This is a genomic window from Solirubrobacter phytolaccae, from assembly GCF_027587195.1.
GTDB lineage: Bacteria > Actinomycetota > Thermoleophilia > Solirubrobacterales > Solirubrobacteraceae > Solirubrobacter > Solirubrobacter phytolaccae.
The window spans coordinates 1-47,227 of sequence record NZ_JAPDDP010000061.1; the positions used below are offsets into that span (position 1 = coordinate 1).

Here is a 47,227-nt window from a genome sequence, read left to right on the forward strand (position 1 = left end):
CGCGCAGCTCGGTCGGGCGCAGCTCCAGCGCGACGACCGCGTGCGGGGCGACGCGGACGCGCGCCGCGGCCGAGCCGACGCGGCGGCCGCGGGCGAAGGCGACGACGCGCAGCGGCCACTCGGCGGCCTTGATCTCCGCGGCGTGCGGGACGTGGACGGAGACGTCGGCCTCGCGCTGCTCGCCTGCGGGCACCTGGACGGTGCGGGGGAAGACCTCGGCCCAGCCGGCGGGCATGCCCTCGACGGTGAGCTCGAGCAGCTCGGCGCTGTCAGAGCGGTTGTCGACGCGGACGACCAGACGCGCGTCGGCCGCGGGATCGGCGACGGTCTCGGGCACGTCGGCGCCGTACTCGCCCCCGGGCACGCGAACCGCTACGCCGATGGCGTGTCGATGCCGTCCTGTCGTGCCTTCTCGGAACACTGAAACCGATCGTAGGTCCGCAGCCTTAAGGGTTGTGCAAACGGTTTCACCAGTAGCGTGCGGGCGGTGAGGATCGCACGCGTCGAGGCATTCGGCTACGAGCTGCGCTATGCGCATGGGGAGTACGTGATGTCGGGCGGGCGCAGCGTGGCGGCGCTGCCCAGCACGCTCGTGCGCGTCACGACCGACGACGGCGTCGAGGGCTGGGGCGAGACGTGCCCGCTCGGCGCGACCTATCTGGAGGCCCACGCGGACGGAGCGCGAGCGGCGCTGCGCCAGCTCGCGCCCGCGCTCGTCGGCGTCGACCCGACCAACCTCGGCGCCGTCCACACCGCGATGGACGGCGCCCTGCGCGGCCACGGCTACGCCAAGTCCGCGCTGGACATCGCCTGCTGGGACGTGCTCGGCCGCGCGCTCGGCGTCCCGGTCAGCACGCTCCTCGGCGGCGTCCGCTCGTCCGACTTCCCGCTCTACGTCGCGATCCCGCTCGGCCCGGCCGAGGCGATGGTCGAGCACGTCCGCGCCCGCCGCGCCGAGGGCGTGCGCCACTTCCAGCTCAAGCTCGGCGCCGACCCGCGCGAGGACGCGGCGCGCGTACGCGCCGTGTTGGAGGAGGACCTCGACGTCGTCGTCGCCGACGCGAACGGCGGCTGGCGGCTGCAGGACGCCGTGATCGCGGCCCGCGCGCTGGAAGGCCTGGACCGCGTGCTGTTCGAGCAGCCGTGCCCGACGCTGGAGGAGTGCCAAGTCGTCCGCGAGCGGACGACGCTGCCGATGGTGCTCGACGAGGTGATCACCGACGCGCAGTCGCTCCTCCGCGCCTACGGCGTGATGGAGGGCATCAACCTGAAGGTCGGGCGCGTCGGCGGGCTCGCCAAGGCCCGGCTGCTCCGCGACCTCGGCACCGAGCTCGGCCTGCGCTTCACGATCGAGGACAGCTGGGGCGGCGACGTCACGACCGCGGCGGTCAGCCACCTCGCGGCGTCCACCGCGCCGGACCAGCTCCTGATGGCCTCGTTCATGAACGACTGGACGCTGGACCACGTGGCGGGCTACGCGCCGCGCAGCGTGAACGGCCGCGGCGCCGCGCCCACCGCCCCCGGGCTCGGGATCGACGTGGACACGGCGTCCCTTGGCGCGCCGCTCTTCACCACGTAGATTCCGGCAAAGTGGTCACCCTCACGCACATCGGCGGCCCCACCGCCCTGGTCGAGTTCGCCGGCTGGCGGATCCTGACCGACCCCACGTTCGATCCCGCCGGCGGGAAGTACAAGTTCGGCTGGGGCACCGGCTCGACGAAGACGACCGGCCCGGCGATCGACCCCGCCGACCTCGGCCCGATCGACGCCGTCCTGCTCACGCACGACCACCACGAGGACAACCTGGACGCCGCCGGGCGCGCGTTCCTCCCCCAGGTCGACACGGTGGTCACGACGGCCGCGGGCGCCGAGCGGCTCGGTGGCGCGACGCGCGGACTGAAGGACTGGGAGACGACGACGCTGACCAAGGCCGGCTCCCCGGACATCACCATCACCGCTACCCCGTGCCGCCACGGCCCGCCGCTCAGCCACCCGATCGTCGGCGACGTGATCGGCTTCGCGCTCGAATGGGGCGAGGGCGTGCTGTGGTTCAGCGGGGACACGGTCCTCTACGACGGCGTGAAGTCGGTCGCGCAGCGCCTGCGGGTCGAGATCGCGGTGCTGCACGTCGGCGGCGTCCAGTTCCCGGTCACCGGCCCCGCCCGCTACACGATGACCGGCCCGGACGCGGTCGAGCTCACGAAGCTGATCGAGCCGCGCGTCGCGATCCCGATCCACTACGAGGGCTGGAAGCACTTCCGGGACGGCAAGGCCGGTGTCGAGCGCGCGGTCGCCGCCGCGCCGTCCGACGTGCAGGCGCGATTCCGGTGGCTCACGATCGGCGAGCCGGTCGAGGTCTAGCTCGACGCGCAGCGCTTCGGCTGCTTCGCCCCCGGCTCGACGCACAGCGTCTTCATCGTCGGGAACCGGTTGCGCACGATCGGCAGGCGCATGACCTTGCCGATCGTCCGCGGCGCGGTGACCCACACCTCGACTTTGGCGCCCGGCTTGGCGGAGAACCGCTTCGCCGACGCGCGCGCCTTGCGGACCTTCAGCACGCGCCGCTTGAACGGGCAGGAGCGACCGGAGCAGCGCAGCTCCACCTTCGCGCCGGCCGTGATGCCGGTGACCACGAAGCTGCGGAACGTCGTCTTGGTGGCCGTCGCGTCGCCGCCCGCGGTCAGCACCGCGGCCGCGCGCGGGAACGGTGCGAGCACGCCGTCGCAGTTCTCGTCGACCTGGTTGCCCGCCACCTCCAGCGCGCCCGGGTAGATGTGCGCGGCGTGGTCGTTGCAGTCCAGCGACTCCGGGAACCGGTCATGGTCGGCGTCGACGAGCATCACGAACGTGGCCATGGCGGGCGTCGGGTCGGTGTGGCCGAAGTCGTCGACGGCCGCGACCGCGAACGTGTGCACGCCGCCGGGCAGCGGCGGTGTGGTGTACGGCGACGCGCACCGCACCGGCCTCGCGCCGTCGACGCTGCACGCGAACGTCACGTGGGGCTCGTCCGCGACGAACGCGAACGTCGGCGGGGCGGTCACGGTCGTGCCGTTGGGTCCGCTCGTGATCGTCGTCTCGGGCGGAGTGCGCTGGTCGGCCTGCGCGGTGGCGGGAAGCGCGCAGGCGACGATGAGGAGAATGCTGGGGAGGAGTCTCACCCAGCGATCCCACCAGCCTTCGCGCGTCCCGACAATCGGGGGCGCGCCCTGAAGTTAGACGTCGATCTCGGCTTCGCCGTCCGCCGGCTCGGGGCTGAACGACTCGCCCGCGTTGAGCGCGCGCACGGCGCCGCGCTTGTGCTCGGGCGTCGTGCGGTCCAGCATCAGCACGCCGTTCAGGTGGTCGGTCTCGTGCTGGATGATGCGGGCGTGCAGGCCGCTGACCTCGAGCCGAAGCGGCTCGCCGTGCGCATCCTGCGCCTCGAGCACGATGTCCACCGGGCGCTCGACCTCGACGTGCACGCGCGCGCGTCCGAGCGACAGGCAGCCCTCGAGCGCGGCGTCGACCGCCTCGCCGCTCTCGACGATCGTCGGGTTCACGATGACCCGCGCGGGCGCGTCGTCCTCGTCGTCCGGGAGGCGGTAGACGAACACGCGTCGCAGCGACCCGACCTGGGTCGCGGCGAGGCCGGCGCCGTCGGCCTCGCGCATGATCTCCTCGAGCTCGGAGACGTGCTGGGCGAAGGACTCGTCGAACGCCTCGACCGGGCGTGCGCGCTCACGCAGCACGGGGTCTCCCCACTGGCGGATGAGCGCGAACGCGCGTTCCTTGGACTCGGACACGGCCGCGAGAATAGCTAGGCGCCGATGAGCTTGCAGAGGAGTGTCAGCGCGGCGTCATCTACCGGATTTCCGCTGCCCGCGAGCGTCCTTCCGGTCGGTGCCGTCGCCGCGTTCGCACCGGCCACGAACGCCGGCTTGGCCTGCGTCGCGCGTGCGGCACTCACGTCGCGGAGCGCCTTGCGCAGCGCGCTCCGGTCGCGCGCGAACGCTTTCGTGGCCACGCCGACCGCGCGCACCTTGCCGCCGCGGACCTCGTAGGCGGAGCGGCCGGAGATCACGATCCGCGCCTTCCCGCCGGCGCGCTGGCCGACACGCACGCCCGCCGTCCTGCGGCCCTGCGCGGTGGAGCCGACGAGCGCCACGCGGCCGTCGTCGCCGAACACCGCCACGTCGGCCGCGCGCGGGTTGCCGGAGCCCTTCACGCACCAGCTCCACGCGCGATCGCGCTGCTGGGGCTGGCCGGCGCCGCGGAGGATTCCCGTCCAGCTCACGCCGAGCTTGAGCGTCTTCGTCAGGCCCTGGGTGCGCGGGGCGCACGCGGTGGTGGGCACGCCGTCGGCGCGCTCCCACATCTGCAGGTAGGCCTCGGCGCCGTCCCACAGGTCGTCGGCGAGCGCGCTGCCGCCGACCCGCTTGAGGTCGGCGAGCCAGTCCGCGTACTGGCCGTAGGTGGCGACGCCCTCGGCGGCGTAGTCGAACGTGCGCTGTCCGGTGGTCTGACGGTCGAACGTGACCGTGCCGTCGAGCGACTTGAACGGGTAGCTGAGCCCGCCCTTGCCGGGCTGCGTGGAGAGCCCGCCGAGGTCGGCGCCGAAGCCCCAGCCGAGCTCGTACGGCGTCGACTTCGGCCGGTACTGCTGCCACTCCTTGACGTACTGCGCGGCGTCCGAGTGGCCCGGGAACGCAAGCCCGCCGAGCTTCCACAGCCGCGGCCAGTTGCCCGGGTCCATCCAGCCGTGCGGGGAGATCACGCCCGAGTAGCCGCGCTTCTCCAGCAGGCTGAGCGTCGCGTCCACCCCGGCCTGGCTCATGTGGTCGGGGTTGACGATCATCTTGCGGTCCATCATCGAGTTCACGACGTGCGCGCCGAGGTCGGTCAGCCCGCGCGTGTTGCAGTGCGGCGTCTTCGGATACAGCGGCGGGGGCGGGAGCGTGATCCCGAGCAGGCCGCTCAGCCCGGTCAGCAGGCCGGGGTCGGCGGTGGCGATCGGGTTGTCGCGCAGCGGGCCGGTGCAGGTCTTCGCGCTCCAGAACGACCCCGCGCTCGCGAGGTTGCCGACGTTGATCAGCACGCCCTGGGCGCCGCTGTCGAAGCGCACGCCGGTGAGCGGGTTGTCGTACTTGTTCAGCAGCAGCGCCGAGCGCACGCCGCGCTTGTAGAGATCCTCCAGCTCGCGGTCGATCTGGGCCTTGTCGCACGAGGGCGCGCTCCAGCCGCGGCAGCCGAACGGCTCGGAGATCTCGATCTCGAGCACGACCGCCATCCGGCCGGAGTTGATCACGCGCCGCGCGTCGTACGGGTTGGTGACGATCTGGAAGAAGCCCTTGCCGGGCCCGCCGGCCTGCGCGTCGACGTAGTTCTGCAGGTTGCGCACCGCGTCGAGGCCGCGGCGCACGGTGCCCATCTCGTCGCAGTCGGTGACCTTGACGGGCTGCAACGTGCAGAGGACGCGGTTCTCGTTGACGCCCATGACCATCAGCCGCAGGCCGGCCATCCACGCGCGCTGGACCCAGCGCCAGTACGTCCCCTCACGCGTGAGGTTGGTGGCCTTGGTCTCGGTCAAGAACGGGTAGCCGCGCGTGTCGTGCGGCTGCGCGGGGTTGCCGTAGTTGAGGAAGTTCTGGAAGACGGCGGCGGTGCCCGTCGGGCCTTCGATCGCCGCGCAGTCGGGCAGGGCGAACGTGATCCCGTACGGATCCCACGGCTTGCCGCAGTGGAAGCGCCCGCCGAAGTACTCGTAGGTCATCCAGTGCATGTGGCCGTCGATCACGCCGCCGACGCGACCGAACTCGGTCGCGCCCTTCGAGGGCGTGCCGGTCGCGTTCAGCGGCGCCTCGGGGAACTCGGCGCAGCCCGTCGCGGGCGTGATCGTGACCGGGGTGCCGTTCAACGAGGCGCCGTCGGAGCCCATCGCCCAGTCGGCGGGGCTCGCGCTGATGCCCGTCGGCGTGACGTACGTGCCGTCGGGCCGGTAGAGCAGGTAGCGGCCCAGCGCGGTGGCCTGCATGCGCACCTGCTCGGCGCCGGCGAGGCCGCCGACGGCGTAGCAGCCGCCGGCGTACGCGTAACGGTCGGCCGCGCCCGCGGGCGCGGCCAGCAGGAGCGACAACGCGAGCACGACCAGACCCGTTCTGAGCATGGCCGCGGACGTTACGCCTCCGCGTCAGCGCGCGACGAAGTCCGCGAACCGCCGCTTCCCGATCCAGGCGCCCTCGCCCGCGACGAGCGACGTGTCGTCGACGTCGGCGCCGAAGTAGCCGGCGTCGGGGTCGCTCACCACGTCGGCGTCGGGGACCGCCTGGCGCACGGCCTCGTCGATGCCGAGCTTGTCCGGCCCGGCGATCTCGATCGCGCCCGCCGGCTCGCCCAGCGCGGCGCGCACGACGGCGTCGGCCACGTCGTCGGCGGCGATCGGCTGGAACAGGTGCGGCGAGACACGCACCTTGCCGTCCTCACCCGTGGACGCCTGCGCGATCCACGGCACGAACTCGAAGAACTGCGTCGCGTGGATGATCGTGTACGGGATCGGCCCGGCGATGATCAGGTCCTCCTGGGCGATCTTCGCGTCCATGTAGCCGCTGCCGGCCATCTTGCGCGAGCCGACGATCGACACGGCGACGTGGTGGCGCACGCCCGCCTCGGCCTCGGCGGCGAGCTGGTTGCGCGTCGAGGTGGTGAAGAAGTTCAGGACGGCCTCGGTCTCCCACGAGGGCGCGTTGGTGACGTCGACGACGACCTGCGCACCGGCGAGCGCCTCGCTGAGGCCCTCCCCCGTGAGCGTGTTGACGCCGGTCTGCGGTGAGGCGGCGACGGCTTCGTGGCCCTGAGCGGTGAGCCGCTCGATGACCTTCGTGCCGATCTGCCCGGTGCCTCCGATGATGACGATCTTCATGTCAGCTCAGACCGGAGACCCGGTCAGGGCGTGACAGGAAATTGCAACTTCTCCGGATTGACGACGAACAGGAGCTGCTCGACGCCCGCCTCGGAGGCCGTGATCGTCGCGAACGTGATGATCTCGCCGTCGCGCTCAATCAGCAGCCCGGGCTGCCCGTTGGCGTCCACGGCGGTCGCGGTCGCGCCCGTCCAGTACTTGCGCGCGAACCCGAGCAGGGCCTTGAGCACGCGGTCCCGACCGTGCAGCGGCTTGCGCGCGGCGTGCACGACGCCGCCGCCGTCGGAGTAGGTCACGACGTCCTCGGCCAGCATCCGCTCCAGCGCCTGGACGTCACCGGCCTGCGCGGCGGCGACGATCGCGTCCAGCAGCCGCCGGTGCGCTTCCGCGTCCGCCTTCGCGCGCCGTCCGCCCTCGAGCTTCCCGCGCGCACGTGAGGCGAGCTGCCGCGCGTTGGCCTCACCGACCTGGAGCACGCCCGCGATGTCGCCGTACGAGTAGTCGAACGCCTCGCGCAGCACGTACGTCGCCCGCTCGGTCGGCGTGAGCTTCTCCAGCAGCATCAGCACCGCCACCTCGAGCGCCTCCCCACGTTCGGCGCCGAGCAGCGGGTCCTCCGCGGTGTCCACGGGCTCGGGCAGCCACGGCCCGATGTACGTCTCGCGCCGCGCCCGCGCCGACTGCGAGGCGTTGATCGCCAGCCGCGTGGTCGCGGTCGCGAGGAACGCCTCGGGCTCGCGGACCGCCGCGCGGTCCGTGCCCTGCCAGCGCAGCCAGGTCTCCTGCACGAGCTCCTCCGCCTCGTGCCGGCTGCCGAGCATCCGGTAGGCGATGCCGAACAGCCGTGGCCGCGCCGCCTCGAAGACGTCGATGTCGGCGGCGGAGACCACGCTTCGATGGTACGGGCCACCGACACGTAGTCTCTTGCCTCGTGTCAGACCCGCTCGACAGCCAGATCCTCGTCGGACTGTTCGTCAACGCGCTGCATGACGTGATCAAGAGCGCGCTCAAGAGCTCACGCGATCTCGAACTCCCACAGGACCTCGAGACCCGGATCGCCGACGATGTCAAGGCAGCGGCGAAGGAGTTGACGGACGTCCAGATCTCACCTGAGCTGGGCGGAGATCGACTCCTCCAGTTCATCCGCAGCGCGGAAGTCGCGGCGGTGATCCAGCAGCTCTTCGCAACCGGTCTCACAGAGAGTCTGAGTGTCGAGCAGGCCCGGCAGGAGTTCGTGCTGTTGATGCAGCTCCGAGTCGGTGTTCCGGACGACATCGCCGCGACGCATGGGGGCCGGATATTCGACAGCTTCGTCCTGGCCACGTCGCGGATCCTGCAGCGTCATCTCACCACAGAGACGCTTGCACAACACGCGCTGATGCACATCGACCTCGCCCGTCTCGAGTCCCGGCTGATGAACCTCGAGCGCAACATCGCGCTCCTGCGGGCGCAGACGACCGCATCGATGGACGCGATCTTGAGCTTCGAACGCCAGCTCCGGTCACAGATTCACCAACGCGACTCGGTGGTGATCCCTCCAAGTCTCGATAGGAACGTGCGTGTCAATGTCGACACGCTTTACGTCTCACCGCTGTTGCGCAGTCCCGCCGGCGAGGATCTGCCCCTAGAGACGTACGGCGAGTTCGCTGCGCGCTTTCACCGTGCGGTCGTGCTGGGGGACCCCGGGGGTGGAAAGTCGACGCTCACGACCAAGCTCACCTCCGATCTGTCCAAGTCGCAGCTCGAGTCCGCGAGCGACACGCCGGTCGACCCACCCACCGCAACCCCACTCCGCGTCGTCCTGCGTGACTACGGCGTGGAGAGAAAACAAGATGGGCATTCCATCTTCCAACATCTCCAGCGCCTGCTGAACACGCGCTACCAGTTCGCCGAGACCCCTCCCGGCGCCCTCGAGTATCTGCTCCGCAACGGCCGAGCGATCCTGATCTTCGACGGCCTCGACGAGCTGTTGGACACACACCAACGTCAAGAGATCAGCGCCGACGTCGAGAGCTTCGCCAACCTCTTCCCGACGTGTCGCATCCTCGTGACGTCGCGAGCAGTGGGATACGAGGAGGCGCCGCTCAACCCAAGCGAATTTCCGGTCTGGAGACTCGTGGGGTTCGATGACGAGCGGGTGCGCGCCTACGCCACCAAGTGGTTCGCTTACGACGGATCGTCCGGCGGCGACCTCGAGGACCAGGTGGATGCGTTCGTGTCGGAGACCGAGGTCGTGCCCGATCTCCGCACCAACCCACTACTCGTCGGCCTGATGGCGAACATCTATCGCGGGGAGGGCGACATCCCCGCCAACCGGCCCGCGATCTACAAGAAGTGCGCGCTGATGCTGTTCGATCGTTGGGACAAACGACGCGGGATCGCCGCGCCGCTGCCTTTTCAGTCGCTGCTCAGACCGACCATGCAGTTCTTGGCACATTGGATCTACACACACTCACCCTTGCACGGTGGAGTCACAGAACAAGCACTCGTCGACCGGACGACCGAGTATCTGCACCCTCGCCGGTACCCCACTGACGATCAAGCCCGTGAGAAGGCAGTCGAGTTCGTAGACCTGTGCAAGGGCCGAGCGTGGGTTTTCAGTGACACAGGACTCACCGAGAGCGACGAGCCGCTTTTCCACTTCACCCATGCGACGTTCCTCGAGTTCTTCACGGCCGAGTATCTCGTACGCACCCACGAGGGCCCGCGCGATCTCGCCCAAGCGCTCATCCCGAGAATCGCCAAGCAGGAATGGGACATGGTGGCTCAGCTGGCGGCGCAGATCCAGGAAGACAGCGCCGAGGACGCGGCCGATCGCTTCCTCGAGACCTTGTTGGATTGGGCGGAGTCAGAAGGCCCCACCGCCGGAGGCCGCAACGTCGTGTCGTTCGTCGCGCGAAGCCTTGCGTTCTTCGTGCCCAGTCCAGCCGTCGCCGATCGGGCCGCGGACCGTGTAGTCCGACTGACGTTGGAGGGCGACCGAGGGGACGATCTCCGGGCGTGGGAAGCCACCTCGGCCGCCGACCCGCAGCGTCTGAACCGCCGCGAGCATCTAGACGTCTCCGAGCCGACGAGCATCGCGCTCATTGAGGACCTCAGGGCGACGAGCAGCGAGGCGGCGCCGATGGTCGCGACCGCGCTCCGCGACGCGATCGCGCGAGCGATCGCAGACTCGGAGTCGCGACGCACCGCCGCACGGTTGGCGTTCGACCTTCGCCATCTGCATGTGGTGCCGCAGTTCAGGTCTGGAGGTCTGAGCCCTCAGCTGCTCTATGAAGTACTAGCCGAAGTACTTGTTCCTCAGATCGACCAACTCGCCGTTGACGATCTCTACGTCGCCGCGAAGGCCACGACCCACGGCGAGCTGGACGTCTCACGGGCCATTGAGTTGTTTGGGCACGCGTGGCTGCTCCAACCGATCGGGTTCCACTTCGCCAGCGGTCCGAGCTGGCACTCGCCCGTGGGGATGAAGTTGATCTGGGGCCGAGCCAGTGACAGCGCGCCATCGGCGTCACTTGCATGGTTGGGGGTACGCTTGCGGAACGCCGAGCCGCCGTATTTCGCGCGACCGTTCGACGGGGTGCATGGGGGCTTGCTCCAGTGGATGCAGCACTCGAGCCAATCAGTCGCGCTTCCCGCGTCGATCGACGGCGACGAGCGGTTTGCCGCGACGATGCTGGTGGCGTCGATGGTCGAGACCGACTCGCTCTCCGAGGCAGCGGGAGTTCCGGATCGAGCAGCCATGTCCCGCCTCGCGGACACCCTCGGAGTGGAAGCGGCCGAGGTCGTTGAGCGCCGTCTCGCAACGCTCGTCGACACACGCGACGCACGAGTTGCCCCCGACCGGGCGGTTGACGTGTCAAGCCTGTCGGATCTCATGGCCGCCTGGGCCAACCACGAGCTGGACTTCACGCATGCGCCGACCAACACTGAGTCGAGCAGCCGAAGGCGCTGAGGCGCCGGCTCAGGCGAGCCGGCGCCCCCAATGCCCTACGGCGTGGTGGTGCTCAGCGTGAAGGTGAGCGTCTGGCTGTAGGCGCCGGTGCGGAGCGCGTCGTTCGCCCCGATCAGCTGCTTGAACGTGACCGGCACGTCCTCGTTGGAGACCGGGCCCGTCCAGGACGAACGGCCCAGCTCCACCCGCAACGGCTGCGGCAGCGAGAACGCGCTGTTGGTCAGGTGGCCCGGCTCGCTCACGCTCAACGCCGCGTCACCCGCGGTGCTGATCACGGTGGCCTTCGTGGACGCCGTGTACTCGCGCTCGACACCCGGCGTGAACGCGCCGAACGTCGCCGGAGTACCCAGCGTCAACGACAACGTGGCCGGCACCGAGCCGCCCGCGCCGGCCTCGACGTCGGTCTCCACCGCGACCGGAACGCTGACCGCCGCCGACTGGGAGACGCTCGAGCGCGTCTCGTCGGACGGCACGTACTTCGCCACGAGCGAGTGCACGCCAGCCGGCAGGCCGCTCACGTCGATCGTCGCCTCACCGGCGATGACCGGCACGAGGCCGAGCGAGACGTCGCCGTCGAACAGCTCGACCGAGCCGAACACGTCACGCTCGGGCAGCTGGCCGGCGGACGTCGGCACGATCTTGACGGTTGCCGTGCGGGCCGCCCCGACCCGATCGTCACCGGCGACGGTGAGCGTCGTGGCCGTGGTCGTCGCCGGCGGGAACGGCAGCTGGACCGTGTCCCGCAGGAGCGGGACGGCCAGCGACACGGCCGAGATCGTCGTGTCGCGGTCGGCGGTCGGCTCGAAGCGCGCGTGGATCTGGCGCAGGTTCGTCGTCAGCGTCGTGGTGAGCGTCGCGACGCCGTTGACCACCGGGACCGGCGTGCCGATCGCCGTGCCGTTGCCGAACCCGAACTGCACCGTGCCGGCCAGCGTTGGGTCGGACACGCGGGCGGTGAACGTGAGGGCCTGCGAGACGATCCGCGGGCCGGACACCGTCACGTGCACGTACGGCGTCTTCAGCGCCGGAGCGGCCGCGGCCGGCGACCCCGCCGGCGCGAGCTCGACCGGCACCTCGGACGTCAGCACCGGCGTGTAGCCCGCGTTGAAGTTCGGGACCTCGGCGGAGACGCGGTGCTTGCCGGCCGCCAGCGCGGTCGTGACGAACGTCGCCTCGCCGTTCTCGTCGAAGTACGCGGAGCTCGAGCCCGCCGTGTCGGCGAACAGCGTCACCGCCGCGGCGTTGTTGACGCGCGTGCGCATCTGCGCGAACAGCCGCTGCCCCGGATACAGGACGGACGGCTTGGCGCCGCGCAGCTTGAGCTTGATCGTCTGCGGCGCGCCCGCGACGCGGTCACCCGTGATCGAGACGATCTCGACGAACGGGACGCGCGGCTTGTACTCGACGAGACCCGTGATCGGGGTCGTCGTCGCCGACGACAGGAAGTTCTCGGCGTTGGCAGTGGTGAAGCGCGCCGAGAAGTTCACCGCGCCGCCGCTGAAGCGGTTGGTCAGGTCGATCTCGGCCTTGCCGTTGACGACCGGGAACGCGCGGCGGGTCTGGAAGCACTCGCATCCCGGCACCGGCTCGCTCGCGAACGAGTCCTGCAGGATCGTGGTGCCGTTGAGGAACTCGACCTTGCCCTGCGCATTCGGGTCCGACACCGTCGCGATCAGCTTGTGCGTCTCCATGCCGACCTTCGTGCCGACCCACTCGAGCGAGACCGTCGTCGCCGTGCGGGCGCCCTGCGTCGGCGTGGCCTTGAGCACCGTGCCGGCGGCCGACCGGGAGGCCACGTTCTGCGCGCGCACCGTCACGGTGTGCTCCGTGCCGGCCGTGAGGCCGACGAACGACGCCGACGTGCCGGTGACGATCGCCGGCGAGCCCAGCGCGTGCTGGCCGTTGGGGAGCTTGACGGTGACGTAGTAGGCCGTGGCGCCGGGCGTCGCGTCCCAGTTGACGGCGAGCTCGCCCGGCTTGGCCGTGGCGGTGACGCCGGTGGTGACGGCCGGGGCGGCGACCGGCTCGCCGATCGTCACGTACTGGCCGTAGGACTTGCCCAGGCCGGTGTCACCCGAGTCGGCGAGCAGCAGCGTCTTGGCGCCGGCGACGAGCGGGTTCGGCACCTCGGCGATGCCCTCCCACGCGCCGATGCGCCCCTCGTCGGTCGGGAGCTCGTTGACGAACTTCGGGTCGTGCGCCGGGTTGCCGTCCCACGTGTACAGCGCCCAGTTCTTGAGCGAGTCGTCCGTGTCACCCGTGCCGGCGGTGATCAGGTACTCATCGCGCGCGTTCTTGTTGATGTCGCGGATCGAGCGGCCACCGAGGTCGAGGAAGATCGGCGCGCCGAACTGCGCGTTGACCGACTCCGACGTGAGCTTGTCGATGTTGGTGACCGGCAGGATGAGCGCGCGCTCGATGCCGTCGGCGCCCGTGATCGTCGGGGCACGCATGCCGAACCAGGCGACGGACGAGGAGCCCGGCGCCATCGTCAGGCCCTCGACGTTGAAGCCGTTCGGCGCGTTCGGGAGCAGGCCCGCGACGGTCGCCGTGTTGAACTTCAGGTAGTTCGCGCCCAAGCCGTGGCCGTTGGCCGCGTCCCACGCCTTCCACTGGTTCCACAGGCCCGTGTAGGAGTGCGACCACTCCAGGTCGACCTTGTCGCCCGAGCCCGTGATCTTCTGGAACGCCAGGAAGCGGCGCTCAGGACGCGCGCTGCCGGAGCGGTTGTTGCCGTGCGAGCCCGACCACACGAGCATGTCGCCGAAGCGTGTCACGCCCTCGAAGTCGGTCTCGCCGCCCGGGAACCCGTCGCTCCAGGAAGCGAGCGGACGGCCCGAGACGCCCTTCTTGTACAGGTGGATCGTGTTGACCTCGTCCGACACGCCGAGGAAGTGGTCGCCGCCGACGTCGACCGCCGCCGACAGGTCGACCGCGCCGCTGTAGTAGTGCGAGCCCGGGTAGGGCGCCGCGGCGGTCGTGGCCAGCGAGACGGTGACCGTGGCCGTCTCGTCATCCGAGCGGGCGGTGAAGGTGACGGCGGTCGAGCCCGTCGTGATCGGGTTCAGCGTGGCCGTGCGCTTGCTGCCCGTACCCGTGATGGTGATGTTCGCGTTCGGCAGGATCGCCTGATTGGCGGACGTGGCCGTGACGGTGACGTCGGTCGTGTTCGGGTCGAAGACCTCGAGGTCGACGCTCGCCTTCGGGGCGGCACCGATGTGCGTGTCGACCGCGGTCGCCGAGGCCGTGATCACCGGCGGCGTGGCCGGATACGGCGTGCCGTCGGCCGGGAAGCCGGAGCCGGGAGCGAACGCGAGGCCGGTGAAGCGAGCCGTCCCCGGCGCGTAGGCCAGCGTCGTCGCGCCGGTCGACTTGAAGTCGGCACCGATCTCGGCCGTGTCGACGAGCTTGACCAGCTTCGCCGTGTTGTACGTGGTGGCGTAGAGCTCGACGGCACCCGAGACGGCGCGCGCCGCGACGTAGTTGTAGTCGCCGCTGACGCTGCCGCGCGGCTTCCACGTGCCGTTGTCGAGGGCGAACTTCCACAGGCCACGGCCGAAGCGGACGACGTACGCCGTGTCCGCGCCTGCCGTGCCGTCCGTGTCGACGAAGACGGCGTCGAGCGCCCCGGGCGCGGAGATGAACAGCTGCGGCGGCGTCGTCGTGTCCAGCGCGGTCGGGAGCCCGCCGGGCAGGCGGTGGACACCGGACGTGTTGGTCGTGACCAGGCTGCCGTCCACGAGGTCGATGCTGGTCGGCCCCGGCGTGCTCGTCGGGAAGCCGCTGACCTGCGTCATCACCGTGTCGCCCTCGGCGAGCGTCGCGATCGGCTTGGCGTTGTGGGTGACGCCGATCCACTTGCGCGTGCCGTCGACCGTGACGATGCCCGCCGGCGAGTGGGCGATCGAGGTCATGAAGCCCGAGCCGAGCCGCTGGTCGGTCCAGGTGCCGTCGGCCTTGACCGTCACCGCGGTGCCGTTGGTTCCTTCCTGGTACGTCAGACCGGCGGCGGCGCGGATCGCGCTGAAGGTCAGGAAGCGACCGTCGGCCGAGCGGCGCAGCGCGGCCGCGCGCACGGCCTGCCCGGCCGGCTGGTTGGACTTCGTCAGCGTGTCGGTCGGAAACTGGACCCGGCCCTTGTAGGCGCCGTCCGCCGTGGACAGGCGGTGCAGTGCGACGTGGTCGGTCTTGGACTGGCCGAGCGGCAGGCCGGAGCCGCCGATGGCGATCACGGCCAGCTCGTCGGGCGTGGCCGGACCGGCGACGACGGGGTTGGCCGCCGCGGGTGCGGCCGCGGCGAGGAACGCGGCCAGCGCGAGCGCCAGCGCACGTCGGGACAACGGGGGCAAGGGGACTCCTCCTACAGGGATGAACGAGAAGCGGGGGCGCCGATCGCTCGGCGCCCCCGCGGGGACCTACTGGCGGTCTTAGGGCTGCGTGGTGCTGAGCGTGAAGGTCAGCGTCTTGCTGTAGGCACCGGTGCGGAGCGCGTCATTGGCCCCGATCGCCTGCTTGAACGTGACCGGCACGTCCTCGTTGGCAGTCGGGCCCGACCAGGCCGAGCGGCCCAGCTCCACCCGCAGCGGCTGCGGCAGCGAGAACGCGCCGTTGGTCAGGTGGCCCGGCTCGCTCACGCTCAACGCCGCATCACCCGCCGTGCTGATCACCGTCGCCTTGGTCGTCGCCGTGTACTCGCGCTCGACACCCGGCGTGAACGCGCCGAACGTCGCCGGAGCGCCCAGCGTCAGCGACAACGTGGCCGGCACCGAGCCGCCGACCGGCGCCGGGGCGTCGGTCTGGACGATCTCCGAGCTCAGGCTGCGCGTCTCGTCGGAGGACACGTAGCGGGCGCGCAGCGTGTGCGGGCCCGCCCCGAGGCTGGACAGGTCGATCGTCGCGACGCCGACGCGGGTCGGGGCGAACCCGACCACGCGCTCGCCCTCAAGGATCTCGGCGTAGCCGTAGACGTCACGGATCGCGAACGCGTCGCCGCCGACCGGCGACACCGTCACCGTGCCCGTGGATCCGGAGACCGCGAGCGTCGTCTTCGTGGCCACCGTGCCCGAACGCGGCAGGTCGGTCGCCGCCCGCAGCAGCGGCACCGCCTGGGACGTCGCGCCGGCCGTGGTCGTGCGCTCGGCCACCACCGGGTCGAAGCGGGCGTAGATGCCCAGCTGCGGGCTCGTGTTGGTGACGGAGGTCGTCGCGACGCCGTTGACGACCGGGACCGCGGTGCCGAGCGCCGTGCTGTAGTTGAAGAACGTCACCGTGCCCGTGAGGGTCGGATCGGACAGCTTCGCCGTCAGCGTCAGCGCCTGACCGGTGCGCGTGACGCCGGGGCCGGACAGCTTGACGGCGATGGCCGGACGCTTGATCGGCTTGACCTCGGGCGCGGGCGAGCCGGCGGGCGCGATCGTGACCGGGATCTCGTCGGTCCACTGCGTCACGTAGCCCGTGGAGTAGCCGGGGACCTGGACGCTGATGCGGTGATCGCCGGCGGCGAGCGCGGTGGTGTAGATCGTCGCGAGTCCATCCTCGTTCAGGGCCGCGTAGCCGCTGGAGGTCTCCTGCGTGTCGCCGACCAGGCGCGTGCGGTTGACCGCGCCGTTCAGGCGCGTGTTGAACTCCGTGCGGATGACCTCACGCCACAGCTCCGACGGCTTGTAGCCCCCGAGCTTGACCGTGATGGCGATCCGGCTGCCGACGACGCGATCGCCGGTGATCGAGACGATCTCCGCCCAGGGCTGCTTCGGGCGGTACTCGAACAGCGTCGGCGCCACGGCGGACTCCGACGAGAGGTAGTTCTCGGCGTTGGCGGTGGTGAACTTCGCCTGCAGGTCCGTCATGCCGGCCCCACGTGCGTCGGTGATGTCGATCACGGCCTTGCCGTTGACGACGGGGAACGTGTGGGTGTAGACGTTGGCGCCCACGCTCGGGTCGAAGCCGGTCGCGAACGAGTCTTGGAGCCGCTGGCCGCTCCCGAAGAACTGGATCGTGCCGCGCGCGTTCGGGTCCGAGACCGTGGCGACGAGCTTCTGCACCTCGCCGAGGATGTTCGAGCCCTGGAACTCCAACGTCGTCGTGGTCGCGACGCGGGCGCCCTGGGTGGGCGTGGCCGTCGCGGGCGTTCCCGGGACGGCGCGCGTGGCGACGTTCTGCGGGCGCACCTGAACCGTGTACTCCGTGCCGGCGGTGAGGCCCTCGAACGAGGCGCTCGTGCCGGTGACGAACTTCGGCGAGCCGGGGGCGTGGGCGCCCGCGGCGGTCTTGACCGTCACGTAGTACTGCGTGGCGCGGTCGGCCGCGTTCCAGCTGGCGTCGAGCGCGCCCGGCTTGCCCGTGGCGGTGATGCCCGTGACCGCGGCCGGGCCGGCGATCGGCTCACCGATGGTCACGTACTGGCCGTAGGACTTGCCGAGGCCGGTGTCACCGGAGTCGGCGAGCATCAGGACGCGGCTGCCGGCGACCAGGTCGGTCGGCAGCTCCGCGATGCCCTCCCACGCGCCGATCCGCGCCTCGTCGGTCGGGAGCTCCTTGACCATCTGCGGCTGGTGGTCGACGTTGCCGTCCCACGTGTACAGCGCCCAGTTCTTGAGGCTGTCGTCCGTGTCGCCGGTGCCCGCGCTGATCAGGTACTGGTCCTTCGCGTTCTTGCTGATGTCGCGGATGCTGCGACCACCGAGGTCGAGGAAGATCGGCGCGCCGAACTCCGCGTTCACGCTGTCGCTCGTCAGCTTGTCGAGGTTGTTGACCGGCAGGATCACGGCGCGCTCGATGCCGTCGGCGCCCGTGATCGTCGGGGCGCGCATGCCGAACCAGGCAACGCTCGAGGAGCCCGGCGCCATCGTCAGGCCCTCGACGTTGAAGCCGTTCGGCGCGTTCGGGAGCAGGCCCGGCACCGTCGCGGTGTTGAACTTGAGCTTGTTCGCGCCGAGGCCGTGGCCGTTGCTCGCGTCCCAGTCCTTCCACTGCTGCCACAGGCGCGTGTAGCTGTTGCGCCACTCCAGGCCGACGGTCGCGCCGGAGCCGCTGATCGTCTGGAACGCGAGGAACCGGCGCTCCGGACGGGCCGAGCCCGAGCGGTTGTTGCCGTGCGAGCCGCTCCACACGATCGTGTTCCCGAAGCGCGTCGCGCCCTCGAAGTCGGTCTCGCCGCCCGGGAAGCCCTGGTTCCACTGCGCGAGCGACCCACCGCTCACGCCCTTCTTGAACAGGTGGACGGTGTTGACCTCGTCCGAGATGCCGAGGAAGTAGTCGCCGCCGACGTCGATCGCCGCCGACAGGTCGACCGGGCCCGAGTAGTAGTGCCCGCCTGGATCGGCGACCGCGGGCGAGACCTTCAGCGTGAGGGTCGCCGTCACGGCGTCGTCGCCGGAGCGCGCCGTGAACGTGACGGTCGCCGTGCCGGTCGCGATCGGGTCGAACGTCGCCGTGCGCACCGCGCCCGTGCCGCTGATGGCGATCTTGTCGTTGGGCAGGATCGTCTGGTTCGACGACGTCGCCGTCACCGTGACGTCGGCCGAGTTCGGGTCGAAGACCTCGAGCGTGACGCTGCCCTTGGTCGTGGCACCGATGTGCGTGTCGACCGTCGTGGCCGAGGCGGTCATCGCGGGCGCCGTCGCCGGGTACGCGGTGCCGTCGGCCGGGAAGCCGCCGGTCGGCGTGAAGGCGAGGCCGGTGTAGCGGGCGCGCGCCGGCGCGTAGGCCAGCGTGCTCACGCCCGTGGTCTTGACGTCGCCGCCGACCTCCGCCGTGTCGACGAACTTGACGAGCTTGGCCGTGTTGGCCGTGGTGAGGTAGACCTCGATCGCGCCCGCGACGGCGCGCGCGGCGACGTAGCCGTAGCTGCCGCCGACGACGCCGCGGCTCTTCCACGTGCCGGCGTCGAGGGCGAACTTCCACACGCCGCGCCCGTCACGGACGACGTAGGCCGTGTCCGCGCCGGCGACGCCGTCGGTGTCGAGGAACGTCGCGTCGAGGGCGATCGGCGCCGCGATGAACTCCTGCGGCGGGGTCGTCGTGTTCTGCGCCGTCGGCAGGCCGCCGGGCAGGCGCGAGACACCCGTGATGCCCGTGACGACGAGGCTGCCGTCGACGAGGTCGATGCTGGTCACCGGGACCGTCGGCGTCGGGAACGCGCCGACCTGCGTCAGCTCCGTCTCACCCTCGGCGATCGTCGCGATCGGCTTGGTGTTGTGGTTGATGCCGAGCCACTTGCGCGTGCCGTCGAGCGAGACGGTGCCGACCGGGCCCTCGCCCGTCGTCATGTACGCGGTGCCGAGCCGCTGGTCGGTCCAGGTGCCGTCCGCCGCGACGCGCACGGTCGTGGCGTTGAGGATGTCCTGGTTGCTGGTCCCGGCCGCGCCGCGCCCGCCGTTGAACAGCAGGAAGCGACCGTCCGCCGAGCGCCGCAGCCCGGCGTTGCGGATCGGCGCGTTGAGCGAGTTGCTCGACTTCGTCAGCGTGTCCGACGGGAACAGGATCCGGCCCTTGTAGGCGCCGTCCGTCGTGGACAGGCGATGGAGCGCGACCTGATCCGCGCGGCGCGCGGCGTGCGTGGTGTTCACGCCGCCGACGGCGAGCACGGCCAACTCGTCAGGTGTCGCCGGGCCGGCGATCACCGGGTCGGCCGAAGCCGGCGCCGCAGCGCCGGCCAGGGTCACGAGCGCCAGTGCCAGCGCCCGTCGGGTGTTGTTCATCCTTGAGGTTCCTTACGGGTTCGTGGTGCTGAGCGTGAAGGTCAGGGTCTTGCTGTACGCGCCCGTGCGCAGCGCGTCGGTCGTGGCGATCGACTGCTTGAACGTGATCGCCACGTCCTCGTTCGAGACCGGGCCGGTCCACGTCGAACGGCCCAGTTCGACCCGCAGGGGCTGTGGCAGCGAAAACGCGCCGTTGGCCAGATGGCCGGGCTCGCTCACGCTCAGCGCCGCGTCACCCGCGGTGCTGAGCACGGTTGCCTTCGTGGTCGCCGTGTACTCCTTCTCCACACCCGGCGTGAACGCGCCGAACGTCGCGGGCGTGCCGAGCGTGAGCGCGAGGGTCGCCGGGACGGAGCCGCCGACCGGCGCCTCCGCCTTGGTCTGCACCGCGATCGCCACGTCCTGCGCCGCCGACTCGGAGCCCTTCGAGCGCTCCGCGTTGGACGTCAGGTAGCGGGCACGCAGCGCGTGGACGCCGGCGCCGAGGCCGCCGACGTCGAACGTCGCCACACCGCGGAGCGCCGGCGCGAAGCCGACCACGCGGTCGCCGTCGAGCAGCTCGACGCCGCCGTTGACGTCACGGTCGGCGAACGCGTCGCCGCCGACCGGGGCGACCGTCACCTTCGCCGTCAGCGGCTCCCCCACCACGCGTGCGCCCGAGACCTCGAGCTGCGTCGTCGTCGCCCACGCGGGCGGGAACGGCAGCGTCGTCGCCACGCGGTACATCGGCACGAGCTGCGACACCGACGACGCGTTCGTGTCGCGGTCGGCGGCCGGCTCGAAGCGTGCGGCGACGAACAGCAGCTGGGTCGTGTTGGTCACGCTCGCCGTCGCGACGCCGTTGACCACCGGGACCGCCGTGCCGAGGTTGGCGCTCAGGTTGGGGTTGAAGAACTGCACGGTGCCGGTGAGCGTCGGGTCCGCGAGCCGCGCCGTCATCGTCAGCGGCTGGTTCGTGGTCCGGACGCCCGGCCCGGACACGGACGTGACGACCGTCGTCGTCTTGACCGGCTTGACCTCCGGCGCCGGCGAGCCGGCGGGCGCGATCGTCACCGGGACCTCGTCCGAGCCCGTCGGCAGGAAGGTCCCGTCGGACAGCAGCCCGGCGCTGACGCGGTGTGAGCCGGCGGCGAGCGTCGTGTAGAGCGTGGCGGTCCCGTCCTCGGCGAACGCGGGCTCGCCGGTCAGGTTCGTCTGCGCCGCGGAGCCGTTCAGGCGGACCCGGAACCGCGTGCGCAGGCCCTCCGGCACGAGCTGCGTCGGCGTGTAGCCGTGCACCTTGATCGTGATCCCGATCTGGCTGCCCGCCACACGGTCACCCGTGATCGAGACGAGCTCGACCCGCGGCTGGCGCGGCCGGTAGTCGATGAGGAACGGGACGACCGGAGACTCCGACGAGAGGAACTCCTCCGGGTTGCTGCTCGTGTACTTGGCCTGCAGGCTCAGCACGGACTGCAGGTAGGAGACGTCCAGCGTGGCCTTGCCGCCGACGACGGGGACCGGGACGCCGATCACCAAGACGCCCTGAAAGAACTGCACCGTGCCCTGGGCGTTCGGGTCCGAGATGGTGGCCACGAGCTTCTGGCCGCGCTCGCCGCTGATCTGCCCGCCCTCGAACGTGAGCGTCGTCGTGGTCGCGACGCGCGCGCCCTGGGTCGGGGTGACCTTGACCGCGGTGGAGTTGGCCGTGCGCGTGGCGGGGTTCTCCGCGCGCACGTGGACGGTGTACTCCGTGCCGCCGGTCGCGCCCGCGAACGAGGTCGAGGTGCCGGTGACGAACTTGGGCGAGCCCGGCGCGTGCTGGCCCGCGGCGTTCGTCGCGGACACGCGGTACCGCGTGGTCCGCTCGGCCGCGGTCCAGCTGACGTCGAACGCGCCGGTCTTCGCCGTCGCGGTGACGCCCGTGACGACGGACGGGCCGGCGACCGCCTCGCCGATGGTCACGTACTGGCCGTAGGACTTGCCGAGGCCGGTGTCACCGGAGTCGGCGGTCAGCAGCGCCTTCGCGCCGGCGACGAGCGGGTTCGGCACCTCGGCGATGCCCTCCCACGCGCCGATCACCGTCGCGTTGGTGACGAGCTCGTTGACGAACTTCGGATCGTGGGCCGGGTTGCCGTCCCACGTGTACAGCGCCCAGTTCTGAAGGCTGTCGTCCGTGTCGCCGGGGCCGGCGGTGATCAGGTACTCGTCGGCCGCGTTCTTGTTGATGTCGCGGATCGAGCGGCCGCCGAGGTCCAGGAAGATCGGCGCGCCGAACTGCGCGTCGACGGCGTTGGACGTGAGCTTGTCGATGTTGGTGACCGGCAGGATGAGCGCGCGCTCGATCCCGTCCGCACCCGTGATGGTCGGGGCGCGCATGCCGAACCACGCGGTGGTCTGCGAACCCGGTGCCATCGTCAGGCCTTCGACGTTGAAGCCGAACGGCGCGTTCGGGAGCAGGTTCGGCACCGTCGCGGTGTCGAACTTGAGCTTGTTCGCGCCAAGGCCGTGGCCGTTGGCCGCGTCCCACGCCTTCCACTGGTCCCACAGGCGCGTGTACGAGTGCGACCACTCGAGCTCGGTGGTCGCGCCGAAGCCTGTGATCTTCTGGAACGCGAGGAACCGGCGCTCGGGACGGACCGCGCCGCTGCGGTTGTTGCCGTGCGAGCCCGTCCACACGAGCGTGTCGCCGAAGCGGGTCGCGCCCTCGAAGTCGGTCTCGCCGCCCGGGAAGCCCTGATTCCACGACTTCACCGGACGACCGGTGACGCCCTTCTTGAACAGGTGGATCGTGTTGACCTCGTCCGAGACGCCGAGGAAGTAGCCGTCGCCGACGTCGATCGCCGCCGACAGGTCGACCGGGCCGCTGTAGTAGTGCGCGGTCGGGTCCGGCGCGGGGCCGCTGGCGTTGAAGGGGAGCGTCGCGGTCACGGTGTCGCCCTCCGCGCTGGCCGTGAACGTGAGGCCCGCGCTGCCCGCGCTGACCGGGTCGAACGTGACCGTGCGGGTCGCGCCCGTACCCGTGACGGTGATCCTGTCGTTCGGCAGGACCGCCTGGTTCGACGAGCTGGCGGTGACCGTGATGTCGGTCGTGTTCGCGTCGGTGACCTCGAGCTCGATGCTCGCCTTGGGCGTCACGCCGACGTGCGTCTGGACCCCGGTCAACGGGGCGGTGAGGACCGGCGGCGCCGCCGGGTACGGCGTCGCGTCGGCCGGGAAGCCCGTGCCCGGGGCGAACGCGAGCCCTCCGAAGAAGACGCGGCCCGGGGCGTACGCGAGCGTGGTCGCACCGGTGGTCGTCAGCTGCGCGCCGATCTCGGCGGTGTCGAGGAGCTTGACGACCTTCGTGTTGTCGAACGCGGTGAGGTAGACCTCGACCGCACCGGCGACGGCACGCGCGGCGACGTAGCGGAAGGCGCCGCTGAGCGTGCCGCGCGGGGCCCACGTGCCGCCCGACAGCACGTACTTGCTCACGCCGAAGCCGTTGCGCGTGACGTACGCCGTGTCGGCACCGGGGATGCCGTCCGTGTCGACGAAGGTGCTGTCGTACGCGAACGTCGCCGGGAGGAAGAGCTGCAGCGGCGTCGTCGTGTTCAGCGTCGTGGGCAGACCGCCCGGGAGGCGGTGCACGCCGGTGTTGCTGGTCATGACGAGGCTGCCGTCGACCAGGTCGGTGCTCTGCGCGGGGAGCCCGCCGTTCGCCACCTGCGTCAGCGCGGTCTCGCCGGGCGCGATCGTCCCGAACGGCTTCGTGGTCCGGGTGCCGACCCAGGTCCGGGAGCCGTCCACGGTGAGCGCGCCGACCGCGTTGTTGAACTCCGTGATGAAGCCCGAGCCGAGCCGCTGGTCGGTCCACGTGCCATCGGCGGCGACGCGGACCGCCGTTGCGTTCTCGGCGTCCTGGTACTGCGCGCCGACGGGCGCGCGGTTGGCCGTGAACGTCAGGAAGCGTCCGTCGGCGGAACGCCGTAGGACGGTGAACTCCATGACGTTCTGCGGCCGGGTCAGCGTGTCCGACGGGAACAGGATGCGACCGCGGTAGGCGCCGCCCGCCGTGGCTACGCGGTGCAGCGCGACCTGGTCGGCCTGCTGCGAGTTGATCGTCGCCAGCGGGCCGACCGCGAGCAGGGCGAGCTCGTCGGGCGTGGCCGGCCCGGCGACCACCGGATCGGCGCTTGCGGGTGCGGCCGCGGCCAGCAGCGCCGCACAGCCGGCGGTGACCGCCCGCCGGAAAGTCTTCGACACAGGGAGCTCCTCGATCGATCGCCCGAGCCGGCCTCATGCCAGCTTCACGGCAGCGTCTGAACCCTTTCGAGTCACCAGCACACGGGTGTGACCAATGCGTTGTGGATTGGTCACACCGCTGAACCGTTTGGGTGCACTGGAGGACCAATCGACCGCACGTGTTGCGCACACGTGAACCGTTGGCTTTCTGACGGGTGCGGTACCGGTAGGTTCAACGGCCCCGTGAGCCCACTGTCCTCGTGGGGCCTGATGGTGGCGTTCCTCACGCTGGCCGAGGAGCGGCACGTCGGCCGGACCGCTGTCCGCCTTGGCGTCTCGCGCCAGACGGTCTCGCGACGCGTGGCGCGGCTGGAGGAGCTGCTCGGCGAGTCACTCGTCACGCGCTCCACGCGTCGGGTCGAGCTGACCGAGGTCGGCGCACTGCTGCGTGACGAGGCCGGGCCCGCGCTGCGCGCGATGGACGAGGCGCTGCAGCGGATCCGCCTCGGTGTGGGACGGCGGCTCTCGATCGCGATCAGCACCGACCTCGGACACCGATGGGAGGCGCGCGTGCAGGACTGGATCGTGCGGCGCGGCACGCCGGTCCTGCTCGAGCAGCGCGCGCCCGACGACGCGATCGCGCTGCTGCGCGCCGACAAGCTCGACCTCGCCCTGCTCACCGCCGAGCTGCAGGACCTGCCGTGCGTCACGGTCGCGCACGAGCCGACCGTCGCGCTCGTGCCCGCCGAGCATCCCGCGGCGACGCAGCGGTGCCTGCGCCCCGGCGACGCGCGCGACCTGCTCGTCGCCGTCACCGACGCGGGCGCCCCGGCCCACCACCGCGCCACCGTCGCGCTGCTGCACGGCGACCCCGACCTGCCGTACGTCGTCGCGCCGCGGGTCGGCACGATCTTCGCGGGCCTCGTGCAGGTCGCCCGCACGCACCGCGCGGCCGCGCTCGTGCTGCGCCACAACTTCGAGGAGGTCGACGTCGACGGGCTCGTCGGGCTCCCGCTCGAACCGCCCTACGCGTTCCCGGTCACGCTCGCCGCGCGCCCGGGGCTCGGCCGGGAGCCGTTCGACGCGCTCGCGGAGCACCTCCGACGTCCGGGGCAATAAGCGGTCAAAGCGTTAGTGCCGGTGTGCCAAGACCGGACAGATGTCCAAGCGGGTCAAGCGGTCCACTTACATGCCGACTACCGGAGCAACCCGCTAGGCGTGACAGCTTGAGGGGGTCAGGCCACCGCGATCGGCGCCGGGCGAGGGCGCCGATCGCGGACTGGCCGCGTTCCTGATTAGATCGCCGCCGTGTCCGTGCTGGTCGCCACCAAGCTGCACGCGCCCGACCTCGAGCGCGGCCACGTGCCACGCGACGTGCTCGTCGTGCGGCTCGCGGGTGGCGTGAAGGGGCGGCTCGCGCTCGTGTGCGCCCCGGCCGGCTGGGGCAAGACGACGCTGCTCTCGCAGTGGCGGATCGCGGAGCGCAAGCACCGGCCGTTCGCGTGGGTGTCGCTCGACGCCGCCGACGACGACCCGGTGCGGTTCTGGAGCTACGTGGTCGGCGCGGTGCGGACCGTCGTCCCCGGCTTCGGCGGCGGGACGCTGGCCGCGTTGCCGAACGCGGGTCCGGCGCTGATCGACGTGGTCCTGCCGCGGCTCATCAACGAGCTCGCGGAACTGGAGACACCGGTCGTGCTCGTGCTCGACGACTACCACGTGATCCGCGACGAGCTGGTGCACGCGTCGCTCGCGTACCTGCTCCAGCACACGCCGCGCACGCTGCAGCTCGCGATCGCCAGCCGGACCGAGCCGCCGCTCTCACTTCCGAAGCTGCGGGCCGCCTCCCAGCTCGTGGAGATCCGCGCCGACGACCTGCGCTTCGACGACGCCGAGGCCCTCTCGCTGCTCAACGGCTCGCTCGCACTCGGGTTGGCCGAGGAGGACGTCGCGCGGCTGCAGGAGCGCACGGAGGGCTGGCCGGCCGGCCTGCAGCTCGCCGCGCTGTCGCTGCGCACGCGCACGGACCGCGGCGCGTACGTGCGTGAGCTGTCGGGCGACGACCGGCAGATCGGCGACTTCCTCGGCGAGGTGATCGACGCCGCGCCGGAGCGCCTGCGCGAGTTCCTGCTGCGCACCGCGGTGCTCGAGCGGATGTGCGCGCCGCTATGCGAGGCGGTCGTCGGCGACCCCGAGGCCGGCGCGCTGCTGGACGAGGCGTACCGCTCGAACCTGTTCGTGGTCGCGCTCGACGAGCGCGGGCACTGGTTCCGCTACCACCACCTGCTGCGCGATCTGCTGCGCAGCGAGCTGCACCGGCGCGAGGGTGAGGCCGTGCGCGACCTGCACGCCCGCGCCTCGGCCTGGCACTGGCGGGCCGGGGACGTCGACGACGCGATCGTGCACGCGATCGCCGCCGGCGAGGTCGAGACCGCGAGCGACATGATCGCCGCGCACTGGCACCCGTTCCTGCAGACCGGCCCGCGCACGGTCGAGCGCTGGCTCGACGGGCTCGGCGAGGAGGTGGTGGAGGTCGACGCGCGGCTGTGCGTCGCGCGCGCGTGGACGCTGATGCTGTCCGGCCGCTTCGACGCCGCCGAGGCCGTGCTCGACGCGGCCGAGCAGCACCCACGACGCGGCGTCGCGCCCGACACGCTGGGCACGCTCGAGGGCAAGGTCACGCTGACCCGCGCCTCGCTCGCCTACATGCGCGGGGACGTCGGTCGCACCGCCGCGCTCGCGGGCTCCGCGCTGGGCGAGGAGGCCCCGGCGGCGAAGGCCCTCGCGATGATGCTGCTCGGCGCGGCGCGCTGTTTCGGCGGCGACGTCGCGGGCGCGATCGAGGTGCTCGAGCCGCTGCGCCGGATGCTCGAAGGCGCGCCCGCGCCGCAGATGCGCTTGACGACGCTCGGCACGCTCGCCGCGGTGCGGCTCGAGGCCGGCGAGCCGGAAGTCGCCGCGCTGCTGATCGCTGACGCCGAGCGGCTGGTCGACGAGTCCGGCTTCGCGGAGTCGCCGACGTCCTCGCTGATCTGCACCGGCGCGGGGCGCCTGAGCGAGGCGCGCGGGGAGCTCGACGACGCCGAGCGCTCGTACGCGCGGGCGGCGGAGCTCGCCGGCCGCGCCCGCTGGCCCCTCGACGGCGCCCATGCGCTGCTCGCCCACGCCGCGCTCAAGCGCCGCCGCCGCGACGTGGCCGGCGCCCGCGCGCTCGTCCGCGACGCGCGCGCCGCGCTCGCCACGGCACCCGATCCCGGCGCGCTCACCGACCGCCTCGCGGCGCTCGAGCGTACCCTCCAGCTCGCGGCTCCCGGGCCGCGCGAGCGCGTGGACGGCGACTTGAGCGAGCGCGAGCTGGCGGTGCTGCGCATGCTCGCCACCGACCTCTCCCAGCGCGAGATCGGCGCCGAGCTGTTCGTCTCCTTCAACACCGTCAAGACGCACACGAAGACGGTGTTCCGCAAGCTCGGCGTCTCCAGCCGCGCCGACGCGGTCGCGCGCGGCCGTGAACTGGGCTTGATCTGATTGCGTTGAGGATCGAGCAGTAGTTCAAGTCACACGGTGCACGGTCGAAGACCCGGCTATGCACCGTCTCGTCGCCGTAGCCGCCGCGACCCTCGTCGCCGCCGCCCCCGCGCAGGCCTCGACCACCACCAACACCTACACGACGGTGGGCTGCGGGTTCATCTTCCCCGCGAACACGTTCGTCGTCCCCGCCGGGGTGACGAGCGTCGACCTCGAAGTCAACGGAGCGCGCGGCGGAGGCGGCGGCAACGGCGGGTACGGCGCCACGCTCACCCGCACGAACGTCAGCGTGACCCCTGGTGAGTCGCTGTACGCGTGCGTCGGCTTCGGCCCCGGCACGGGTGGCGGCAGCGGTGCGCAGAAGGGCGGCGACGGCGGAGGCGGCAGCCTCGTCACGCGCTGGACGAACATGGGCGGTTCGCTCGTGACCGCGGGCGGCGGCGGCGGGGGCACCGCGACCATTCTCGGCGGCGACGCCGGCACCACCTTCTTCGCCGGGTTCGCCGGGCACGGCAGCGTAACCGCCCCCGGCGGTCTCGGCGGCGACCCGACCACCTTCGGCACCGGTGGCACGAGCCTGCTCGACCCGCTGCTCAGTGGCAGTGATGGCGACATGTTCGGCGGCGGCAACGGCGGCTGGACCTGGGGCTACCTGGGTGGCGGCGGAGGCGGCGGCGGTGCCTACGGCGGCGGCGGTGGCGCCGGCGGGGACCCGGCCGACGACGGCGGCGGGGGTGGAGGCGGCTCGAGCAGCTGCTCGATCGGCTCTTGCACGGGCGCGTTGAACCCCGGTGGCGCCTCGGTCCGGATCAGCTACGTCAACCCGCCCGTGCCGACGACGACCGTGCTCAGCGCGCCCAACGCCCGTGTGGGCGAGACGGTGACCTGGAAGGCGGTCGTCGCCCCGGCGCCGAGCGGCGGCACGGTCGACTTCACGTCCGGCGGCAGCCCGCTCTGCACCGGCGTGCTGGTCGACACGACGACCGGCGTTGCGGAGTGCCTAGCGCCCGCGCCTTCCCAGGGCGGCGCGTGGTCGGTGCAGGCGGCGTTCTCCGGCTCCGGCGACTTCGTGACGTCGAACACCACGAAGGCGATCCAGATGACCGCGCCGAGCACGGTCCGCGTGACGGCGAGCCCGGTCGTGCGCGGAGCTGACCTCGTCCTGAAGGCGCAGGTCACGCCGGCCTCAGCGAGCGGGACCGTGACGTTCGCGGTGGACGGCGCGACCGCGTGCGCCGATGTCGCCGTCGACGGCGACGGCGCGGCGAGCTGCAACGCCGGCCCGCGCGCGAGCGGCACGCACAAGGTCAGCGCGTCGTACTCGGGCGGCGCGGGTCACGACCCGGCTTCGGACTCGAGCACGGCGTCCGTGCTCGAGGGACGGCTCGCGCTCTCCGCCGCCGACTTCGACACGGTCCTGATCGGAGACTCTGCCACACGCGCGCTCACGCTCCAGAACACGGGCGACGTGCCGCTGACGATCGCGAGCGTCCGCGCCGACGGGCCGTTCGTCGCGACGGCCGGCACCTGCGCGACGCTCGCCCCGGGCGCCACGTGCGCGCTGTCCGTGAGGTTCACGCCGGCCGCGGAGCCGATGGTCTCCGGGACGGTGACGGTCGCCGCCGACCACGGCGTCGCGGTGACCGCCGGCCTGAGCGGGCTTGGCATCAAGGCCCCGAAACCGGCTGTCCTGGCACCGCTCACCGGCAAGACGACCACGATCATCAAGGGCCGCGTCGCCGTGACGACGACCTGCCCCGAAGGCGGCGGGGCGTGCAAGGTCACGACCTCGATCGCGCTCAACAAGGGCGAGATCAAGGGCGTCGCCGCCAAGGTGAGCCGCCGCTACCTCGGCAAGGTCAAGGACGTGGTGATCGCGCCCGGCACGAGCAAGACGGTGACGATCAAGGTCACCAAGCGGTTCCTGCGCTCGGCCAAGCGCCACGGCACGACCAAGTTCACGGCGACCTACCGGCTCGTCACGACGCTCCCGTCCGGCGAGCGGCTCGTCAGCACGCAACAGGTCAAGCTCAAGCTCGTTCCCTAGGCGGGCACGGGGATCGGCGTCCACAGCGCGTCGATCTCCGCTTCCGCGGCAGCCAGGCTCTGCTCGGCGAGCGGGACCAGCTCCGCCATCGCGGGCGTGACCGGCGCGAGCGTCAGCTCCGCGGTGATGAAGCGCGGCTCCAGCCCCGTAAGGCTGATGCCGTGCGGGAGCCAGGTCTCGGCGTGGTCCCAGCCCTCGCGGGGCGTGCCCGCCGCGTAGCCGCCGCCGCGCGAGGCGAGCACGATGAAGTCCTTGCCCGTGAGGAACGGCTCGCGCGTCTCGGCGTGGAAGGACTCGCCGGCGAGGATCAGATGATCGACCCAGGCCTTGACCGTGCTCGGCGCGCCGAAGTTGTAGAGCGGCAGGCCGAGCAGGACGGTGTCCGCGCGCTTGATCTCGTCGATCAGCGCGGCGCTGCGCGCCGGGCCGTCTTCGAGCGTGTAGTGCGGCAGCGGGTCGGCGTGGAAGTCGCGGTAGCTGACCGTGCCGTCGGGGTGCACGGACCGCCAGCGCTCGGCGGCGCGCGCGCTGAGCCGGCGGCTGACGGAGCGGTCGCCCTGGAAGGAGGAGTCGAGGTGGAGGAGATGCATGCTTGATCCTTCTAAGATCGTTTGTGTTGCATCAACTATATACACACCACAAGTGGTTGCCGCCCGGGCCTAGACTTGAAGACATCAGCGCGCTTCCGGTCGTCAACCAGCCTCCGCCCCGTGTCGGGGCCCTGCTCGACCAGATCGGACGGCAGCTGCGCGGGCACTCGGAGCCGGTGCTCGAAGCGCTCGGGATGCGCCCCCGGCACCTGCTGACGCTGACGGTGCTGCGCGACCTCGACGGCAGCTCGCAGACCGACCTCGCGGACACGCTCCGGATCGACCGCACGAACCTCGTCGGGCTGTTGAACGAGCTCGAGGCGGAAGGCTGGATCGAGCGGCGCCGCTCACCCGAGGACCGGCGACGGCACGTCGTCGAGCTCACGAAGGACGGGCGCGAGGCCCTCAGCCGCGCCGAGTTCGCGCTCGCGGCGGTCGAGGATCACGTGCTCGGCGCGCTCGACGACACCGAGCGCCGGAGCCTGCACGCGCTCCTGGCGCGGGCCGTCGGCGTCACCGGCTGCTAGCGACCGACGCGTCGCAGGGCAGCTCGGCGTGCAGCCGCGTGCCGCCGCCGGGCGGGCTCGTGACGCGCAGCCGGCCGCCGAAGGCCTCGACCCGGTCGGCGAGGCCGCGCAGGCCGCTGCCGTGCGCGCCGTCCGCGCCGCCGATGCCGTCGTCGGCGACCTCGATGACCACGACGTCCCCGGCGCGGGTGACGTGGATCTCGGCCTCGTGGGCCTGCGCGTACTTGGCGACGTTCGCCAACCCCTCGGACGCCACGAAGTAGAGCGCGAGCTCGACCGCCTCGGGCAGTGGCTCGTCGAGCTCGACGGTCACGCGCGCCGGCGTCGGCGACCGGACGGCGAGCGAGTTCAGCGCGGTCGCGAGGCCGTGCTCGAGCACCGCCGGGTGGATGCCGCGGGCGAGCTCGCGCAGCTCCTCCAGCGACGCCTTCAGCTCCTCCCGGGCCGCGGCGACGAGCGAAGCAGCCGCGTCCGGGTCCTCCTTGAGCCGGTCCTCGGTCAGCCGCAGCGCGATCGCGAGCGACACGAGCCGCTGCTGCGCGCCGTCGTGCAGGTCGCGCTCGATCTTGCGGCGCGCCTCGTCCCCCGCCTCGACCAGCCGCACGCGCGAGCGGGTCAGCTCCTGCACGAGCCGCGTGTGCGCGAGCGCGACGTCCGCCGCCGCGCACACGAGCGCGAGCAGCTCGGGCTCGTAGGTGAGCGCGGCGTCGTGGACGAGCGCCGCGACCGGCTCGCCGTCGTGCTCGATCGGTGTCAGCACGCGGCCGTCCGCGGGCGGCGGGCACGGCCGGCCGTCCTCGTCGATGTAGGTCTCGAAGCCGGGCAGCCAGTAGACGAGCTCGAGCGACGGGTCGCGCAGCGTGCGGGCGAGCACCGCGCCGAGCTGCTGCGTGTCGGGCGCGCGCTGCAGCGCGACGATGAGGTCGGCCATCCCGGCGCGAGCCAGCTGGGCGCGCAGCATGCCGACCAGGAACGCCAGCGGGACCAGGAACAGCACGAACGCGGTGAGCTCCTGCGTGGGGCGCATGAACTCGCCCGTGATCAGCCGGTAGTAGGACTGCACGGCGAGGACGATCACCGCCGCCACGCCGGCCAGCAGCGGGAGCAGGAGCTGCCGCAGCGCCGGCGCGGCGCGCAGCCAGCGGTGGATGCCGACGACCGCGACGGTCGCGCCGACCGTGGTGTTGAACGTGCGCTGGGCGGTGTCGATCGTGTCCGCGAGCTCCGCATCGGGCCAGACCGCCAGCACGTTCTCGTCGCCCGGCAGGAACAGCATCCAGACGAGCTGCCAGACGAGCGTGCCGAAGATCCACGCGCCCACGAGCACGCGGTCGAAGCCCACGAGCCGCCCGCTCGGGTAGCCGAGCACGACCGCGCCGAAGGCCGCGAGCCAGACGACCGCGAACGCCTCGCCGACCGTGTGCGCCGGCGGCCAGTCGAGCGCTCCCAGCACCTGGCCGCCGAGGTAGAGGAAGCCGGTCAGCGTCATCAGCGCGCCGGTGCGGGTGTCCGGCCGGTGCTGCCAGACGATGAGGCCGCAGACGATGAACGAGCCGCCGACCGCGCGGTTGACCACGGTCGTCAGCGTGGGGTCCTCGAGCAGCGCGAAGCCGAGCGGGATGCTGATCGCGGCGAGCACCCAGAGCAGGCGACGCCCGGTCATCGCCGACCGTCCGGCGACAGGTACGTCAGGACGGCGAGCACGCGGCGGTGCGCGTCGTCCCCGGTCGCGAGCCCGAGCTTCGTGAACACGGCGCGCACGTGCTTCTGCACGCCGCCCTCGGTGATGTCCAGCCGCTCGCCGATCGCCCGGTTGGAGAGCCCTTCGGCGACGAGCGCGAGCACCTCACGCTCACGAGCGGAGAGCGCGCCGAGCGGCCCGTCGTCACGCTGCGCGGCGAGCAGGCGCTCGAACACCTTCGGGTCCAGCGCCGAGCCGCCGCCGGCGACGCGCCGCAGGCTCGCGGCGAACTCCTCGATCTCCGTGACGCGGTCCTTGAGCAGGTAGCCGAGCCGCTGCGGGGTCTCGGCGAGCAGGCGCATCGCGATCCCGGCCTCGACGTGCTGGGAGAGGATCACGATCGCCACGTCCGGGTGGCGCGCGCGGATCGCGTGCGCGGCGCGCAGGCCCTCGTCGGTGTGGGTGGGCGGCATCCGGATGTCGACGATCGCGATGTCCGGCATGTGCGCGTCGACGAGCGCGACCGCTTCGTCGCCGTCCGCCGCCTCGGCCACGACGTCGAACCCCGCGCGGCGCAGCAGCGAGGCGATCCCCTCCCGGACGAGCAGGCTGTCGTCGGCGATCACGACCCGCACGGACCGACTCTGCTCTCCCGCGTGCCCTTCGTCAAGCCGTATCGGGAGGGTGGAGCTGCCCGCACCCGGGGGGTCCTGATCCAGGCGTCGGGGACGCCTGGTCCCCCGCATGGGCGGCGGGCCCTCCCGTTGGGACGCTGCTCGCGTCAGATGAACCCCCTCCCCGGAGTCGAACCCCACATGCAATCCCGCAACCTCGCGGCGCGCGCAGGCCGATGGAGCGCGCAGCACCGCAAGACCGCCATCTTCGGATGGTTGCTGTTCGTGGTCCTCGCGACCGTGATCGGCGGTTCGGTCGGCCAACGCACGCTCGAGTCCTCGAAGATGGGCAACGGCGAGTCCAAGCGCCACGACCTGCTCGTCGACGGCGCCGGCTTCCCGAAGGACGTCGGCGAGCGCGTCCTGGTCCAGGGTCGCGACGGCGCGCTCCGGGCCGACAGCCCGCAGGTCACCGCCGCGGTGAAGGACGTCACCACGCGCCTCGATCAACTCCCCGGCGTACGCGAAGTCGAGGCACCGATCACCTCCAAGGACGGGCGCTCCGTGCTCGTCACGTTCTCCCTGCCCGGCAGCGAGAAGGACAACGACACGGCCCACCTGGAGGAGATCGCCGGCGCGCCGATGGCCGCCGTCGCCGCGGTCCAGAAGGCCCACCCCGAGCTGCGCGTGGAGCAGCACGGCGGCGCGTCCGAGCAGAAGGCGCTCGGCAAGCAGCGCAAGGCCGAAGAGGCGCGCGAGCAGCAGCTCTCGATGGGCGGCACGCTGCTCATCCTCGCGCTGACGTTCGGCGCGCTGGTCGCGGCGGGTGTGCCGCTGCTGCTCGGCATCACGTCGATCGCGGCCACGATCGGGCTGCTCGGCCCGCTCAGCCAGCTCTCCCCGCTGCACGGCGCCGTCCAGCAGGTCGTGCTGCTGATCGGCCTGGCCGTCGGCGTCGACTACGCGATGTTCTACCTGCGCCGGATGACGCAGGAGCAGGACCGTGGGCGCTCACCTGAGGACGCGCTGGAGGTGGCCGCGGCGACGTCCGGCCGCGCCGTGCTGATCTCCGGCTTCACCGTGATGGCCGCGATGGCCGGCATGTTCCTGTCGGGCAACGCGATCTTCTCCTCGTTCGGCGTCGGCACGATCCTCGTGGTCGCCGTCGCGATGCTCGGCTCGCTCACGTTCCTCCCCGCCGTGCTGTCCTACCTCGGCCAGAAGGGGTGGCTCGAGAAGGGCCGGCTGCCGTTCATCCTCAAGCGCCGCCATCGCTCGAACGGCGAGTCGCGCGTGTGGAACGCCGTCCTCTCGCGCGTGCTGGCCCGTCCGGTCGTGTCCGTGATCGTCGCCGGCGGCGCGCTCGTCGCCCTGTCCGTGCCCGCGCTCGGCATGCACTTCAAGGAGCCCGGGCTCGAGGGCATGTCCCGCAGCGAGCCGATCATCCAGACGCTCGACCGGATCGACGCCGCGTTCCCGGGTGACACGCTCGCCGCGAGCGTCGTCGTCAAGGCCGAGGACGTGACGGCCGCGCCGGTGCGGCAGGCGATCGACGAGCTGCAGGCGCAGGCGCTCGCCACGGGCAAGCTGAACGAGCCGTTCCGCACGGAGGTCAGCCCCGACAGGACAGTGGCCATCGTCTCGATGGCGATCGACGGCAAGGGCACGGACGCCGCGTCCGCGGCCTCGCTCGACGCGCTGCGCGACGACGTCGTGCCCGCGACGGTCGGCCGGCTGCCCGGCGCGGAGGTCGCGGTCGGTGGCATGACGGCGTGGTCGAAGGACTTCCTCGACGTCATGCAGGCGCGTCTGCCGCTGGTGTTCGGGTTCGTGCTCACGCTGGCCTTCGTGCTGCTGCTCGTCACGTTCCGCTCGATCGTCGTGCCGCTGAAGGCGATCGTGCTCAACCTGCTGTCGGTCGGCGCCGCGTACGGCGTGCTCACGCTGGTCTTTCAGGACGGTCACGGCGAGTCGCTGCTCGGCTTCACGTCGGTCGGCGGGATCACGCCGTGGCTGCCGCTGTTCCTGTTCGTCGTGCTCTTCGGCCTGTCGATGGACTACCACGTGTTCGTCCTGAGCAAGGTCCGTGAGCTGGTGGACCGCGGCCGCACGACCGAGCAGGCCGTGGCCGAGGGCATCAAGTCCACGGCGAGCGTGATTACGAGCGCCGCGGCCGTCATGGTCGTCACGTTCGCCGCGTTCGCGACGGGCTCCGACCAGACGATGAAGCAGCTCGGCGTCGGCCTCGCGGCCGCCGTCCTGATCGACGCGACGATCGTCCGCGCGGTGCTGCTGCCCGCGACGATGAAGCTGCTGGGCGAGCGCAACTGGTGGCTCCCCCGGCGCCTCGGCTGGCTCCCGAAGTTCGAGCACGAGCCGGCGGTCGCGCCCGCGTAGGAGGCTTGAAGACCGGATCGAACGCCCCGCTCCTGCGGGGCGTTCGGCGTTCCGGTAGCGTCGCTCGCACCAACCGAGAGGGTGACGGCAATGACGCTGCGAGCCGGTGGTCGGAGCACCAAGCGCACACGTTTGGTGGGGTCAACCGCGACGGTCCTCCTGGGAGGTGTCCTCGCCGGTGCGGCGCCGGTTGCGGCGGCCGAGTACCCCGTCGGCCACGACGTGCAGCGGATCGTCGTGCCCGGGTCGGCGCAGGGCGAGCCGCGCCAGGTGGACGTGCACCTCTGGTACCCCGCGACCGCTTCGACGCTCCCCAAGACCGTCTACACGTCCGCGCTGCACGGTGTTCCCGTTCCGGCCCCGTTCGCGCCGCTCGGGTGGACGGTCGAGGCCGAGCTGGCGCAGGAGGACGCGCCGGTGGCGGCGACCGGGAAGCCGTTCGGCGTGATCGTCTTCTCGCACGGCAACACGAACGACCCCATGGACTACGCACACACCCTGGAGCGGATCGCGGCCGGCGGGTTCGTGGTCGCCGCGCCCTCGCACACCAACAACACGCAGGAGGACGCGCGGATCGACGCCTACAACGCGCTGGCGGGAGCGACGCCGCGGCCGTGCAACGACGGGCGCGCCGGGCCGTGCTCACGCGCCAGCGTCCCGTTCAGCATGGCCGACCGCACGCGCGACGTCTCGAAGGTCCTCGACGCGCTGCCCGGCTGGTTCGGGTCGCGGATCGACGTCGCCCAGGCCGGGCTGCTCGGGCACTCCCGCGGCACGCTGACCGCGCTCGCGACCGCCGGCGGCAGCGCGCCGCCGGTGCCCGCCAACCCGACGTGCTCCGGCGACCCGGCCCGCTGCTGGCCGCTGACCGCGGACCCGCGCGTCGTGGCCGTGATGGGCATGGCGATCGGCCAGCAGCCGATCTCGCTCGGCGTCGACTACAAGGCGATCAAGGTGCCGACGCTGCTGGTCTCCGCCGCGAAGGACCTGATGTCCCCGCCGCTGGTGAGCCAGAACGCATACGCCGCGATCACGAGCGCCGACAAGCGCCTCGTGTCGATCCCCAACGGGGTCCATCGCAGCTTCGACTCGACCTACTGCGACCAGATGCAGGCGGCGGGACGGCGCGTCGCCGCCAACGCCGACGCGGCGCTCGACCGGCACACGTTCGAGCGGATCGTGACCAGCCTCAACTCGGGCTGGGGCACCGACTTCTGCTCGTTCGCGAGCTTCGCGGGCATCGAGGAGCTCACGCGGATCGCGACCGGCGGCTTCACGCCGACCGCGACGAACGTGCCCGTCACCGGGCTGGACACGGACGCGGTCAAGGAGCAGATGGCGGCGCTGGCGGTCGACTTCTTCGGCACCCGGCTGGCGCGCGTCGCGAGCGGCGGGGTGAGCGGCACCGTCCCGGCGACGCTCGCGCTCACGCTCGGCACGCCGGCGTCGTTCGGCGCGTTCGTCCCGGGCGTCGACCGCACCTACGACGCGAGCACGAGGGCGACCGTCACCTCGACGGCCGGCAGCGCACAGCTCTCGGTCGGCGACCCGAGCGCCACGGCCACCGGCCGGCTGGTCAACGGCAACTTCGCCCTCGACCAGCCGCTGCAGGTGCGCGCGAACGGCGCGCCCTCGGCCCCGCTCGGCGCCCTACGTGACTACGCGGGCCCGGTCAGCAACGACGTGTCCACGGTCGACTTCCGGCAGACGATCGCGCGCACGCAGCCGCTCAGGACCGGCGTGTACAGCAAGACGCTCACGTTCACGCTGTCGACGACGGCGCCGTGAGGTGGCTCAGCAGCCCATGTGACGGATCGGGTCGCAGACCCCGCCGTCGCGCATGATGATCCCCTGCGTCGTCGCCGACGGCGCGGGGGCGGCGGTGACGACACGAGGCGTGCTGGTGGTCGCGGCGGAGGCCGGCGCGACCACCGTGACGACGGCGAGCGTCGGGATGGCGAACAGGGCGAGCGTGCGGCGGAGAGCGGTGAACACGGGTGAGTCCTTTCAGACGTGTGCGGGGTCCGCTCACCCTCCCGGCCGCGCCGCCCGGCAACTATGGGGGAAACCCCTTGACCTGACCCGGGGGATCAAGCCGCGAGCACCAGGTCGCCCAGCGTGCGCGAGCCGTCACCGACCGGGCAGTCGAGCGAGGCGGGCTCGCGGCACACCTCCAGCAACAGGTCGACCGTCTCCCGTGGCAGCTCGGCCTCCGCCATCAGCTCGTCGATCGACGGCGGGCGGCCGAGGTCGTCCTCGAGCCGGCGTTCGGCGGTGGCGAGCCGGCGCGCGGCGCGGTTCATGTGCGCGGGAATCCGGATCGCGCGGCCGGTCTTCTCGAGCCCGCGGTAGATCGACTGGCGGATCCACAGCGTCGCGTAGGTCGAGAAGCGCGTTCCCGCCCGCCAGTCGTACTTCTCGGTGGCGCGGATCAGCCCGAGCATGCCCTCCTGCACGAGGTCGGGCAGCGTCAGCCCGTGCCCCTGGTAGTGGCGGGCGATCGAGACCACGAGCCGGATGTTGGAGACGACGAGCCGCTCCTTGGCGGCCAGGTCGCCGCGTTCGATGCGGCGCGCGAGGGCGCGCTCCTCGGCCCGGGTCAGCAGCGGGTGCGCATCGGTGTGGGAGAGCAGCAGGGTGAGCGGTTCGGGGATCACGTGCGAGGCCTTTCTGGGATCGAAGTGGGACGCCGGCCGGGCGGCCGCGAGGAGGAGGCCGCCCGGCCGGCGCTGGGGGTCAGGTGGTCGCGGGACTGGGCACGGCGGCGTGCGCGAGTGCCCAGTCGAGTGCGAAGTCGGCCACGGACTCCCAGCCGTCCCGCCCGAGTGCTGCGTCGGTCTGGGCGGGGAGCGCCTTGTATTCGGTGATCGCGGCACCGCGGTAGAAGCGCTTGGTCGCCACCGCGGCCAGTGACGCGGGCGCGAGGTGGTCGATCAGCACCACGGTGTCGGTCGTCTCCATGGCCGGAACGCTCGCAGCGGGGCCACCCCGCTCGCATCGGTGACGGTCCCTGGTCGTGCCACTGGGGTGTCCCGCGCCTGGGTACTGGGGCCACTCACCAGGGATCCACACCAGGGACCGACACGGACGCGAGCCGGGCACGTCGCCGGAAGAGTGCTCGGCGCATGCTCCATTCGACCGAAAGGGTCCCCACCATGCGTCCCACTGTCGTGCTCGTCCACGGCGCGTTCGCCGAGTCCTCGAGCTGGAACGGCGTCCTCGCCCGGCTCAGCGAGGCCGGCCTCCCCGCCGTCGCGTTCGCCAACCCGTTGCGCTCGGTCGCCGCCGACGCCGAGGCGCTCTCGGATCGTCTGCGCACGATCGACGGCCCCGTCGTGCTCGTCGGCCACTCCTACGGCGGCATGGTCATCACCAACGTCGACCAGAGCGCCGCGGAGATCGTGGCCGCGGTCTACGTGTGCGCGTTCGCGCCCGACCTCGGCGAGTCGGCCAACGAGCTCGCCGCCAAGTTCCCCGGCAGCACGCTGGCCGAGGCGCTGGAGCCGGTCGCGCGCGGCGACGCCGGCGAGACCGACCTGTACATCACCAAGGCGCGCTTCCACTCGCAGTTCTGCGCCGACGTGAACGGGGACACGGCAGCGCGCATGTACGAGACCCAGCGCCCGATCACGCTCGAGGCGCTCCAGGAGCCTTCCAGCGACGAGCGCTGCCTGTGGAAGGACGTGCCGACGTACTCCGTGGTCGGCGCCGAGGACCGCAACATCCCGGCCGAGACGCAGCGCTTCATGGCGGGGCGTGCCGGCGCGCGTCGCACGCTGGAGCTGGCCGACGGCTCGCACGCCGTGGCCGTCGCGCAGCCCGGCCCGATCGTCGAGGTCGTCCTGGAAGCCGCGGCCGCCCCGGTGGCGAGCTGATGTCCGTCACGCCCACGCACGCGCCCGTCGTGCTCGAGCCCGAGTCGCAGGCGTTCGTCGAGGCCACCGCGAACCCGCCCTACCTGTACGAGCTCACCCCGGACGAGGCCCGCAAGGTCCTCGACGACGTGCAGGCCGCGCCGATCGACAAGCTGCCGGTCGACGAGCAGTGGATCACCGTCTCCGCCGCGGTCGGCGACGTGCGCGTGCGGATCGTCCGCCCCGCCGGCGCGACCGGCACGCTCCCGGTGATCCTCTACATGCACGGCGGCGGCTGGGTGCTCGGCAACGCCGGCACGCACGACCGGCTCGTGCGCGAGCTGGCCGTCGGGGCGCACGCCGCGCTGGCGTTCGTCGAGTACGACCGCTCGCCCGAGGCGCGCTACCCCGTCGCGATCGAGCAGGGCTACGCGACCGCGCGCTGGATCACGGCCGAGGGCGCCGCACACGGACTCGACGCGACCCGGATGGCCGTGGCGGGCGACTCCGTCGGAGGCGGCATGACCGCCGCCCTCGCGCTGATGGCCCACGACCGCGGCGACGTGCGGTTCGTCCAGCAGTCGATGTTCTACCCCGTCACCGACGGCGCGCAGGACACCGGCTCCTACGCCGAGTTCGCCGAGGGCTACTTCCTCCTGGCCAAGTCGATGGCGTGGTTCTGGGACTGCTACTGCCCGGACGCCGAGCAGCGCCTCGAGCCGTACGCGTCCCCGCTGCGCGCGAGCGACGAGCAGCTCGCCGGGCTCCCGCCTGCGCTCGTGATCGTCGACGAGGCCGACGTGCTCCGAGACGAGGGCGAGGCGTACGGCGCGCGACTGCGCGCGGCGGGCGTGCCGGTCACGACCGTCCGCTACGACGGCATCACGCACGACTTCATGATGCTGACGCCGCTGGCGAACACGCACGCCACGCGGGGCGCCGTCGCCCAGGCCATCACCTTCCTGCGCGCGGCGCTGCACGGATCATGACGCTCATCCACGTCGTGCTCACCGGGCCCGAGGAGGCCTACGACAACCACGTCGAGCTGTGGTGCGGTCACGACCAGCTCGGCGTGACCGTCCTGCACGAGGGACGGCTGCACCTGCGGATCGACCCACGGCCGGACGGGCAGCCGTGGCTCGTGGACACCACGAGCCTGGCTGCCGGCCTGACCGAGACCGCCGAGCGGATCGCCGCCTACTGAGCTGAGTACGTCCAGACGTCGGCGATCGACGGGTCGTAGAACGCCGGGTCGTCCTGGTTCTCGAACTTGATCCGGACCTTGGCGGAGGTGGCGAGGGTGGCCGGGACCACGTACTCGTAGGTCTCGGTCCCGCCGCCGCCCTTCGAGAAGGTCCGCAGGAAGGCCTCCTTGCCGTCGACGTAGACCTTGTAGCGCTTGGTCTGCGCGCGGTCGTAGGTCTCGATGACGCGCAGCACGAACGGCTGGTTCGGGACGACCGTGGCGTCGAACTCGAACCACGAGAACGGCGTCAGGTGGCCGGCGTAGCGGCGCGTGAGGCCGGCCTCGGGGCTCGTGCCCGAGGAGGGCGCGGCGGTGAGGCCGTGCGCCTGCTCGGACGCGCTGTTGCCGAGATCGATCCGGTCGTACGGGGTGGTCGGGAGCGGGGCGAGCTCGACCCGGGCCGTGGTCGAGCCGGTCGCGAGGTCACCGCCGAACGTGCTCGTGAGCGTGACGGTGGTGGTGGATTGATCGGCGTTGCGCGGGACGGCGACGGTGGTGGTCACGGTGAGGTCGCCGGTGGCCGGGATCGTGACCGTCTGCGCGGCGGGGGCCGTCCAGCCGGCGGGGACGTCGACCTGCAGCGCGCCGGTCGCCGGGGTGCGGCCCGCGTTGCGCAGGGTCGTGGTCACGGTGAGGGTGCCGCCGGGGCGGACCGGTGTGGGTGCGGCGGTGACCGAGGCGATCTCGATCGCCGAGACGACCTCGACCTCGATGGGCGCGGCGACCGTGACCGTCGCGCGGTCGAACACGTAGGACACGCGAGCGGTGCCCTTGACCGTGCCCGGGCGCTGGTCGGCGGGGACGGTGAGGCTGAAGCGGCCGGTGCCGGTCGCGCGCGGACGCAGTTGCGAGGCGATCCGGGCTTCGGCGGGACGTGGCGTCCACGTGTCGAGGCCGGTGAGCTTCGCGCGCACGTCGCCCACGGTGGCGCGAGGTCCGTTGGCGACGGTGACGGTCGCGGTGAGCTCGTCGCCCGGCCGCACGGGCGCCGCGGTGGCGTCGCCAGTGGGCGTCGTCGTCGCCGGCTCCAGCGTCGCCGTCGCGCGCACGTCCAGCGCGTCGGAGATCGCGACGCCAAGGGCGTCGCGCACCGTCGTGAGCTCGCCGCGCACGTCCTCCAGCTCGCGCAGGGCGTCGGCGAGGCGTTCCGCCGCATCCGTGATGTCGCCGGAGCGCAACTCCTTCAGCGCTTTGAAGGCGTCGTCGCGCGCGTCCTGCAACGCACGGCGGTCGCGGCCGGTGGCGGTGGTGAGCGCGGCGTCGATCGCCTCGATCGCCGTGCCGACCAGGGCCTGGCGCTCGTCCGCGACGAACGTGTAGCGGCCGGAGCCGACGGTCACGTCCACGGTTCCTTCCCGCTTGATCGCGGACACCGGATCGCCGCTCTCGGTGACCGCGTAGACGTTGGCCGCGGGCACCTTGACGGTGGCGGTCGAGCCCACGGGCACGTCCACGCGCAGCTCGAGCGCGCGGCCGCGCGTGCGCCAGTCGCTCTTGACCGGGCCGTACGGGGTCTGCGTGCTCACGCGCGCCCACTCGAGGTCGCCGGTCACGGCGGGCGCGATCGTGACGTCGCGGTAGCCGGTCGTCTGGGAGGCCGTGATGCCGCCGACGTGGTGGAAGAACCAGTCGTCAACCGTGCCGAGGAAGTAGTGGCCGCGCGAGCGCGCTTCGAGCGCCCAGTGCTCCCACATGCTCGTCGCCCCGTTCTCGATCATGTAGCCCCAGCTCGGGTAGTTCGTCTGGGTCGCGAGGGTGAGCGCGAGGTCGGCGTGGCCGTGCTCGGTCAGGACGGGCAGCAGGTACTTGGTGCCGAGCACGCCCGTGTTGAGGGTGTCGCCCTTGGCGCGCACATCGGCGGCGATGCTGTCCACGACGCGCTGCACCTGGTCGGTGGGCGCGAGGCCGAAGGCCACGGCGAGGACGTTGTGCGTCTGCCGGTAGCCGCGGTCGCCGGAGCCGCGATAGAAGCCTGCCGTCGCGTCGAGGAACCGTGCGTTGAACGCGGCCTTGACGGTCTCCGCGCGGGCCGCGAAGTGGGCGACGTCGGCGGGCTTGTTCAGCTGCTGCGCGCTGCGCTCCAGGCTCCGCAGCATCGCGTACAGGTACGCGGTCGCGGAGACGCGGAGGTCCTCCGGCGCGTTCCCGCCCGCCGGGCTCGCCTCCGGGCTCACCCAGTCACCGAGGCGGGCGTTGTTGACGATGCCGCCGGTGGAGGTGTCGAACTCGAGGTCGACGTACTTGCGCATGCCGTCGTAGAGCTCCGTGAGCGGACGCTTGTCGCCGCCGTACTGGTTCAGCCACTCGGGGATGAAGACGTAGGCCGAGTGCCACGGCGGCGCGATGCCCCACACGCCCCAGTTCCCGGAGCTCGGCGCGATCACGAGCGGGCGGCCGTTGGGCTCGCGCGTCTCGTGCACGTCGCGCATCCACTTCGCGAACAGCTCGTGGACGTCGAAGTTCAGCGTGAACATCTCGGCGCCGACCGCCGCATCGCCGGTCCAGCCGTTCTTCTCGAACATCGGCGTGTCGGTCGGGATGCCGTGGAGGTTGTTGAGCATCGTGTCCACGACGGCCTTGTGGGTGCGGTTCATCAGCTCGCTCGAGCTGGTGAACTGGCCCGTGGTCGGGACGTCGCTGTGAACGGCCTTGGCGGTGAACGCGGACAGCGGCGGAGGTGTCGCGCCCGGCCAACCCGTGACCTCGATGTACTGGAAGCCCTTGTAGGAGAACCGCGGCGCCCAGCGTTCGGGCTTGCCGGTGCCCGCGAGGATGAAGCGGTCGGTCTGGAAGCCCGACTGGAAGCCGCCGTTGTTGGAGAAGTCCGGGCGGCCGTTGGCGAGCAGCTTCTCGCCGTGCTGGGCGCGGATCGTCGTGCCCGCCGGCCCCGTGACCGTGTACTCGACCCAGCCCGCGAGCACGCGCGGGAACTTGACGACGTAGACGCCGGGTGCCGGCGTGGTGATCTCGGTCGCGGGGAGGGATTCGGTGACGCGGATCGGCTGCTGGCGCTGGTTGACCAGCACGCCCTTCGGGCCGGGGGCTTCGGTGGCGGGGCGCCAGGTGGGCGAGGTGGCGGCGACGCGCGCGTCGTAGGTCTCGCCCGCGTAGAGGTCGTCGAACACGGTCGGGCCGTCGGCGATCTGCCAGTTCTTGTCGGTGATGACGTCCTGGGTCTTGCCGTTCTCGTATTCGATCCGGAGGCGGGCCTTGACGACGGGCTCGTCGTGCCACGGCGGGGATTCCCAACGCCAGACGTTCCCGCCGGTCATGCCGTAGAAGCCACGGCCGAGCTGGGCGCCGAGGTTGTTCGTCCCCTGCTTGAGGGCCTTCGTGAGGTCGGCCGTCGCGTACTGGACGGTGTCGTCGTAGTCGGTGAAGCCGGGGCTCAGGACATCCTGGCTCGCGGGTTTGCCGTTGACGCTGAAGTCGGCGTAGCCGCCCGCGGCGTAGAACAGGGTCGCGTTGCGGATGCGGCCGTTGACGGTGAAGTCGCGGCGGAGCAGCGGCGCGGGACGGGCGGCGTCACGCGGGGTGCGGACGTTGCGGCCCCACGGACCCGAGCCGTACGCGGCCTGGGTGACCGCGTTGCCCCACGCGCTGTCGTCGAAGGCCGGGTTCGCGAAGTCGTCCGGGAAGGTCTTCGCGGCCTTCCACGTGGTGTCGGTGGTGAACGTCTCGGTGCTGCCGTCCGCGTACGTGACCTTGATCGTCGCGAGCAGGCCGGCGGGTGAGTTCGGACCGTTGTTCGTGCGGATCGCGATCACGTTGCGGGTCGGCTCGAGGCTCGTGAAGAAGCGGCGCGCCTGCTGCCACTCGTTCTCGGCGCCGGTCGTGCTGCCGAGCTCGCGGCCGTTGACCGAGAGGCGGTACAGGTCGTCGGCGGTGATCGCGATCTCGGCGGAGACGGCCGTCTTGGTCGACGTGAGCGTCTTGCGGAACGCGCGCGGCTCGGCGGGGGCGACGGGGGTGGTGGCCTCGGGCGTCCAGATCCACTGCGCGCCGTCGAACGAGGGCGGCGCGGACGGGCGCTCGTTGCCGATCCACTTGCTCTGCGCCCAGTCCGCGTCCGTGTACAGGCCGGTGCGGAAGGACGATTCCTCGGACGCGCTGCCCCGGTTGGTGAGCACGTCGACGCGCCACTCGTAGCGCGTCGCCGCGGTCAGCTTCGGGCCGGTGTACTCGATGTCGTGGGAGGCGTCCGAGCGCTGGAGGCCGCTGTCCCAGACCGTGCGGTGCCCGCTGGTCAGGCGGACCCGGTACGCCTTCTGCTCGACGTCACGCGCGTCGGACTCGATCACCCACGAGAACCGTGGGCGCTCGACGTCGATCCCGACCGGTTTGGCCTTGCGCTCGACCTCGAGATCGTCGAGGCCGACGCGGTTGTGCGCACTCGCGGGCGCAGCGATCCAGAGCATCGCGACGAGCGCGACCATGACGTACCTGTGCATTCTCTCCCCCTGCACCCGTCAAACGATCAGTACCGCGCGGAAGGTACCACTACTTCGGACTAGATGTGCGCAGAACGTCCGTGATCAGCTGCGGGTCGGACTCCGCCATCCAGTGGCCGGAGGTGACGGTGCGGTGGTCGAGGTCCGGCGCCCACGCGCTCCAGAGCGCGACGGCGTCGTAGCCGAGCGCGGCGCCCCAGTCCTGCTGGACGACGGTGACGGGCATGTCGAGGGTGACGTTGTTGTCGCGGTCGTGTTGGTCATGCTCGATGTCGATCGTCGCGGAAGCCCGGTAGTCGGCGACGATCGACGGGATCGCGTTGCGGCTCGCCTCGAGGTAGGCATCCCGGATGTGCGGCGCGAACGGCGCCGTGCCCCAGGCGTCGAGGAAGTACGCGAAGAACGCGTCGGGCGCGCCGGCGATCAGCGTCTCGGGCAGGCCGGGCGGCTGCGCCATCAGGTACAGGTGGAACGCGACGGCGGCATTCGCGCCGTGCAGGACGTCCCACATGTCGAGCGTGGGCAGCACGTCGAGGATGGTCAGCCGCGTGATCCGGTCGGGATGGTCCAGGCCGGCCCGGAAGGCGACGAGCGCGCCGCGGTCGTGGCCGGCGAGCTCGAACTCGTCGTGGCCGAGCGCCTGCGCGAGGTTGACGATGTCCTGCGCCATCGTGCGCTTGCTGTAGCCGTCGGCGGGCTGGCTGGAAGCCCCGTACCCGCGCAGGTCGGGGCAGATCACCGTGTGCGTCTTCGCCAGCGCGGGCGCGACAGCGCGCCACATCAGGTGCGTCTGCGGGAACCCGTGCAGCAGCAGGAGCGCGGGCCCGCTGCCACCGATCGCCGTGTGCAGGTGGACGTTCTCGGCGACGCGGACGTCGCGATATTCGAAGCCGTCGATCATGCGCCGCAGGCTGGCGCCAGGCGATCAACATCCGATCAGCAAGACTGAGAGTTCAATGCCGGTCGAGTTCGGAGTGCTGGGGCCGGTCGTGGCGTGGAACGACGCGGGCGAACGCGTGGCGCTCAAAGGCCCGCGGCACCGCGCGGTGCTCGCGCGGCTGATCGTGGCGCGCGGCGCGGTCGTGCCGGTCGAGCGGATCGTCGCCGACCTGTGGCCCGCGGACCCCCCGCCCCGAGCGGTCGGCGCGGTGCGCACGTTCGTCAGCGACCTTCGCCGCGCACTGGGCGAAGACCGCGCCGTGCTCGTCACGGACGGCCCCGGGTACGCCCTGCGCCCGACGAGTGGCGCGAGTGGCGCGGCCGGCCCCTGGCGCTTCGAGGCGGCGGTCGGCGCCGTCGACGCGTGGCGGTTCGAGGCCGCCGTCGTCGCGGCGGCCGACTTGCCGAGCGAGGCGCGGTTGGCGCGGCTCCTCGAGGCCGTCGGCGCGTGGCGCGGGCCGGCGTTCGCCGAGCTCGACGACTTCGACTGGGCGCGGGTCGAGCGCGCGCGGCTCGCGGAGTTGCGGCTGCATGCCGTCGAGTCGGTCGCCGACGCGCGACTGCGGCTGGGTCTCGCGGCGGACGCGGTGCCCGACCTCGACGCGCACGTCGCCGCGCATCCCTGGCGCGAGGAGGGCTGGCGGCTGCTCGCGCTCGCGCTCGCCGGGAGCGGTCGGCGCGGTGACGCGCTGTCCGTGCTGCGCCGCGCGCACGTGCAGCTCGTCGAGCAGCTCGGCGTCGAACCCGGGGAGCCGCTGCGGAACCTGCAACAGGAGCTGCTGGCCGGCGCGGAACCACCGACCGCGGGGGTGGACGCGGTGTGGGCGCGCGCGGCCGCGGCCTACGACCGTGAGGTCGGTGCGCGAGCGCGGGTGCGGCTGGAGTCGACGGTCGGGCTGCTGCGCACGCTCGCGGTGACGGGCGGAGGCGGCTTGGCCGAGGCGCGCACGCACCGGCTCGCGGCGATCGCCGCCGCCGAGGAGCTGGGCGATCCGCTCCTGACCGCGCGGGTGATCGGCGCCTACGACGTGCCGGCGATCTGGACGCGCTCCGACGACCCGATGCACGCGGCCGCGATCGTCGCCGCCGCCCGGCGCGCGCTGCTCGCCGAGGTGCCGGACGCGGTGCGCGCGCCGCTGCTGGCGACGATCGCGCTCGAGTCGCGCGGAACCGGCGACGCGTCGGCCGAGGCCCGCGAAGCCGAACGGCTGGCCCGCGCGCTCGACGATCCCGCGCTGCTCGCGTTCGCCCTCAACGGCGTGTGGATGCAGTCGTTCGACCGCTGCGGCCTCGCCCCGCGCCGCGACGCGATCGGCGCCGAGCTGCTCACGCTCGCGACCCGCCACGACCTCCCCTCGGTCGAGGTCCTCGGCCACCTCATCCGCATGCAGGCCCGCGGCGCGCTCGGCGACTTCACCGGCGCCGACGAGCACGCCGCGGCCGCCGACCGCCTGGACGCACGCCACGACCGTCCGCTCGTCGCCGTGTTCACCACCTGGTACCGCGCGATGCGCACGGCCGCAGCCGCGCCGCCCGCCACGCTCTCGGCCGCCGCGTCCCCGGACGGGGCGCCGCCGCCCGTCGCGTCGCCCGCCACGCCGCCACCC

General features: G+C 71.9%; 30 protein-coding genes. 13 read left to right on the forward strand and 17 right to left on the reverse strand.

Going from position 1 to position 47,227, the window contains the following annotated elements; all coding sequences use genetic code 11:
- The coding region (locus OJ997_RS25975; RefSeq protein WP_270028205.1) for a COG1470 family protein at positions 1–364 on the reverse strand (364 nt) is incomplete at its 3' end.
- A 123-nt stretch (positions 365–487) separates the two neighbouring features.
- Between OJ997_RS25975 and OJ997_RS25980 the strand changes: the two genes are divergently transcribed.
- Positions 488–1,579 carry a mandelate racemase/muconate lactonizing enzyme family protein gene (locus tag OJ997_RS25980; protein ID WP_270028206.1) on the forward strand — a complete coding sequence of 364 codons (1,092 nt, stop codon included), beginning with the start codon at positions 488–490 and terminating at the stop codon, positions 1,577–1,579.
- Positions 1,580–1,590: 11 nt separating this feature from the next.
- A complete protein-coding gene (locus tag OJ997_RS25985; RefSeq protein WP_270028207.1) occupies positions 1,591–2,361 on the forward strand; it encodes an MBL fold metallo-hydrolase in 771 nt (256 codons plus the stop codon).
- On the opposite strand, the gene OJ997_RS37845 is transcribed toward OJ997_RS25985, so the two are convergent.
- The 5 genes from OJ997_RS37845 to OJ997_RS26010 are packed head-to-tail and all read right to left on the reverse strand — an operon-like array spanning position 2,358 to position 7,785.
- Entirely contained in the window at positions 2,358–3,158 is an 801-nt protein-coding gene (locus tag OJ997_RS37845) for a putative metal-binding motif-containing protein (RefSeq protein ID WP_270028208.1), read from the reverse strand. The genes OJ997_RS25985 and OJ997_RS37845 overlap by 4 nt on opposite strands.
- A 54-nt stretch (positions 3,159–3,212) precedes the next feature.
- On the reverse strand, positions 3,213–3,782 hold the full coding sequence (def, locus tag OJ997_RS25995) for a peptide deformylase (protein ID WP_270028209.1): 570 nt from the start codon (positions 3,780–3,782) through the stop codon (positions 3,213–3,215).
- A gap of 14 nt (positions 3,783–3,796) precedes the next feature.
- On the reverse strand, positions 3,797–6,142 hold the full coding sequence (locus OJ997_RS26000; RefSeq protein ID WP_270028210.1) for a Coagulation factor 5/8 type domain-containing protein: 2,346 nt from the start codon (positions 6,140–6,142) through the stop codon (positions 3,797–3,799).
- 24 nt (positions 6,143–6,166) lie between these two features.
- Positions 6,167–6,895, reverse strand: coding sequence for an SDR family oxidoreductase (locus tag OJ997_RS26005; protein WP_270028211.1), 729 nt, complete (start codon positions 6,893–6,895; stop codon positions 6,167–6,169).
- A gap of 23 nt (positions 6,896–6,918) precedes the next feature.
- The gene (locus tag OJ997_RS26010) at positions 6,919–7,785 is read right to left on the reverse strand and encodes an RNA polymerase sigma-70 factor (RefSeq protein WP_270028212.1); all 867 of its coding nucleotides are present in this window, start codon (positions 7,783–7,785) and stop codon (positions 6,919–6,921) included.
- A 41-nt stretch (positions 7,786–7,826) separates the two neighbouring features.
- Between OJ997_RS26010 and OJ997_RS26015 the strand changes: the two genes are divergently transcribed.
- A complete protein-coding gene (locus OJ997_RS26015; RefSeq protein ID WP_270028213.1) occupies positions 7,827–10,850 on the forward strand; it encodes an NACHT domain-containing protein in 3,024 nt (1,007 codons plus the stop codon).
- Between the two features lie 35 nt (positions 10,851–10,885).
- On the opposite strand, the gene OJ997_RS26020 is transcribed toward OJ997_RS26015, so the two are convergent.
- The 3 genes from OJ997_RS26020 to OJ997_RS26030 form a co-directional block, all read right to left on the reverse strand.
- Positions 10,886–15,190, reverse strand: coding sequence for a DUF3616 domain-containing protein (locus OJ997_RS26020; RefSeq protein WP_270028214.1), 4,305 nt, complete (start codon positions 15,188–15,190; stop codon positions 10,886–10,888).
- 87 nt (positions 15,191–15,277) lie between these two features.
- Entirely contained in the window at positions 15,278–19,549 is a 4,272-nt protein-coding gene (locus OJ997_RS26025) for a DUF3616 domain-containing protein (protein WP_270028215.1), read from the reverse strand.
- Positions 19,550–19,561: 12 nt separating this feature from the next.
- Positions 19,562–23,773: a fibronectin type III domain-containing protein gene (locus OJ997_RS26030; RefSeq protein ID WP_270028216.1), complete on the reverse strand. Its 4,212-nt coding sequence runs from the start codon at positions 23,771–23,773 to the stop codon at positions 19,562–19,564.
- A 222-nt stretch (positions 23,774–23,995) separates the two neighbouring features.
- On the opposite strand from OJ997_RS26030, the gene OJ997_RS26035 reads away from it, so the two are divergent.
- The 3 genes from OJ997_RS26035 (at position 23,996) to OJ997_RS26045 (ending at position 29,321) form a co-directional block, all read left to right on the forward strand.
- The gene (locus OJ997_RS26035) at positions 23,996–24,871 is read left to right on the forward strand and encodes a LysR family transcriptional regulator (RefSeq protein ID WP_270028217.1); all 876 of its coding nucleotides are present in this window, start codon (positions 23,996–23,998) and stop codon (positions 24,869–24,871) included.
- Between the two features lie 189 nt (positions 24,872–25,060).
- A complete protein-coding gene (locus OJ997_RS26040; protein WP_270028218.1) occupies positions 25,061–27,274 on the forward strand; it encodes a winged helix-turn-helix domain-containing protein in 2,214 nt (737 codons plus the stop codon).
- Positions 27,275–27,332: 58 nt separating this feature from the next.
- Positions 27,333–29,321 carry an Ig-like domain repeat protein gene (locus OJ997_RS26045; protein ID WP_270028219.1) on the forward strand — a complete coding sequence of 663 codons (1,989 nt, stop codon included), beginning with the start codon at positions 27,333–27,335 and terminating at the stop codon, positions 29,319–29,321.
- Here the strand turns inward: OJ997_RS26045 and OJ997_RS26050 are convergent.
- A complete protein-coding gene (locus OJ997_RS26050; protein WP_270028220.1) occupies positions 29,318–29,911 on the reverse strand; it encodes an FMN-dependent NADH-azoreductase in 594 nt (197 codons plus the stop codon). The genes OJ997_RS26045 and OJ997_RS26050 overlap by 4 nt on opposite strands.
- An 83-nt stretch (positions 29,912–29,994) precedes the next feature.
- On the opposite strand from OJ997_RS26050, the gene OJ997_RS26055 reads away from it, so the two are divergent.
- Entirely contained in the window at positions 29,995–30,438 is a 444-nt protein-coding gene (locus OJ997_RS26055) for a MarR family winged helix-turn-helix transcriptional regulator (protein WP_372517936.1), read from the forward strand.
- On the opposite strand, the gene OJ997_RS26060 is transcribed toward OJ997_RS26055, so the two are convergent.
- Entirely contained in the window at positions 30,425–32,101 is a 1,677-nt protein-coding gene (locus OJ997_RS26060; RefSeq protein WP_270028222.1) for a sensor histidine kinase, read from the reverse strand. The genes OJ997_RS26055 and OJ997_RS26060 overlap by 14 nt on opposite strands.
- Positions 32,098–32,754 carry a response regulator gene (locus OJ997_RS26065; protein ID WP_270028223.1) on the reverse strand — a complete coding sequence of 219 codons (657 nt, stop codon included), beginning with the start codon at positions 32,752–32,754 and terminating at the stop codon, positions 32,098–32,100. The genes OJ997_RS26060 and OJ997_RS26065 overlap by 4 nt, the downstream gene beginning before the upstream one ends.
- A gap of 264 nt (positions 32,755–33,018) precedes the next feature.
- Between OJ997_RS26065 and OJ997_RS26070 the strand changes: the two genes are divergently transcribed.
- Both OJ997_RS26070 and OJ997_RS26075 read left to right on the forward strand, forming a co-directional pair.
- Complete coding sequence (locus OJ997_RS26070; protein ID WP_270028234.1) at positions 33,019–35,130, forward strand: MMPL family transporter; 2,112 nt, start codon at positions 33,019–33,021, stop codon at positions 35,128–35,130.
- A 90-nt stretch (positions 35,131–35,220) separates the two neighbouring features.
- Positions 35,221–36,918 carry an alpha/beta hydrolase family protein gene (locus tag OJ997_RS26075; protein WP_270028224.1) on the forward strand — a complete coding sequence of 566 codons (1,698 nt, stop codon included), beginning with the start codon at positions 35,221–35,223 and terminating at the stop codon, positions 36,916–36,918.
- A 6-nt stretch (positions 36,919–36,924) separates the two neighbouring features.
- Here OJ997_RS26075 and OJ997_RS26080 read toward each other — a convergent pair whose 3' ends face one another.
- The 3 genes from OJ997_RS26080 to OJ997_RS26090 all read right to left on the reverse strand — a co-directional run bounded on the left by OJ997_RS26080 (position 36,925) and on the right by OJ997_RS26090 (position 38,091).
- Positions 36,925–37,125, reverse strand: a complete 201-nt coding sequence (locus OJ997_RS26080) for a hypothetical protein (protein WP_270028225.1) — start codon at positions 37,123–37,125, stop codon at positions 36,925–36,927.
- Positions 37,126–37,220: 95 nt separating this feature from the next.
- Entirely contained in the window at positions 37,221–37,787 is a 567-nt protein-coding gene (locus OJ997_RS26085) for a sigma-70 family RNA polymerase sigma factor (protein WP_270028226.1), read from the reverse strand.
- A gap of 79 nt (positions 37,788–37,866) precedes the next feature.
- Positions 37,867–38,091 (reverse strand): hypothetical protein, encoded by a 225-nt coding sequence (locus tag OJ997_RS26090; protein ID WP_270028227.1) that lies wholly within the window; start codon positions 38,089–38,091, stop codon positions 37,867–37,869.
- A gap of 194 nt (positions 38,092–38,285) precedes the next feature.
- On the opposite strand from OJ997_RS26090, the gene OJ997_RS26095 reads away from it, so the two are divergent.
- The 3 genes from OJ997_RS26095 to OJ997_RS26105 are packed head-to-tail and all read left to right on the forward strand — an operon-like array spanning position 38,286 to position 40,188.
- Complete coding sequence (locus OJ997_RS26095) at positions 38,286–39,005, forward strand: alpha/beta fold hydrolase (protein WP_270028228.1); 720 nt, start codon at positions 38,286–38,288, stop codon at positions 39,003–39,005.
- Entirely contained in the window at positions 39,005–39,973 is a 969-nt protein-coding gene (locus OJ997_RS26100; RefSeq protein WP_270028229.1) for an alpha/beta hydrolase, read from the forward strand. Before OJ997_RS26095 ends, OJ997_RS26100 begins: the two co-directional genes overlap by 1 nt.
- Positions 39,970–40,188: a hypothetical protein gene (locus tag OJ997_RS26105; RefSeq protein ID WP_270028230.1), complete on the forward strand. Its 219-nt coding sequence runs from the start codon at positions 39,970–39,972 to the stop codon at positions 40,186–40,188. The genes OJ997_RS26100 and OJ997_RS26105 overlap by 4 nt, the downstream gene beginning before the upstream one ends.
- On the opposite strand, the gene OJ997_RS26110 is transcribed toward OJ997_RS26105, so the two are convergent.
- Both OJ997_RS26110 and OJ997_RS26115 read right to left on the reverse strand, forming a co-directional pair.
- The gene (locus tag OJ997_RS26110) at positions 40,182–44,681 is read right to left on the reverse strand and encodes a family 78 glycoside hydrolase catalytic domain (protein ID WP_270028231.1); all 4,500 of its coding nucleotides are present in this window, start codon (positions 44,679–44,681) and stop codon (positions 40,182–40,184) included. The genes OJ997_RS26105 and OJ997_RS26110 overlap by 7 nt on opposite strands.
- Before the next feature lie 49 nt (positions 44,682–44,730).
- Positions 44,731–45,582 (reverse strand): alpha/beta fold hydrolase, encoded by an 852-nt coding sequence (locus tag OJ997_RS26115; protein ID WP_270028232.1) that lies wholly within the window; start codon positions 45,580–45,582, stop codon positions 44,731–44,733.
- Positions 45,583–45,637: 55 nt separating this feature from the next.
- Here OJ997_RS26115 and OJ997_RS26120 point away from each other — a divergent pair.
- On the forward strand, positions 45,638–47,227 hold a 1,590-nt coding region (locus tag OJ997_RS26120; protein ID WP_270028233.1), incomplete at its 3' end, for an AfsR/SARP family transcriptional regulator.

Excerpts from the sequence above, each read along its gene's own strand:
- OJ997_RS26000 (WP_270028210.1), bottom strand. The coding sequence starts at position 6,142 with ATGCTCAGAACGGGTCTGGTCGTGCTCGCGTTGTCGCTCCTGCTGGCC.
- OJ997_RS26045 (WP_270028219.1), top strand. The coding sequence starts at position 27,333 with ATGCACCGTCTCGTCGCCGTAGCCGCCGCGACCCTCGTCGCCGCCGCC.
- OJ997_RS26005 (WP_270028211.1), bottom strand. The coding sequence starts at position 6,895 with ATGAAGATCGTCATCATCGGAGGCACCGGGCAGATCGGCACGAAGGTC.
- OJ997_RS26025 (WP_270028215.1), bottom strand. The coding sequence starts at position 19,549 with ATGAACAACACCCGACGGGCGCTGGCACTGGCGCTCGTGACCCTGGCC.
- OJ997_RS26050 (WP_270028220.1), bottom strand. The coding sequence starts at position 29,911 with ATGCATCTCCTCCACCTCGACTCCTCCTTCCAGGGCGACCGCTCCGTC.
- OJ997_RS26105 (WP_270028230.1), top strand. The coding sequence starts at position 39,970 with ATGACGCTCATCCACGTCGTGCTCACCGGGCCCGAGGAGGCCTACGAC.
- OJ997_RS26075 (WP_270028224.1), top strand. The coding sequence starts at position 35,221 with ATGACGCTGCGAGCCGGTGGTCGGAGCACCAAGCGCACACGTTTGGTG.
- OJ997_RS26115 (WP_270028232.1), bottom strand. The coding sequence starts at position 45,582 with ATGATCGACGGCTTCGAATATCGCGACGTCCGCGTCGCCGAGAACGTC.
- OJ997_RS26090 (WP_270028227.1), bottom strand. The coding sequence starts at position 38,091 with ATGGAGACGACCGACACCGTGGTGCTGATCGACCACCTCGCGCCCGCG.
- OJ997_RS26100 (WP_270028229.1), top strand. The coding sequence starts at position 39,005 with ATGTCCGTCACGCCCACGCACGCGCCCGTCGTGCTCGAGCCCGAGTCG.
- OJ997_RS26110 (WP_270028231.1), bottom strand. The coding sequence starts at position 44,681 with ATGCACAGGTACGTCATGGTCGCGCTCGTCGCGATGCTCTGGATCGCT.
- OJ997_RS26060 (WP_270028222.1), bottom strand. The coding sequence starts at position 32,101 with ATGACCGGGCGTCGCCTGCTCTGGGTGCTCGCCGCGATCAGCATCCCG.
- OJ997_RS26095 (WP_270028228.1), top strand. The coding sequence starts at position 38,286 with ATGCGTCCCACTGTCGTGCTCGTCCACGGCGCGTTCGCCGAGTCCTCG.